This window comes from Pseudomonas sp. GD03944 (assembly GCF_029839275.1).
Lineage (GTDB): Bacteria > Pseudomonadota > Gammaproteobacteria > Pseudomonadales > Pseudomonadaceae > Aquipseudomonas.
The window spans coordinates 225,631-283,301 of the sequence record NZ_JAOCAH010000004.1; the positions used below are offsets into that span (position 1 = coordinate 225,631).

Consider the following 57,671-nt stretch of genomic DNA (forward strand, 5'->3'; position numbering starts at 1 on the left):
AGTGGGGCGTTCCCACCAGGCCTGCGACAAGGTGCAGGACCCGTACTCCCTGCGCTGTCAGCCCCAGGTGATGGGCGCCTGCCTGACCCAGTTGCGCCAGGCCGCCGAGGTGCTGGGGATCGAGGCCAATGCCGTTTCCGACAACCCGCTGGTGTTCGCCGAAGAAGGCGAGGTGATCTCCGGCGGCAACTTCCACGCCGAGCCGGTGGCCATGGCCGCCGACAACCTGGCCCTGGCGATTGCCGAGATCGGCGCGCTGAGCGAGCGGCGCATCTCGCTGATGATGGACAAGCACATGTCGCAGTTGCCGCCGTTCCTGGTGGCCAATGGCGGGGTCAACTCCGGCTTCATGATCGCCCAGGTCACGGCGGCGGCCCTGGCCAGCGAGAACAAGGCGTTGTCCCACCCGCACAGCGTCGACAGCCTGCCGACGTCGGCCAACCAGGAAGACCATGTGTCGATGGCCCCGGCCGCCGGCAAGCGCCTGTGGGAAATGGCCGCCAACACCCGCGGCGTGCTGGCCATCGAATGGCTGGGGGCCTGCCAGGGCCTGGATTTCCGCGAAGGTCTGAAGAGCTCGGCGCGCCTGGAGCAGGCCCGCCAGACCCTGCGTGAGCAGGTGCCGTACTACGTCGAGGACCGCTTCTTCGCCCCCGACATCGAGGCGGCCACGGCCCTGCTCGCCGAGCGTGTGCTGACCCCGCTGCTGCCGAGCGGGTTGCTACCGTCACTGCTGTAGGTGAGCGCCGGCCCGTGTTGGTAGGGTGGGCAACGCGAAGCTTGTCCACCGTGTGGTGTCTGGCAACGGTGGGCAGGTAAAGCGTTTGCCCACCCTACGCTGTAGGAGCCGCGCCCCGAGACGGGGCTTCTGCGAGGTCAGCCATGTGGCTGATGTATCATTCGCGCATCGGGTGAATCCCAAGGAGCCGCAGTGACCAGCACAACCCCGCGCTACAAGGCGATCGAGGCCTTTCTCCTCGAACGCATCCAGAGTGGCGCCTACCCGGTCAATCACCAGATACCGCCCGAGGAACAACTGGCCCGGGATTTCGGCGTCAGCCGCATGACCGCCAACAAGGCGATTCGCGACCTGGTGCAGCAGGGCTACCTGATGCGCCAGGCCGGGCTGGGCACTTTCGTCACCGACCGCAAGGCCGAGTCCTCGCTGCACGAAGTGCTGAACATCGCCAGCGAAGTGCGCGGCCGTGGCCATGAATACAGCAATGACGTGATCCGTTGCGAAGCCATCGAGGCCGACGACGAAGTGGCGCTGCGCCTGGGGGTGCGCCTGGGCACGGAGGTGTTCCACACGGTGCTGGTGCACCGAGAGAACGGTGTGCCGATCCAGTTGGAAGACCGCTTCGTCAACCCGCGCTGGGTTCCGGATTACCTGCAGACCGACTTCACCCGGCAGACGCCCAACGAAGTGCTGGTCGCCACGTGCCCGATCTCCGATGTCGAGCACGTGGTGGAAGCGATTCTGGTGGATCGGCAGACCGCCGACTGGCTGGACATCGACTGCACCGCGCCGTGCCTGAGCATGATCCGCCGCACCTGGTCCGACGAGCACCTGGTGAGCTACGCCCGCCTGACGCACCCCGGTACCCGCTACAAGCTGCGCTCCACCCTCAACCGGCGGCGCGGCTGACCCTCAGTTGGCAATCAGCTGATCGACCAGCGCCGGGTCGTCGATGAAACGGTTGCGGGTGCCCTGCAGGCTCTCGATCCGGTCATTGCGGGTCTTTTCCTCGGCATCCGGCGGGTCCATCTGGTGCCATTGCTTGTACATCTGCACCTGGCCCGGGATCGGCAGGTCGTATTCCACGTGCATGTAGAAGATCGCCCGGGCAACGTTGCCCTTGGCCTCGTCGCGGGACTCGACCAGCTGGAAGCTGGCTTTCATGTCGCAGCCGATGTCGTCGAATTTGCTCGGCACGCTGTCGTCCAGGTCGCCGAACTGGGCGTTGCGCCGCGCCAGTTCGACGCGGGTGAGGGCCGGGTAGTGGTTGTGCAGGTCGGCGGTGATCAGCGGGTAGCGCGGGTTCATGATGGTGCACTGGCGGTCGGTGATGCAACGCAGCGATTGCTTCAACTGCTTGCTGCTGTAGACCGGGCTGATGGTGAACAGGCCACCTTCGCCCTCGAAGGGTTTGCCGCAGTACAGCGAGGTACCGCCACCGGCGTAGAGCTGGCTCCAGAACAGCTGGGCGCTGGCCTTGGCGTCGGGGATCTGGTTCTGGCCGGCGGCCAGGCAGGAGAGGCTGAGACTGGTTGCCAGGCAACCGATGGCAAGTACGGTTGTGCGCATGCTGGGCCCCGTTGACCGTCGCTGGGCGAGGTCTGTTGTTTTTGTAGGACAACCGGAGTCTAGCAAGACGTGCGTCACAAAATAAAGCAGTGGCCCCACTGGCGCCTGGCCCCTGTCCTAGAGAGCTTCAAGGCCTGTTGAGCGGCTGCAGCCCGCGGCACATGTGGCGATGCGACATCAGCCGCTTCGCTGGAATCCCCACCCGGGGCGGGTTGTAAGCTTTGGCTTACAAAAGGTGTTGCCAATTGCCACTATTGCCCCATGGAACGTGGGCGTAATCTTCACGCCATGGACGTCGCGCAGGAAGCGCAAACAAACCACCAGGGATACGCTGGACAGCCACCAGGACGGTGTGCAGATCAAGGATGTCAGGACTCAGTCTGCAAAGACCCCGCTTAAAGCGGGGTTTTCTTTTTTCCGCTTCCCGAAATGCCCTTCCCTTCGTTTTTTCCCGGCTAATTGCCGAGCAACTGCAGCAGCGCGCTGGGTGAGAAACCGGTCCAGCGCTTGAACGACCGCCGGAAATTGGTGGTGTCGTGGAACTGCAGGTAGCTCGCCACTTCCTCGTTGCTGTAGCCCTTCACCTGGTACAGGTACAACGCCACGTGCTTGCGCGCCAGGTCCAGCTGCTCCTGGAAATGCGTGCCGTGTTTCTGCAGCTTGCGCTTGAGGGTGGCCGGGCTCATGTCGAAGGCCAGGGCCACGGCCTCCAGCTGCAACGGCTGGCGGATGTTCGACTGCAGGTGGTCGTACAGGTGGTCGAGCAGGCTGGCCTGCACCCCGAGTTCCCGCTGCTGCTCCTCGGCGTTCTGCTGCGCCACCCGGCTGACCGTGGCGGACGCCTGGGGCCACGGGCGATGCAGGTAGTCGCGGGCGATGCTCATCACATTCACCTGGCGTTCGAACTGCACGTGCTCCCCGAGGTTGAGCCAGTACTGTTCGATGTAGCGCGGCTTGGCGTGGATGAACTGGTAGTGCCAGGGCAGGCGCTCGCCGGACAGCCAGCGGCTGGCGGCACTGACCGCGGTCATGCTGGCTTCCACCAGGAAGCGTTGCTGCTCGCCGGCGCCGCAGGCGTCCAGCCAGTAGAGGTAGGCGTGCTGCTCGTCCACCAGCAGCCGCGGCGCCAGCAGCGGGCTGAGCACGGCACGCTGGCGCACCAGCAGGGTCAGCGCGTCGTACAGGCTGCCGGCGTGGCGCAGGGCATGGCTGGCGGCGTCGTAGTGGCCGGGCAGCAGGCGCTGGCCGAACAGGAAGCTGCTGTCGTCGGCCGCCAGCTCGCGCTGGCTGTTGTCGATCAGGCGGATGAACTGCTGGGCGCTGATGCGCAGCTGGCCGGCCAGGATGTCATCGTGGAACAGGCCGGTGCCGCGCAGCAGGCGATGGCTGTCGACCTCGCGGCTGAGGGCCAGGTCGATCAGCGTGGCGGGCTGGTAATGGGCCGCGATGAAGCGGGTGTCGCACTCGTACCAGGGCAGGTTCATGGCTGCACCTCAGGCCGCACGGGCAGGCTGCTTGGCCCGCGCCAGCGCCAGGTTGAGGCGCTGCAGCAAGCTTTCCGGGGTGTCCTGCACAGCCATGGCCACCGCCACGCTGGCGCTCAGGCGCAGGCGCTCGCCGTGCTGGCTGGTGCGGTAGGCGAGGTGCGCCACGGCGGCGCGCAGTTCCTCCGCGAGCAGGCGTGCCTGGCTTTCCCCGGTATGCGGCAGCAGGGCCACGAAGCGGTCGCCGGCCAGGCGGCAGAGCAGGTCCTGGCGGCGCAGGTTGAGCAGCAGCAACTGGGTAAGGATCTGCAGCACCCGGTCGCCCTCGGCGTGGCCGTACTGGCGGTTGATCGTGCTGAAGTCGTCCAGGTCGAGGATCACCAGCGACAGTGGCGTCTGCTCGCTGATCGACTCCTGCAGCGCCTGCTGCAACTGCAGGCGCAGGTAGTCGGCGGCACCCAGCGAGGTGATCTTGTCGAACAGGCGGTGCTCGCGGAACAGCCGCTCGCGCTTTTCCATCTGCTGGTTGATCGCCTGCTGCTCGCGGTGCCAGTGGTAGATGCCCAGGGTCATCAGGATGAAGCCCACCGGCATCGGTCCCGATTCCAGCCATTTGTCCCAATTCACGCTCTCCGGCAGACGCACGAACTCGTCCACCGAGTCCATGTACAGCGAGAAGAACAGGCAGGCCAGGCCGAAGAACAGCAGGGACGTGACCCGCCCGGCGGGCCGCACCTTGAGCAGCAGGCCGATCCAGATCAGCACCAGCACCGCCGAACCGCCTTCACCGACGATATCGGTCCAGTTCAGCTCGGCCCAGGTCTTCAGGTCGCCGGCGGCCAGGTGCAGGAGCAGGCCGAAGTTGGCCACCAGCAGCAGGCCGGCGATTTTCCAGATGTGCAGTCTCAGCTGTGCGGACATGGTGTGCAGGGCCCATTGGCAGTCATGGCGGCCAGCTCAGCAGATGGATGTGACGCTTTGTTTGCAGCCCGGGAGGTCGAATCAGCTCAGGCCAGTTGCGGACTTTTTTCGGCCGCCCGACACGGCGCCTGCCGCCCCGTTGGGCGCAGCCGGTGGGTGCGGGTCGGTGCTGTTCAGCGCGTGCGTGTGGCGCCGCCCGGCAGCAGGTCATTTTGGCTCAATCGGTGCCGTGCAGGCCGCCTGGCAGGGGCGTTTTGCGCGTGTGGCGGCGGTGCTGTCACAGAAGCGTCATCGGCCCTGCCTAGCGTGCCACCCCACATTACCGGCCAAGACGGTTGGCCGGACGACTCCTGGGGAGGGTAAGCGATGGCGGTGCGTAGACAGGTGATGGGGTATGCGGGGAGCCGGATCAGTCTGCTGGCGTTGGCGATTGCCACCAGCGGCGTGGCGCTGGGCAACGAGCCGGCGACCGAGCACGTCGAGGTGGTCGGCCAGGCCGTGAGCATCGACAAGGCGCTCAAGGAGCAACGCAGTTCGGACAACGTGGAAAGCGTGGTGCATGCCGACGGCATCGGCCAGCTGCCGGATGACAACGCCGCCGAGGCCCTGCAGCGGATTCCCGGCCTGTCGGTCGAGCGCGACCAGGGCGAGGGCCGTTTCGTCAGCGTGCGCGGCATCGCCCCGGACCTCAACAGCGTCACCATCAACGGCACCCTGGTGCCGTCGCCGGAAAGCGACCGCCGCGCCGTGGCCCTCGACGTACTGCCCTCCGAGCTGGTGCAGTCGCTGACCGTGGTCAAATCCCTGACCCCGGACATGGACGCCAACTCCCTGGGCGGCACCGTGGAGGTGGAAAGCCTCTCGGCCTTCGACCACGACGGCCTGTTCTACACCGGCAGCGTTGAAGGCAGCTACGACGACAACACCGACCAGAGCAGCCCCAAACTGTCCGGCGCGATCAGCAACCGCTTCAGCGTCGGCGACGGCGTGGACAACTTTGGCGTGGCCGCTGCCCTGAGCTGGCAGGAGCGCGACTTCGGCTCCGACAACGTCGAGACCGGCGGCGCCTGGGACTTCGACGACGCCGCCCGGCTGCGGGAAATGGAACTGCGCGACTACATGATCACCCGCGAGCGCAGCGGCTTCGGGCTGAACTTCGACTACAAGCCCGACGACTTCTCCAGCTACTACCTGCGTACCCTCTACAGCCGCTACAAGGACACCGAGACACGCAATGCCGCGGGCGTCGAATTCGCCGCGCCGCAGCAGGCCGGCGAGCTCGGCGACGCCGAGGGCTACCGCGAGCTGAAGAGCCGCGAAGAGCTGCAGGAAGTGCAGTCCTACGTGTTCGGTGGCGAGCGCATGATCGGCCTGTGGACCATCGGTGCCCAGGCCGGCTACAGCCGCTCCAGCGAAAAGAGCCCGGAAGGCATCGCCGGTGCGGTGTTCGAAGGCAACGACGACTTCACCAACGTCGGTTTCAGCGGCGGCAAGAAGCCGCGCCTGCAGGCCGACCCGGCGTTCTACGACCCGAGCAACTTCACCCTCGACAGCGTCGACCTGGAAAAGCAGAAGACCACCGACACCGAGAAGAACATCAAGCTCGACCTGGCCCGCGACTACGACCTGTCCGGCTACGCCGCCCAGGCCAAGTTCGGCGGCAAGCTCAGCCGCCGCGAGAAGGACAACGACCTGGAAGTCTGGACCTTCGAGGACCTCGACACCTTCGGCCTCTCCGACGACGACCGCAACCTGGGCAACTTCGTCAAGGGGCCGGTGGACTACAACCTCGGCCACTATGGTCCGGGCATCAGCGACAAGGCGATCAAGCGCCTGCTGAGCGGCCTCAACCGGGATGATTTCTACAACGAAGAAGAGTCGCGGGTGAACGACTTCGACATGAGCGAAGACATCAACGCCGCCTACTTCATGAACAGCATCGACATCGACGACTGGCGCTTCATCGCCGGCCTGCGCTACGAGGGCACCGAGTTCAAGGCCAAGGGCACCGGTATCCGCGACGGCGTGTACGAATCCACCGAGAGCGACAAGCGCTACGACCACTGGCTGCCGGGCCTGCATGCGCGCTACCAGCTCAACGACAGTACGCAGCTGCGCGCGGCCTGGACCAACACCGTGGTGCGTCCGACCTTCGGCCAGCTGGCGCCGGGCTTCGCCATCGACGGTGACGAAGCCAGCTTCGGCAACCCGGACCTCGACCCGCTGGAGTCGATGAATGTCGACCTCGGCATCGAGCACTACATGGGCCGTGCAGGCGTGGTGTCGGCCTTCCTGTTCTACAAGGACATCGACAGCTTCGTCTACAACACCGACCTGGCTGGTACCGGCGACTGGGTGGGCTTCAGTGAGGCGAACACCTACGCCAACGGCGACAGCGCCAAGCTGTACGGCCTGGAGCTGGCCTACTCGCAGAAGCTCGACTGGCTGCCGGCACCCTGGAACGGCCTGCTGGTGGGCGCCAACGCCACCTTCAGCCGCTCCGACGCGAGCATCACCGGCCAGGGCGTGAGCCGCGACATCGACCTGCCGAACCAGTCCGACACGGTCGGCAACCTGATGCTCGGCTGGGAAAACGAAAAACTCAGCCTGCGCATTTCCGCCAACTACAAGTCGGACTACCTGGCCGAAGTGGCCCCGGCCAACGACAAGGCCCACGACCTGTACGCCGACGACCAGCTGTTCGTCGACTTCAGCGCCGGCTACTTCCTCACCCCGGGCCTGCAGCTGACCTTCCAGGCGCAGAACCTGACGGACGAGTCCTACTACGTCTACACCGGGCGCCACGCCTACAACGCCCAGTACGAAGAGTACGGCCCGACCTACAAGCTCGGCCTGACCTTCACCCACTTCTGACCAGCGGCAACCGCCTGCCGTCGTGCGTGACGGCGGGCCGGCTCGAGGACTCATTCGATCATGTTGAAACATCACCACCTGCTGCTCGCCAGCCTCTTCGCCCTGGCGGCCTGCCAGAGCCAGGACAGCGGCGCGCGCCAGGGCGCACTGACCCCGGCGGCGGACACCCGCGCCACCCACCTGCAGGTCGAGGCCGCGCAATGGCTGGCCGGCGACAGCTTCCTGCCGGGCAGCGAGCGCCTGCTGAGCAGCGAGAAACAGGGGCTGTTCGTGCAGGACGGCAAGGGCGCCACCCGCGCTCACCTGGCCGGTACCTTCGGCAGCATCGATCACCGTGTCGGCGCCGGCGGCCTGCTGGTCGCCGCCCTGGACGTCGACCGCCAGCAAGCCATGGCGGTCAACTTGGCCAACGGTACCTGGAGCACCCCGCAGTACCTGCCGCAGCCGGCCTTCAAGATCGACGGCCTGTGCCTGTACCGCGATGCGGCGGACAACGCCTTCGTGTTCCTGGTGGGCGAGGAGGGCCTCGGCGAGCAGTGGCTGGTGGCGCACCGTGAAGTGCCCCTGGCCAAACCGCAGCGCGTGCGCAGCCTGAGCCTGCCGCCGGCCAGCGAGTACTGCCAGGTGGACGACGACGCCGAGCTGCTCTACGTCAACGAGGAAACCGTCGGCCTCTGGGCCTACGAGGCCCACGACGAAGCCGACCTGGTGCGTTACCCGGTGGGCCTGGTGAAACCCTTCGGCGACATCGACCAGGCCCTGGCCGGCGTGGCGCTGGTGCCCGGCGGCGTGCTGGCGCTGGACCCGGCCAGCGGCAACCTGCACCGCTACCGGCGCGACGGCCGCACCTGGCAGGCCGAACCGGTGCTGCACCTGGCCGGGCTGAACGAGCCGGAAGGCCTCAGCGTTCGTGCCAGTGCCGACGGTGTCGACTTGCTGCTGCGCGATGATGACGGCTTGCACCAGGGCGCGCTGAGCTGGCTGCCCAAGGCGCCGACTCCGAGCACGCCGCTGCCGATCCTGCCGGCGCTGGTGCAGACCGACGTGGTCCCCAGCCTGGGCGATGCCGCCGATGACCCGGCGATCTGGGTCAACCCACAAACACCCGAGGCGAGCCGCGTGCTGGCCACCGACAAGCAGGGCGGCCTGCTGGTCTACGACCTGGCCGGCAACGAGCTGCAGAGCCTGCCGGTGGGGCGCCTGAACAACGTCGACGTGCGCGCCGGTTTCGACCTGGCGGGGCAGCAGGTCGACCTGGCCGTGGCCAGCAACCGCGATCACAACAGCCTGCACCTGTTCGCCATCGAGCGGCAGAGCGGCGACGTGCGTGACATCGGCCAGGTGCCGACGCCGCTCAGCGAGATCTACGGCCTGTGCATGTTCAAGGACGCCGAGGGCGCGATCTACGCGATCCCCAACGACAAGGACGGCACCTTCCTGCAGTACCGCCTGAGTGCTGCCGACGGCCAGGTCAAAGGCCAGGTGGTGCGCCAGTTCAAGGTCGACAGCCAGCCGGAAGGCTGCGTGGCGGATGACGCCGGCGAGCGCCTGTTCGTGGGCGAGGAAGACGTCGCGGTGTGGGCCCTGGGCGCCCGGGCCGATGCGCCGGTGACCCTGGAAAAGGTGATCGGCGTGGGCGACACGGTGCACGACGACATTGAAGGCCTGGCCTTCTACCGCGGCGCCGCCGCCAACTACCTGGTGATCTCCAGCCAGGGTAACGACAGCTACGTGGTGCTCGATGGCCAGGCGCCCTACGCGGTGCGCGGCGCCTTCCGTATCGGCCTGAACGCCGAGCTGGGCATCGACGGTGCCTCGGAAACCGACGGCCTGGAAGTCACTTCGGCCAACCTGGGCGGCCCCTGGAACCAGGGAATGCTGGTGGTGCAGGACGGGCGCAAGCGCATGCCCGAGGACCGGCAGAACTACAAGTACCTGTCCTGGACGGCGATCAGCGCGGCCCTGGGGCTGGAATAGCCACGGTCATCAACCCGCAACACAAACGTAATCGAATAGCGCCAGGGACTTGGTCCTGGCGCGACAAGCAAGGAGTCGACGATGCACACCTCCCACGAACAGATGACGGTCTGGGGCCTGGTCAACGATGCCAGCCTGCTGGTTCAGGCCGTGATGCTGAGCCTGTTGCTGGCCTCCCTGCTCAGCTGGTACCTGATCATCCAGCGCGGCCTGATCCTGCGCCGCAGCGAGCGCCTGATGAAGGACTTCCTGCGTCGCTTTCGTAGCGGCGGCGACCTGGCGCAGCTGTACCGCGACGGTGCCGACGGGGTGGACCAGGACGCCGGCCTGCAGCACATCTTCCAGGCCGGCTACCACGAGTTCGCCCAGCTCAAGCGCGAGCCGGGCATTGCCGGCGAACAGGTGATCGAGGGTGTCGAGCGCACCCTGCTGGTGGCCATCAGCGAGCAGGAAGAACGCCTGGAAAAGGGCCTGCCGTTCCTCGCCACGGTCGGCTCGGTCAGCCCGTACATCGGCCTGTTCGGCACCGTGTGGGGGATCATGAACTCCTTCATCGGCCTGGCCCAGGTGCAGCAGGCCACGCTCTCCACCGTGGCCCCCGGCATCGCCGAGGCGCTGATCGCCACGGCCATCGGCCTGTTCGCGGCGATTCCCGCGGTGATCGCCTACAACCGCTTCAGTGCCCGGGTCGCGACCCTGTCGTCGCGCTACTACGGCTTCGGCAATGAACTGCAGGCCCGCCTGCACCGCAAGCTGCACGCAAGCAGCCCCGTCAGCGTGGCGGCCTGAGGAGATCGGTCATGCGCAAGCCGATGAGCAAGCACGGCCCCAAGGCCGAAATGAACGTCGTGCCCTACATCGACGTGATGCTGGTGCTGCTGGTGATCTTCATGGTCACCGCGCCCATGCTCACCCAGGGCGTGAAGATCGAATTGCCCAAGGTCGCCAGCGAAGCGCTGCCCACCGACACCCAGCAGCAGATCCTCACCCTCTCGGTGCAGGCTGACGGCCGCTATTACTGGAACCTGGGCAGCGAGCTGGACGCCGAGCGCCGCACCGACGAGCCGGTCGGCCTGGAGGCGATGACCGCGGAGGTCACGCGGATCATCGCCGAGCGCGGTGACACCCAGGTCTACATCCGGGCCGACCAGGCGGCGGACTACGCCACCGTGGTCGCCGGCATCGCCGCCCTGCAGCAGGGCGGGGTGAGCAACCTGGGCCTGATCACCGAGGCGCCGCAGTGAGTGCCGTGGTGATGGAGGAGCGCGCCGTGTTCGAGCTGCCCAGCCTGCCGCCCCTGTGTGGGCGCAACCTCCTGGCTGCCGGGATCGCCTTGGCGCTGCACGGCCTGGTGCTGGCGGTGCTGCTGGCCAACTGGGTGACGGACACCCCGTCGCCGCCGGCAGTCCGCACGATCAGCATGCAACTGATGACGATGCCGGCACCTGCACCGGTGATCGAACCGCCCGCACCGATCGAGCCACCCGCGCCGCCGGTGGTTGCGCCGGAGCCTGAACCCGTCGACCCGCGTATCGAACAACAGAAACTCGAACAGGCGGCCCTGGCGCGCAAGCGCGTGGAGGAACGCAAGGTCGAGCAGGAGCGCCAGCGCGTCGAGCAGCAGAAGCGCGAGCAGGACAGGCAGCGCGAGCAGGAGCGTCGTGAGCACGAACACCGCGAACACGAACGTCGTGAACACGAACGTCGTGAACACGAACGTCAACAGCAGGTGCAGCGCGACGAACAGCAACGCCAGCAGGCCGCTGCCCAGGCCGCCCGTGAAGCAGAAGCCGCTGCAGCGGCCAGCCGTCAGTACCTGCCGATCGCCAAGCAGGCGCCAGCCTACCCGCAGCGCGCGCTGGACAAGGGCATCGAAGGCACCTGCACCGTGAGCTACAGCGTCAACACCCAGGGCCGCGTGGAGAACCCCGAGGTGGTGGGCGACTGCCACCCGCTGTTCATCCGGCCGTCGCTGACCGCCGCCAAGTCCTTCCGCTACCAGCCTCGGGTGATCGATGGCCGCGCGGTCACGGTCCCCAACGTGAAAAACACCTTCACCTACCGCATCGAATAACCCGTTGTGCCTGGCCCTCCGGTGGCGCGCTTCGCGCTGCCGGACGGGTCGTGCCACCCTCTGCGAGAACACCCGATGAGTGCCGATTACCAGCAATTCCACGACCGCCTCGAAGCCCACGACGACATCGCCATCAACCCCAGCGGCAACACGCCCCTGGAGCAACTGCTCAACCCGTCGCGGCGCCACCTGATCAAGGGCGGGCTGAGCCTGGCGGCGCTGGGTTTTCTCAGCGGTGGGATCGCCGCCTGCCGCCCAGCCAGTGCCAGCCCGCTGCTGAATTTCACCGGGGTGCCGCCGCAGACCGATCCCGGCTTCGACCGCGTGCTGGTGGCCGACGGCTACAGCGCCACGCCGTTCTTCTCCTGGGGCGACCCGGTGGAGGCCGGCGCGCCGCAGTGGAACCCGGATGCCAGCGATGACTGGCAGGCCCAGCTCAAGCAGGCCGGCGACAACCATGACGGCATGGAATTCTTCGCCTTCGACGGCGAGACCGACCGGGGCCTGCTGGTGATGAACCACGAGTACGTCAACCCGCCGCTGCACCCGAGCAGCGTCATCGACCAGAGCAAGCCGCGGCCCCTGGCCGAGGTGCGCAAGGAACAGGCGGCCCACGGCGTGTCGGTGATCGAGGTACGCAAGGACGCCAGCGGCGCCTGGCAGCGGGTGATGGACTCGCCCTACAACCGGCGGATCAGCGCGCTGACGCCGATGCGCGTCGCCGGGCCTTTGGCCGGGCATGAAGCGATGAAGACCGTCGCCGATCCCGAGGGCCTGGAGGTGCTGGGCACGATCAACAACTGCTCCACCGGCATGACGCCTTGGGGCACCTTCCTCACCTGCGAGGAGAACTGGCACAACTACTTCATCAACCGCGACCTGGCCGACTACGACGGCCGCGTGGCGCACAAGCGCTACGGGCTGGCCACCCGCGGCACCAGCAAGAACTTCGCCTGGGAAACCGCCGACCCGCGCTTCGACGCCACGCCGGATGCCACCCAGGCCCATGGCGGCTACGTGAACGAGCCGAACCGCTTCGGCTGGGTGGTGGAAATCGACCCGTTCGATCCGCAGGCGCAGCCGATCAAGCGCACTGCTTTCGGCCGTTTCGGTCGCGAATGCGCGGCCCTCAGCCTGGCCGATGACGGGCGCATGGCCTTCTACTCCGGCGACGACGCCAAGGGCGAGTACATCTACAAGTTCGTGCCCGCCGGCCGTTTCGACGCGGCGAATCCGGCCGCCAACCGCGAACTGCTGGAAGAGGGCACCCTGTACGTGGCGCGCTTCGATGCCGACGGCTCCGGGCGCTGGCTGGCCCTGGTGCACGGGCAGCACGGCCTGACCGCCGAAAACGGTTTCGCCAGCCAGGCGTACATCCTGCTCAACGCCCGCGCTGCGGCGGACAAGGCCGGTGCCACGCCGATGGACCGCCCGGAGTGGGCGGCGGTGCATCCCACGACCCGCGAGGTCTACGTGACCCTGACCAACAACGACCAGCGCGGTGACAAGGTGCCCACCGACAAGGCCAACCCACGGCCACACAACCTGCACGGGCAGATCCTGCGTTTCAACGAGGAGGGCGGCGCGCCCACGGCCACGGCGTTCACCTGGGAGCTATTCCTGCTGGCCGGCGAGCCGAAGGGCGCGCGGGACGCCAGCGGCAAGCCGGTGCCGGCGAACCTGGTCGGCACGATCAACGGCGATGCGTTTTCCTCGCCGGATGGCCTGGGCTTCGACAAGAACGGGCGCCTGTGGATCCAGACCGACTACGAGGACAAGGAAGCGCCGATGCAGGCCATGGGCTGCAACCAGTTGCTGTGTGCCGACCCCAGCACCCGCGAGGTGCGGCGCTTTTTGGTCGGCCCGCGCGGCTGCGAAGTCACCGGCCTGGCCTGGAGCCCGGATGGCCGCACGATGTGGGTGAACATCCAGCACCCGACCCTGAGCTTCCCCGCCAGCGACGGCAAGAGCCGCCCGCGCTCGACCACCATGATGATCACCAAGAACGATGGCGGTGTGATCGGCAGTTGAGGGGGGCGAGGGACTGTAGGAGGGGCTTTAGCCGCGAGCTTCTGATCGGGGGTATCGCGGCTAAAGCCCCTCCACGATCGTGGAAGGCACTTCAGCGATGAAGAATGGCTGGCCGGCCTTGTGGGAGGGCTTCAGCCGCGACAGGTTTAGCCAGCCGCGCTGAGCCGGGTGTCCACATCCAACTGGCCGAACCAGTCCAGCACTTCGTCCCACAATGGCTGCGCTGCCGTGCGGAAGTAGCCCATGTGGCCGATCGGCCCCAGGCCTTCGGCGTGCTCGATGGTGCGTGCCTGATAGGGCGCCTCGCGGTAGGCAGCCATGAAGGCGTCGCGCGATGGCGGCGGCGCCCACAGGTCATCGATGGCGTTGGCGGCGATGATCGGCGTGCTCACCCGGGCGAAGCGCTCGGCCAGGCCCGGCATCTGCGGGTCGTCGAAGAAGTAGCGGGGAAAACGGCACCAGTGCTTCCAGTGGGTGTACACGCCCAGCGGCAGGTCTTCGCCCATGCCCAGCTTGCTCCAGGCCAGGTAGCCCTTGTAGCGCGTCATCAGTGGGCCGATCACCCGCCACATGGCCAGTACCCGGACCTGCTCCAGCTTGGGCATCCAGCCGTGCCAGCCGGCGCCGGTGCCGAAGGTGTAGAAGCCCTGCACCCGGTCATGGTTGGGCAGCAGGCCGAAGGCGTGGCCGCCGAACGAGTGGCCGACCATGAACAGCGGACGCCTGGGGTGCTGGTGCAGGTCCACCGCAGCAGCCAGATCATGGTGGGCCCAGTCCAGGTAGTTCATCTCGAAGCCGCGCAGGCTGGCCGGTTTCGACAGGCCGATGCCGCGGTAGTCGAGGGTCAGGGTGCTGAAGCCACGACGCGCCGCGTACTCGGCGAAGCGCCGGTAGAAGCCCTGGGGCACGCCGGTGGCGCCGGCGACGATCAGGTGCGCCTGGGGATCGGCGGCGTGGTAGAGGGTGGCCTGCAACGGATAACCATCGCGGGCGGTGAGCGTCAGGCGCTCGGCGTTCACCGGCTGGGTGTCATCGATCATGGACGTGCTCCTCCCGGTTCTTGCTGCCGGGTCAGGGTGAACAGGGCGTCGGCGGCCCGTTTCAGCGGCTCGTTGCTGCCGGCCACGCGGGCTTGCAACAGGCCGCCTTCGTACAGGGCAACGAACAGGGCGGCGAGGTTCTCGGCCGCCTCGCGGGCATGGCCGTGGCGATGCAGTTGTTCGGCCAGTGCGCGGCGCACCGTGGCGAAGCTGCGGTCCAGGGCCTGGCGGATCGCCACGTCGTCCGGGCCGCTTTCCAGAGCCACGGTGGCCAGCGGGCAACCCCGTTCGAAGCGGCTGTTTTCCAGTTGTTGCAGTGCACCGTTCAACCACTGCTGCAGGGCCAGCAGCGGGTCGTCGTGGCGGCTGAACAGGTGGGCGAACATGCCGTCGATGCGCTCGCTGATGCGGTCGATGGCCGCGACCGCCAGCTCGGTCTTGCCGTCAGGAAAATGGTGATAGAGGCTGCCTTTCGGCGCCCCGGCAGTGCTCAGCAGTTCGCTCAGGCCGACACCGTGCAGGCCCTTGCGCTGGAGCGCATCGGCCATGGCGTCGATCAGTCGATCGCGGGTAGAGGTCGTGTTCATGGAGACTATATAGACCGGTCGGTCTAGGGCTGGCAAGCGAATTGTCTGGCCATTCACCGGGGCGATGGCGGCTCATGAATCAGAACGGGGGAGAGGCGAAGTACCCGGCTGGCCCGGCGCAGGGCACCGAACCAGCGGGGCGAGAGGGATCAGGCGTGGCGCTCGACCCAGCCGGCGTAGGCGGCGATGAATTTCTGCAGGAAGGGCTTGATGCTGTCGCTCAGGTTGCCGTTCTCGTCGAAGAAGCTGCCGGCGCCGCCTAGGTAGGCTTCCGGCTGCTGCAGCATGGCGACGTCGAGGAACACCATGGTCTGGCGCAGGTGATGGTTGGCACCGAAGCCGCCGACCGCGCCGGGCGAGGCGCTGATCACCGCACCGGGTTTGCCGCTGAACGCGCTCTGGCCGTAAGGGCGGGACCCCACGTCGATGGCGTTCTTCATCGGTGCCGCGATCGAGCGGTTGTATTCCGGGGTAAGGAACAGCAGCGCGTCGGCCGCCTTCACTTTGCTGCGGAAGGCGGTGTAGGCGGCCGGAGCCGGCTCGACGTCGATGTCTTCGTTGTACAGCGGCAGGTCGCCGATCTCGACGATCTCCAGCTTCAGCGACGGCGGCGCGAGGTCGGCCAGGGCCAGGGCCAGTTTGCGGTTGATCGAGGCCTTGCGCAGGCTGCCGACCAGGACGGCGACGTTGTAAACCTTGCTCATGAAGACTCCTTGCGGGGACGGAAGAAAGGATGAGGGTCTGACTATAGACGGGCGCCCGGTAGGTTGTCGTACAAGATGCGCCTCTATTTGTTCGCACAGGCGACGCAGGCCGTCGACCCGAATCGGGGCAGGCACAGCGTAGGGTGGAAATCGCTTTTTATTTCCACCACCCGGCGGCCAACGCGGTGCCTGATGGTGGATCGATGAAGCGTGATCCACCCTACGGCCGGCGGTGGTTTTGGGCACATGCAGGGTGGAAATCGATCTTCATTTCCACCACCTAGCGGTCAGCGCGGTGCCTGATGGCGGATCGGTGAAGCGTGATCCACCCTACGGTCGGCGGTGGTTTTGGGCATCTGTAGGGTGGAAATCGCTCTTCATTTCCACCACCCGGCGGCCAATCGCGGTGCCTGATGGGTGATCCACCCTACGGGTTGCCGTTCCCCGTCACGGCGATTACCCGGCGCAGGGTCACCGGGATCGATTTGGCCGCCGGCACCTTGGCTTTTTCCTCGTGGTGCCAGAGTGGCACCAGGGCATTGCACTCGGGGTAGTAGCCGGCGCAGCAGCCTTCGGGGATGTCGTACGGCGTCACGCGCAGCGGCCCCACCGAGCGGTGGATGCCGTCGTCCACGGCGGTGCTCACCTGCACCTGGTCGCCTTCATCCAGGGACAGCCGCGCCATGTCGTTGCGGTGCAGGAGGATCACCGAGCGGGTGCCGTAGATGCCGCGGAAACGGTCGTTGTCGCCGTACACCGTGGTGTTGAACTGGTCGTTGCTGCGGATCGTCATCAGGTTCAGCACTTCGCGGCGCTCCGGGCTTTGCTCGACGTCGTCGTTCACCGCCAGGGTGCCGGGCACGATGAACTGGGCCTTGCCGCTGGGTGTCTCCCATTGGCGCTGGCTGGCGCCGAGCGGTTTGTGAAAACCGCCGGGTTCGAGCATGCGCACGTTGAAGTCATGGAAGATGTCCGGGTAGGTGGTGGCGATGGCGTCGCGAATCAGGCCGTAGTCGGCGACCCAGGCGTCCCAGTCGATACGCGGGTTGGCGGGCAGCAGGGCTTTGGCCAGGGCGGCGATGATCGCCGGTTCCGAGCGCAGCAGCTCGCCGGCGGGCTTGGCCACCCCGCGCCAGGCGCGGATGCAGGCGGTGCTGTCCTCGGTGGTGTGCTGCTGCTCGCCGCTGGCCTGGGTGTCGATCTCCGTGCGGCCCAGGCAGGGCAGGATGTAGGCCTTCTGGCCATGCACCAGGGTGCTGCGGTTGAGCTTGGTGACGATCTGCACGGTCAATCGCAGCTTGCTCCAGGCCGGCTCCAACTGGCCGGTGTCCGGCGCGGCGCGGACGAAGTTGCCGCCGAGCGAGACGAACGCCTTGATGCGCCCGGCGATGATGCCTTCGCAGGCGTCCACCGTACTGACACCATCCTTGGGCGGCACCTCGAAACCGAACTGCTCACGCAGTGTGTCCACCGGCACCATCTCGACCTTCTCGGTGATGCCCACGGTGCGCTGGCCCTGCACGTTGGAGTGGCCGCGCACCGGGCAGATACCGGCGCCTTCCTTGCCGATGTTGCCGCGCGCCAGCAGCAGGTTGACCAGCATCTGCACGTTGAGCACGCCGTGACGGTGCTGGGTCAGGCCCATGCCGTAGATGGCGATCACCCGCTCGCGGCTGGCATATACCGTGGCCGCCGCCTCCATGGCGCCGCGGGTCAGGCCGCTGCGGCGCTCCAGGGTTTCCCAGGCGTAGCCGCGGATTTCCTGTTCGAAGGCGTCGAAGCCCTGGGTGTGCTGGGCGATGAACGCGGAGTCCAGCACCCGCGCGGTGCCTGCCTCAATCGCGGCATCGTCCAGGGCCAGCAACGCCTTGCAGATACCGGCGATGGCCGCCACGTCGCCGCCGATGGCGACCTGGTGGTAATGGGTGCTGATGACGATGGAGCTGCCGGTGAGCATCTGCGTGGGCGACTGCGGGTCGGTGAAGCGTTCCAGGCCCCGCTCGCGCAACGGGTTGAAGGTCAGGATCGGCGCGCCGCGTTCGCGTGCAGCCTCCAGCTCGTGCAGCAGGCGCGGGCTGTTGCTGCTGGTGTTGTGGCCGAAGATCATCAGGCCGTCGGCGTGGGCGAAGTCGTTGAGGGTCACGGTGCCGACCGGCACGCCAATGCTTTCTGGCAGCGCCACCGAGGTGCTTTCGTGGCACATGTTGGAGCTGTCCGGCAGGTTGTTGGTGCCGTACATCCGGGCCAGCAGTTGCCACAGGTAAGAGGCCTCCAGCGAGGCTCGCCCGGAGGCATAGAACACGGCTTCGTCGGGGTGCTCCAGGGCCTTGAGCTCGGCGGCGATCTCGGCGATGGCCTCTTCCCAGGTGACCGGCAGGTAGCGGTCGCTGTCCGCGTCCCAGCGTAACGGGTGGGTCAACCGGCCCTGTTGTTCCAGGTCGTAATCGCTCCAGTTGCGCAACTCGCTCAAGCGGTGCCGGGCGAAGAACTCCGGCGTGCAGCGCAGGCTGGTGGTTTCCCAGGCGGTGGCCTTGGCGCCGTTCTCGCAGAAGGCCAGGGGCTTGGAGGGGTGCGGTTTGGCCCAGGCGCAACTGACGCAGGCAAAACCCTCGATGGGCCTGTTCTGCTTGAGCAGGGCGTGGGCGCCGACAAAGGGCGTGCGCTCGCGCAGCAGGATGTTGCCCACCGAATAGGCCGAACCCCAGCCTCCCGAGGCGCCGCGATACGGCTTGAATTTCTGCGTCATGGTCCGTCTCCCTGGCTCGTCTTGCTATTACGACGGAGGGGGGCGGACATGGTTCAGGTCAATTGCCCGACGTGGCAGGAGATGCCCCGGCTGTGCGCGCCGGGGCGGTGCACGGGGTGGGTCAGCCGCGAAGCAGCAGGCCGGCGACCAGTGCGCAGGCGATTACCGCGAGCAGCAACAGCCCGCGGCGCATGGCAGGACCGGTTGCCGTTGCAGGGGCGGCGTGCGGTTGGCTGGTCGGCTCAGTCGAGGCGGTGGGGGACAAGGCCGGCACAGGCTCGGGCATCGCCGGCGTCTGAGGTTCGAGGCGCGCCGCAGGTGCTTCGGGTTGCGGGCTGTCGACAGCGGGCTGCTCGCTGATGACATCACGATCGAAATGGCTCTCCAGCACCTGCGGGCGCTGCTCGCCGTCGAGGGCCATGACGTCCAGTCGCACGCAGACGTTCAGGCTGACCATCAGGGCATGGCTCATGTCCGTCGTACCGGCGAGGGCGTCCTGCCAGGCCGTCCTGGCAGCCTCGTCGGCCAGTGCGTCCCAAAGCTGCTCGGCGGCTTTTAGGTCCTGGTTTTCCGGTACCAGCACACTCAGGGCGCCTGCGATGCGGATGCCGCGTACCGGCTGGCCGAGGGCGGGCAGGTAGGTTTCCGGATTCAACAGAAACTCCGAGGTGCTGGTCACTTCGGCGCCGACCACCAGGCGCAGATGCGTCCATTCGTCCTGGCGGGCGGCCAGGTCGGGCTCGCCCGCGTCCAGGGCGCGCTGGCGCAGGCTCAGCAGCATCAGCGACAGCATGTCGTAGGCGAGCGGGTAGGCGGGTTGGTCGTCGGCCAATGGCTGCTCGCCCAGCACCAGTTCGCAGCGTTCGACGGGAATGCCTGCCAGTTCATTGAGCGCCTGCTGGGCCCTGAACGCTTCCAGCTTGCTGGGGTACACCAGGTGCTGGACATCGCGAAAAGGGGGTTGCAGATCGATCTTCAGGCTGGGCAGCAGGGCGCTGATGACCTGCATCGGCCTATCCAGCCCGGCGTTTTTCAGGTCTTCGTGCGACCGCGCCATGGCATTCGACGGTTGCAGGCGTTCATGGAGCTGCTCGACCCCGACCTGCCCCGGCTCGTTGGCGGCCAGCAACAGGTTGCCGATCGCCACGCCTGGCACCACCACGTTCTCGGTCAGGGTATCGTCGGGCTGCTCATCGCCCACCGTCATGCTGCCGCCGGAGGTGATCTGCACGTGGGCCTTGAGCCCGTACAGCAGTGACTCGACATCCGCCGCGCTCCTGACCCGCTCGGGATTCTGGTCGGCCAGCGCCTGGCGCACCAGGAATCCGGCGAAGCTCAAAAGCGCCTCGTGGGTTTCGGCCTGGCCGTCGATCTCCAGGGTCAGGTCGCTCCAGGCGCCAAAGGGCAGGTTCTCGACAGGGTGCGAGCAGAAAACGAGCGGCGGGGTTTGAGTGAATGCACTCATCGTCAACGGTCCTTGTTCATGGGATGAACGACGCACCATGCCCGCCGCCCGGGTTCCGAGCAACGTTTTTTCCGTGGAACGTGACGGGGCTCCGTTACCGGGCCCCGTAGTGCCCTTTACTCTGCGCCGGTCGACATTCGGGCGTGCGCGCCGCTGTGTGCCTGAAGCTGGAAATGGCGCTTCTTGCCCAAGCTGACCCGGGCGCCCAGGTGCTCGGCCTGCAGCGGCAGATCGGCGTCGCTCAGCGTCTCGCCGTTCAGGCGCAGGCCGCCGCCTTCGACCAGACGCCGCACAGCACCGCGTGACGGTTGCAGGCCTGCCTCCAGCAGCACCGTCATCAGGCTCAGGCCGTGGCCCAGGCGCTCGGGGTCGATCTCCAGCGCCGGCAGCTCGGCGTCATCGCCCTTGCCCGCGAACAGCTCGGCGGCGGCGCGGGCTGCTGCCTGTGCCGCGTCTTCGCCATGGGCCAGGGCGGTGGCCGCGTTGGCCAGCACGATTTTCGCCTGGTTCAACGCCGCGCCTTGCAGGGCGGCGAGCCTCGCCACCTCGTCCAGCGGCAGTTCGCTGAACAGCGCCAGGAAGCGGCCGACATCGGCGTCGTCGCAGTTGCGCCAGAACTGCCAGAAGTCGTAGGGCGAGAGCTTGTCACCGTTGAGCCACACCGCGCCCTGGGCCGACTTGCCCATCTTGCGCCCGTCGCGCGTGGTCAGCAGCGGCATGGTCAGGCCGAACAGCGGCTTGCCGCCCTGGCGCCGGCTCAGTTCCACGCCGTTGATGATGTTGGCCCACTGGTCGGCCCCACCCAGCTGCAGGGTGCAGTTATGGCGGCGCGCCAGTTCGGTGAAATCGTGGGCCTGCAGCAGGGTGTAGCCGAACTCCTGGAAGCTCAGCGAATGCTCGCGGTCCAGGCGGTTGCGCACGGCGTCGAAGGTCAGCAGGCGGTTGATGGAAAAGTGCCGGCCGACCTCGTTGAGAAACTGCAGGTAGCCGACGCCGTCCAGCCAGTCGGCGTTGTCCACCACCAGGCCGTCGCTCGGGCCGTCGCCCATGTGGATGTAGCGGGCGAAGCAGCCGGTGATGCCGGCGATGTTGTGTTGGATCTGCGCCTCGGTGAGCACGGGGCGGCTGCTGTCGCGGAAGCTGGGGTCACCGATGCGCGTGGTGGCCCCGCCAATCAGCAGGATCGGCTTGTGCCCGGCGCGCTGCAGGTGGCGCATCAGCATCAGCGCCTGCAGGTGGCCAACGTGCAGGCTGTCGGCGGTGGCATCGAAGCCGAGGTAAAAGGTAATGGGGCCCTGGCTCAGCGTCTGGCGCAGGCCATCGAGGTCGGTGCACTGGTGCACGAAGCCACGGGCATCGAGCTGGTCGAGCAGATCGGGGGATGTAGCGGGCATAACGGTCTCCTGTAAGGGCAAATAGCCTGAGGAGACCGGGAGTTTGGGAGGTGTGACCGAGCCGCCTCAGGCGGATCGGACATGCAACAACGCATCTACCGCCTGGTGAAAGGGGGCAGGCGGTAATAGAACGCGGCGATGGGGGTGATATGACGTTGCATGGCGCAGCACTCTACTGGCTGTTGCCGGCAAGTCAACACGCCGGCCGACTGGCGGATCATGCTTTTCGCGAATGGCGTGCGCGTCAGGCTTCTGAGATAGTTGCCAGGCTAAGCGTCACCCGCGAAGCACCTGCTACCTGTCCAAAAGACAAACGTGGCAGTCACGACACCTTGTGTCCCCCCGCGTGCCTACCCGGCACCCCCAGGCGAATCATCCGCTCGCCGCTGGATCTGCCGCCCCGGCCTCTGCCGGTTTCGTGCGTGCACAACAATTAGAACGACCACGATCCAATAAAGGACGCCCCATGAAACTCAACCGATTCTTCACCGCCCTGGCGGTCACTGCCGCGTTCGGCGCCAGTTTCGCGGCGCAGGCACGCGAATATTCCGTTTCCACCGTGTTGTCGGATGCCTTCCCTTGGGGGCAGGCTGCGCAGAAGTGGGCCGATCTGGTCAACGAACGCTCCGAAGGGCGCATCACCCTGCGGGTCTACCCCAATGCGCAACTGGTGGCGGGCGATCAGACCAAGGAGTTTTCCGCCATGCGCTCCGGCCTGATCGACATGGCCGTCGGCTCGACCATCAACTGGTCGCCGCAGGTGCCGGAACTGAACCTGTTTTCCATGCCGTTCCTGATGCGCGATAACGCTGACCTGGACGCCATCACGCAGGGGGAGGCGGGCAAGCTGGCCTTCGCCGCCATCGAACAGCGTGGAATCATGCCGCTGGCCTGGGGCGAGAACGGATTTCGCGAGCTGTCCAACTCGGCCAAACCGGTGCGCACGCCCGCCGACCTGAAGGGGTTGAAGATCCGCGTGGTCGGCTCGCCGCTGTTCCAGGACACCTTCAATGCGCTGGGGGCCAACCCCACGCAAATGAGCTGGGCCGACGCCAAGCCAGCGCTGACCACTGGCGCGGTGGATGGCCAGGAGAACCCGATCTCGGTATTCGACGTGGCGCGGGTCGATCAGGTGGGGCAGAAATACCTGACGCTGTGGCACTACATGGCCGACCCGTTGATCTTCGCGGTCAACCAGCGCGTCTGGAAGACCTTGCCGGAGGCTGACCGCGAACTGCTCGAACAGGCGGCCATCGACGCCGGGAAATGGGAAATCGAACTGTCCCGCGGTCAGCAGGCACAGCGTCTGGCGGACATCCGCAGCCGTGGTGTCGAGGTCGTCGAGTTGAGCGACGCCGAGCGTCAGGCGTTCGTCGACGCGACCCAGAGCGTGCATGAAAAGTGGGCTTCCAAGGTCGGTGACGAACTGCTCGATGCTGCCCGCAACACCATCGCCAAACCCTGACCCGCCGCCCGGGAGCCCGTGCGGCTCCCGCCGGTTTCGAGGAAGCCATGAACAAACAAACGGACGCGCCCATCGAGCGCGTACTGGCCACCCTGGCCCTGGTGATCATCAGCCTGATCAGCCTGGCCAACGTCGTGGTGCGTTATTTCACCGATGCGTCATTCGCCTTCACCGAAGAAATCTCGGTATTTCTGCTGGTCGTGCTGACCTTTGGCGGTGCCTCCGTGGCGCTGCGGCGCAACCGGCATATTCGCATCGGGTTTCTCGAGCGCCTGTTCCCGTCCCTGCGCACCCCGCTGATCATTCTGCAGTGGCTGGCCGGCGTGCTGGTGCTCGGGCTGATCCTCTGGTTCGGGGGGCAATTCGCCTGGGAGGAGTACCAGTGGCAATCGGAGTCGCCGGGCCTGGGGCTGCCGAACTGGTGGTATGTGGTCTGGTTGCCGCTGCTCAGCGTGTTGATGCTCGTGCGCCTGAGCCAGATGACCCTGGACCGGCTGCGTGGGGAGGCCGGCGATGAGTCCTGATGTCTGGTTGATCGTCAGCTTCCTGGCGCTCCTGCTGCTCGGCGTTCCGGTGGCCTTTGCCCTTGGTTTGTCCGGTGCCATCGGCATTCTCGTCGGCCTGTCTCCCGATATGCTCGCCACGCTGGGTACCAACACCTACAACGGCGTGGCCAAGTACCCGCTGATTGCCATTCCGCTGTTCATCCTCACCGGGCTGGTGTTCGAAAAGGCCGGCGTGGCCCTGCGCCTGGTGCGTTTCGCCCAGGCGCTGATCGGCCCGCGCCATGGTGGCCTGGCGATGGTCGCGGTGCTGGTCTGCCTGATCATGGGCGGCATGAGCGGCTCCGGTCCTGCCGATGCGGCCGCGGTCGCCATGGTGATGCTGCCGAGCATGACCAAGGCCGGCTACCCCAAGCCGTTTTCCGCCACGCTGATCGCCGCGTCGGCCTCCACGGCCATCCTGATTCCACCCTCGATCGCCCTCATTCTGTACTCCATCGTGGTACCGGGGGTCGATCTGCGGGCGCTATTCGCTGCCGGGTTGTTCCCCGGCATCCTGGCGGGCGCCGTGCTGTTGCTGCCGGTCTGGCTGCTGTCGCGTCGCTATGGCTGGGAGTCGCCAGAGGGAGCCGAACGCCCGCCGTTGTGGCCCAGCTTCAAGCAGGCGCTGCCGGCACTGTTCGCTCCGGTGCTGATTCTCGGCGGCTTGCGCAGCGGGCTGTTCACGCCCACCGAGGCCGCGGTGGCAGGGGTGGCTTATGGCGTGGCGGTGGGGCTGTTCCTGACCCGTGAGCTGGACTGGCGCAGCCTGTGGAAACTGTGTGGCGAGGCGGCGATCATTTCCGGTGTGGTGATGCTGATCATCGCGCTGGCCGGTATCTTCGCCTGGGCCGGCACCCTGCTCGGCACGTTCCGGCACATGGCCGAATGGTTGATCTCGCTGTCGGACAACGGCTGGGTACTGCTGGGCCTGGTGATGGTCGCGGTTCTGCTGGCCGGCATGCTGCTGGATGCCATTTCCATCTACCTGATCCTGATGCCGATCCTGATCCCGGTGATGCAGCACTTTGGCTGGAACCCCGTGTGGTTCGGCATTCTCCTGGCGATGAACATTGCCATCGGCCAGTTCACGCCGCCGGTGGCGATCAACCTGATGGTCACCACCGAAGTCGCGAAGATTCGCCTGGAGCAGACCATCGGCTGGGCCTTTTTGTTCGTCGTGGTCATGGGGGCAGCGCTGGTGCTGGTCGCTGTCTTTCCGGAGATCGCCCTGTGGTTGCCACGTAAACTGGGTTACAGCGTAGAGTGATGTCCCGGGCGCCGTGAACCTCGGCGCCCGGTTCCGGAACCATCGGGCCATGGTCAGGTCGATTATCAGGAGCCGCCCGCAAGGGCCACTGACAAGGAGTTGATTCCATGGACCTGATCCGCATTCTGATCGCCATCCTCTTGCCGCCGCTGGGCGTCTTCCTGCAAGTCGGTTTCGGGGGCGCCTTCTGGCTGAACATTCTGTTGACCCTGCTGGGCTACATCCCGGGGATCGTCCATGCGGTGTACATCATCGCCAAGCGCTGAGCGGGATTCAGCGCAACAGAAAGCCGCGTCATTGCGCGGCTTTTTTGTGGGTGGCTATCGCGGTTCTACCACTCGTAGCCCACACCGAGCGACAGGCCGATGTTGCCTTGTGCGTTGCCGGAACCCGAGGCTCTGTAGGTCCAGGTGCCGTCTTCCGAGCGGCCGGAGAGGCCGATGGCCAGGGCCGATTGCCCTTGGTACACCGAGGTGCCCATCGCCAGCATCGAACGGCCTGGCGACGACGCGGTCGGCAACGCGGCCATGGCCATTGCCGACGCGATACCGGAGTAGGTGTCCTGGCGAAGTTGCCCGATCTGGCGGTCGGTGTAGGCGTTGGCGTCCTGCAATACGCGTCCTGCCGACTGTTGGGATATCTGGCGTGCCTGGTTCAGGTTGACCGCGTCCGTGCCCTGGGTTGCCTCTGCCACGTTGGTGACCTGGCGCTCGGCACCCGCGCTGCCCACCGAGACGGTGTTGGGGCGGCTGGCTTCAGACCCGGCACCAAGGGCGACGCTGTTGTCCGCCGACGCCTTGGCGTTGCCGCCGATGGCGACGCTGCCGGCGCCCTGAGCCGCCGAACCGGCACCGGATGCCACGGCGTTCGTGCCGGTGGCGACGGCATTGGCGCCCGCCGCGACGGCTTGGCTGCCCGGGGCCACGGTAGGCAGGTCGCTGCCATCACCCTTGGTGTCGGTGGCGATGCCCGCGGTGCGTTTGCCCACCTCGTCGACCCGCTGCGCCACGGTATTGAGCTGCGCGCCAGTCACGGCTTCGGTGCTGGTTTCGTTGACCGCGCCGTCTTTCAAACCGGCCAGGGTGCGGGGGCCGCTGGTGCCGTTCAGGTCAACCCGCGTGCCGTCCTTGTCCTTCGCCAGCGTGATGTCGCGGGTGGTCGGGTCCTGGCGAACCAGGCCCAGCTCACCGGCGTCCAGCTGATCGCGCATGGTGCCGACATCCGCTGCCACGGTGTTCACGTTGTTGCTGACGGCGGCGATGTTGTCGTCCAGTTGCTCGATAGCGCTGCCGACGTTACCAACGGGGGCGGCGCCGGGTGTGGCCCGGCCATCGGGGCCGACGGTGTGGAGCGTATAGGCCGGCCCGGTCACCGTGCCATCGTCATTGACGGTGGCGCCACCGCCCAGGCTGTCGGCAAGGGCCTGCTTGGCTGCTTTCTCGGCTTCGGCGATACGCGCGGCAACCGTTTCGCCAGCGGCAATCCCGGCCAGTTGACGGGTGTGTGTGTCGCTGGCGTCCTTGGCCTGGTCAGCGGTGCTGGCCACCTGGTCCAGCTGGCCTTTGTTGACCGCATCGGTTGCTGCCTCACCGGCCGCCAGGTTGACGATGCGGTTGTTCGGTTGCTCGCCGTGGCTGGCACTGAAACCGCCGGCGGACTCATCCCACAGCAAGCTGTCGTCGCGCAGCCCCTGAACGGCCTGCCCGACTTGCTGCAGCGCCACGCCCTGGCTCTGGACGGTGTCGTTGACCCTGCCCACGTTGGCGTCCAGCGCGGACAGTGCATCGCCCACGTTGTCGAGCGGCTGCTGGGAGGGCTGCGTACTGCCGTCCTCGGCAATATGGCTGATGGCATAGGCTAGCGCAGAGGGCTGGCCGGTTTCGTCCACCGTGGAGCCTCCACCCAATGCGTGCGCGATGAAATCGCCCATGGATTGGCTTGCGTCCGTGACCGCCTGCCTGATACGACCGACGACGGTTTCTTCCGGAGCCAACCCATTGAGCTGGCGCGCTGCGATATCCGAGGCAGCCTTGGCGCTATCGGCCGTGCCTTGCGCGGCATCGGCAGCATTCTGGGCGGTACTGGCGGCAGTGATGGCGTTGTTGGCGGTGCCTTGAGCTGCCTCAGCGGCACCGTGAGCGGTGTTGGCAGCGGTCAGTGCAGTGTCGGCGGTGTTCTGTGCTGTGTCTGCCGTACCTTGGGCGGCGTTGGCAGCTGCCAGCGCAGTGTTCGCGGTGCCCTGCGCAGCATCGGCTGCATCCTGAGCCGTGCTGGCTGCAATAACGGCGCTGTTGGCAGTTCCTTGAGCGGCGTCAGCGGTGCCCTGGGCAGTGTTGGCAGCGGTCAGTGCAGCGTTGGCGGTGCCTTGCGCGGCATCGGCTGCGTCCTGAGCGTTGCCGGCCGTAGTGACGGCGTTGTCGGCAGTGCCTTGTGCCGCGTCAGCGGCACCCTGGGCAGTGTTGGCAGCGGCCAGTGCGGTATTGGCGGTGCCTTGCGCGGCGACCGCTGCGCTTTGCGCCGCATCAGCGACTTCGCCGACAGCTTCGAGCTGGCTCACGTTGACAGCGTCGGTGTCGCTGACACCTGCCGCCACATTGGCGATCTTGCTGGTGGTCTGGTCGCCATGGCTGGCGTCGAATGCACCGAGTGCTTCGTTCCACAGAAGGCTGTCGTCAGCCAGGCCATCGACGCGGCTGTTGACCGTGCCGATGCTGTCGCCCAGGGCGGAGATTGCAGCACCCGCGTTGTTATGGGTGGTTGGGGCTGCAACGGTGCCATCGGCGTTGATTGCCGCGACCTCGTAGGCCGGAGCGCCGAGCGTGCCGTCGTCTGCCGCCGTTGCGCCGCCGCCCAAGGCCGCGGCGATGGATTCGCCGACGGCCTTGATGCGGTCGATGACGGTTTCTTCAGGACCGATGCCAGCCAGTTGGCTACTGGCGGAACCGGCCGCCGCCTTGGCTTCGTCGGCCGCCCGTTGAGCAGTACCGGCGGCGGTCAACGCGTTGTTGGCGGTGCCCTGGGCAGCCTCTGCTGCACCCTGGGCGGCGTTGGCAGCGCTCAATGCAGTGTTGGCAGTGCCTTGTGCAGCATCAGCAGCACCTTGAGCCGCGTTGGCCGCCGTCAATGCATTACTGGCCGTGCCCTGCGCCGCGTCTGCCGCGCGCTGCGCGGTGCCGGCGGCAGTCAGCGCACTGTCTGCGGTACCTTGCGCCGCATCAGCAGCATTCTGGGCGTTACCAGCAGCTGCGACGGCTGTGTTGGCAGTGCTCTGAGCAGCGTCGGCGGCATCCTGAGCCGAGTTGGCTGCAGTCAGTGCAGTCGTGGCGGTGCCTTGTGCCGCTTCTGCGGCGGTTTGAGCTGTAGTGGCAGCGCTCTGCGCCGCATCAGCGACTTCGCTGACGGCGTCGAGCTGGCTCACGTTGACGGCGTCGGTGTCGCTGACACCTGCCGCCACATTGGCGATCTTGCTGGTGCTCTGGTCGCCATGGCTGGCGTCGAATGCACCGAGTGCTTCGTTCCACAGAAGGCTGTCGTCAGCCAGGCCATCGACGCGGCTGTTGACCGTGCCGATGCTGTCGCCCAGGGCGGAGATTGCAGCACCCGCGTTGTTATGGGTGGTTGGGGCTGCAACGGTGCCATCGGCGTTGATTGCCGCGACCTCGTAGGCCGGAGCGCCGAGCGTGCCGTCGTCTGCCGCCGTTGCGCCGCCGCCCAAGGCCGCGGCGATGGATTCGCCGACGGCCTTGATGCGGTCGATGACGGTTTCTTCAGGACCGATGCCAGCGAGCTGGCTACTGGCGGAACCGGCCGCCGCCTTGGCTTCGTCGGCCGCCCGTTGAGCAGTACCGGCGGCGGTCAACGCGCTGTTGGCGGTGCCCTGGGCAGCATCAGCACTGGCTTTGGCTGCGTCAGCAGCGGCCTTGGCATTTGCAAGTTCCGCCGCGTTCTGCGCGATGTCACCGGCATTCTTCGCGATGTCCTGGGTGTTCTGCGTGACGCGCCCATCCACACTGGCCAGCTGATCGTTGGTGGCTTTGAGTTGCGCCCCGGTCACGGCTTCCGTGCTGTCGGCCGTCAGTGCGGCGTCCTTGAGGCCGGCCACGGTGCGCACACCGTCTGTGCCCGTCATATCGACCCTGGCGCCGTCTGTGTCCTTGGCCACCGTGATGGCCCTGGTATCGGCGTTCTGCTGCACCAGGCCGATTTCGCCTTTTTCGAGCTGGCTCTCCAGTGTCGCCAATGCGGTTGCGTTGGTTTGCACGCCATCAGCGTTTCTGGCCACATCGTCCGCTAGGCCAATGACGGCACCGGCCAGGCTACCCAGCGCCTGGTCCTGCTTGACGAGCTCAGCATCGAGTGCCTTGATGCCGCCGAGCAAGTTCTCAGCGTATTCTGTGCCCTGTCCCGGGCTGTTGAGTTCCAGCACCGGCATCGCCAGCTTGCCGTCCTCGGTCACCCCCACCCCCATGGCTTGAGCGATGTTGGCCACATCGGCACCGCCAGCGGGACGTGCAATCAGCTCGTCGATCTGCGCCTGCTGAGCGGCATCCCGGGCCTCCAGCGCGCCGGCCTGCCGGGAGACCTTACCGATTTCGCTGTAAGCGGCGAACAGCTGCGAGCCGTTGACGGCGTCGGTGCTGCCAGCGCTGATCCGCCCGGCTGCGACGTTGATTATCTGGCGTTGCTCTGCCTCCGAGCCGACAGAGACGACGTGTTGCGGATTACCCCCGGCGAAGTTGTAGAGTTGCCCAGCGAGGGTCACCTGGCCGTAAGGCACCGCGGCTGCCACATCCGGATCGTTACCCGTCACAGAGTTGGAGCCAAGCGCGACGCTGTGGGCATGCTGGCTGACGGCGCCTTGCCCGATCGCCACGCCGAAGTTGGCTGAGGTTGTGCTCCCAAAGCCGATCGCGATACCTGAGTCGCCAGCGCTTCCTACTTCATCCCGTCCACCAGCAGTGCTATTTGAATTACCGACAGTGGCATTCCGGCCGATCGCGATGGAGTGGCGCCCATAGGCCTGAGAGTTGCGACCGCCTGCGAACGCTGCAGCCCCGCCAGAGGTTGCAAAGGCACCGACAGATGTCGCGCGCTCACCTGCGGCACTGGCGTTTGCCCCTAGAGCCGTGCCGCGTTCTCCTGCGGCACTGGTGTTTGTCCCTAGAGCCGTGCCGCGGTCTCCTGCGGCCGCGGCCGACATGCCAATGGCCACGCCGACTTGGGGAGCGCTGGCCGAAAACCCAACAGCGACGCCGGTATTGGTCGCACTTGCACTCTCACCAATGGCAACGGCCGCGCGGGAATTGCCGGATGGCGTTGAGGCGTTACGGCCGATAGCAATCCCAGCCTCGGTTCCGGCAGAGGCCCCGATACCAATCGCCATGGCATCGAACGTATTCGTATTTACCGTAGTGGTTGCGTCGCCGATACGGATGTTATTGCGCCTGCGCCCATCATTGTCTGTCGAACGGTCGCCAAGGCCGAGAAAGCCGCTGTTTACATTCAGTTCGCCGCCGAGACTCAGTGAGAGCGAGCCGGAGGTGGGCTGCAATTGATATCCTCCGGTGCCATAGAAGAGCACACGGTTGGTCTGCGTCCTCGCGTTGCTTGGATCGCAGTTTGAGACGTCCCGCCGCAATATTCTGCTGGGGGTAGCGGCCGTTTCTCCACTGGTATCGTTGAGGAGGATTCGATCAGCCCGAACGTGGGTGCAACTGCTGGCGACGGACGAGCCGTTGATGAAAATGCCCTGATCCGAAGCCGCAACGGGCGTGACGGCGACGAGGCCCGCTGCGGCCGCGACGCCCAGTAGGCCGAGGCCGCGCGGGGACTTCATTCCCAGCACCCGGTAGGATGCACGCAGCGCCGCCATGAGCCTGCGCCGAACGGACCAATACTGTGCGCCCGCGCCCAGCCAGTGGGCGGCGAACATCTGCGAACCGTTGGCGGCGTTGGCGCGGGGGGCTTTTACGGAGCCCGGTGCAGCGGTGATGACCAGCAACTGCCGACTGCAGGCGGAGTCGCGCTCGGCCGCGTTGTCGTTGAATGCCAGGTTCACGCTCAACGACCGCTGTGCCATCTGCAGTTCACCGCCTGCGTCCCTGTGCGGAACGAGGCTCGGGTCTTCATGGCCACGGTAAAGCGAGTCAATGAACACGCGGATCGGATTGATTGGCGCGGATTTGATAGAGGCGCTCCGCATGGCGGCGCGTAATGTCGTATTCACAGTTAACTCACCCCGTAACACATGTTTATTCGAACCATTAATAAATGAGTTTTTATTAACGACTTGAGTTGGCCGATTACGGCCGAGCGTTGCGCGCACATACTTGGTAAGGCGTCGGCTACTTGATGAGCCACATGCAGGCGTTATGTACTGGCGCGGTTTGATGGTTGCGATAGGCAGCGTCGCAAACGTTACGGGGCGGCATTCTGGGAGGTGGAGCCATCTGGAAAAATAAGACTGCTCCTAAAAACGCGGGGGGCGGTGCGCTGATTAGTGGGTAATCAATGCGTTGCCATTTTTTTTGTTTTTGCTTTTTTAGTCCCATTCTTATTTTTCTAAAAGCGGGTAGTGATTAGTTTTGTCGCAACAAAACTCATCGAGCACCAACGTGATGGCAACAAAGGGCATTGAGACCCCAAAACTAACCGCGCTACGCGTCCTGATTCTGGCCAGCGATGGTGGTTACGCTCACTGCATGGCGGTCAGCCTCGAGCGCCTCGGTGTGGCTGACGTGGAGCATGTCGAGACACTGACAGCCGCCACCTCGGTACTGCGCAGGCGAGCGGTCGATATCATCATCGCGGAAATCCACGCCGACAGAGCAGACGGCCTGATGGTGCCGTGCATGGTGAGCGAACTGGACCGGGCGGGGCGACTTCACCGTATACCCCATGTCATCTGGACAGCCGACCAGAACACGGGTGATGTATTCGGTACAACGGCGGCGACGGCGGGTCTCGACCAAGGCTGGCAGGACACCTTGAACGGTGTATCCAGGGTAGCGCTGCTCTCCCATGCACGACTCGCCCGCACCTCGGGCATCCAGGTCGAGATCGCGCCTGACAGCAGCACCGAGGGCCTGATCGCGACGATCGAGCGCCTGGCGGATGTCACGCCCCAACCTCCCCATGTGGTCTGTGCCAACAGCGCCGAGCCACCCGACGAGGAAGAAGTGGTGAGCGCCCTGGCATCGGGTGCAGGGCTGCGAGTCGTCTACCAGCCCCAGTATCACCTGCAGACCCAACGGGTCGTGGGCGCAGAGGCGCTCGTTCGCTGGCAGCACCCGCGCTATGGCGACGTATCGCCGTCGGTGCTGATTCCGCTCGTCAACCAGCTGGGCCTGGATCTGCTGCTCTTCAGCTTCATTGAAAAGAGCGTGATCGAAACCCTGGTGTCCCTGGACAAGGCCGGCATCGATATCCCCGTTGCCGTCAATGCATCCGCCAAAACCCTCTGTGCCCCGGGCCTGGCCACGCGACTGGCGACCAAGATGCACAAGGCCGGCCTGCCGACGAAGCGCTTGAAGATCGAGCTGACCGAAGATGTGGCGACCGACAATGAACTGGCCTTGTCCGCCTCGATAACCGCGCTGCGTGCGAAGGGTTTTCAGGTGTCGCTGGATGACTTCGGGGCGGGCGCTGCGACCCTGGCGCTGCTTTCCCAGATGCCATTCGATGAAATGAAGATCGATGGGGCGCTCGTGCGCGCCGTGGGGCAAACCGCAACTTCGCGTGAAGTCATTTCCGGTGTGGTTGCCCTGGCCAAGCTATTCAATTTGACCCTGGTGACCGAGGGTATCGAGGATGAGTCCACCATCGCCCTTTTGAATCAGCTGGGGTGCGAAGTAGGGCAGGGATATGCACTTGCACACCCACTGGAACTGGGTGACTTCATGCAACTTGTAGGTACACGAACGGTAACGCCGCTATTCAGAAAAAGTTAGTGGATAACTGTTCACTCAATTTTGCGCCAGGGATGGCGCATTTTTTTTGCATTTTTTAATGCCTCTAGGAGTTGTCTGATTTCAAGTTGTTCTTAGGACTCCTACGATAACGCGGTCTGTGATGGAGTTCTCAGTATTGCTGGGGATTATCAGGATGACTGCGGGTTATTCGCAGCTAGGGGTTGTCGGCCAGATGAACGGACTCGTTATCGGCCCCGTTGTTCGAATGGCGAAGTCTTCATCCGGTGAAACGATCCTGCATGGCTGATGGCCAGGCGTTGGATCCATTATTGTCAAGCCTGGCTCTATGGCGGGATCGGTGAAGATAGTCTTCAATCACCACCAGCAGCCTGGTCTCACTGAGTGTCTTGGCTTATGAAACGCTTACGTATTGCTTTGCTCGATGACCATGCCGTTGTTCGCCATGGACTGGTCAGCCACCTTGCTGCGGAGTCTGGCATCGAAGTCGTCGGTGCGTACGAAAGCAGCCGCGACCTGATGCGTGGCATGGTCACTGCGCCGGCCGATATCCTGCTGCTGGATTTTGCCCTGGGGCGTGATGAGCTCGATGGCGTTTCGCTGATCCGCGCGTTGCGCGTGAAGTTTCCCGATTGCCGCATCCTCGTGTTGTCCACCCACCATGAATCGGCCACGGTCTCGTTGGCATTGCGTGTCGGTGCCCGCGGGTTCGTCGGTAAGGGGGAGGACATGGGCGACCTGGTCAAGGCCATCCGCACCGTGGCCTCAGGCGCCATCTATCTGAGCGCGGACATGTCCTACCAGGTCGCGGACGCGACTCGACCTGGCGGCGCGGAGGAGGAAGAGGTCGGCGAGAGTGCGTTGCAGCGTGCCGCGCTGTCAGCCAGGGAGCAGGAGGTGATTCGCTGCTACCTGGCCGGGATGACCGTCACCGAGATCGCGGAAAAATTCAAACGCAGTATCAAGACCATCAGCGCGCAGAAGGCGTCGGCATTTCGCAAGCTCGGCGTCACGTCGAACAACGGCCTGTTCAAGATCATGAATACCCTGGAGTAGTCATCGCCATGCGGGGTTTCACTCATGCGTGTTGGGCTTTTGTATTGCTCTTGCTCGGTGCCGGGGTGAGCGCCCAGCCGCCGGATGAATTCGTTCTCACTGATGAAGAACGTGCCTGGATTACCGAGCACCCCGTGGTTCGCGTCGGCGTCATGGCGGACGTCTCACCGATTGAGTACATGCAAGACGGAACGCTCAAGGGATTGTCCAGCGAGTACCTCGACAACCTCGCTCGCAAGACCGGCCTGACCTTCACCTATGTACCCGCCACGCCCATTGATGAGCGCATCGACCTGCTGCTGAACAAGCAAATCGATATGATTTCCGCGGTTCGGCTGAACAGCCCGGTGGGCGAGGACCCACGGCTGATCCATACCTCTTCCTACCTCAATACCACGGCCGTGGTGGTCACGCGCATGCAGCACCCACCCATTATGGAGGGCCAGCAGCTCAACGGCCTGACGGTGACGGTGCCCTATCCCGATCGCTACAGGGAGGTCATGGCGAGGAAAGCGCCGGGTGCCAAGTTGATCGTAGGCAGTTCCGCCATGGGAATGCTGCAGCAAGTGGACAGCGGGGAGGTGGATGCCGCGATTGCGACGGAAGCGTATCTACTGCCGTTTCTCTATCGGGAGTTTCAAGGGCGACTGCAAATTTCCGGGGTGTTGGCGGATGTGGCCTCCCTGGTGGGTATGAGCACCCGTCGTGATGATGTGATATTGCACGGGATCATCCAGAAGGCGTTTTCATCGCTTTCGGCCGAGGAAACCCGCCTGATTCATGCCAGCTGGCTGCAGCAACATGTGGGGCAGGCGTTCTCTATCTCCGACCTTGTTGCACGCTACCCGCATGAAGTCGTATTGATCACGCTCGTGGTGCTGCTGTTGATGGCGCTGGTGTACCTCACGCACCGCATGCGTCGGCGCGCGGAACGCAACGAACAGGAAAAGACCATGTTCCTGGCCGTCATGAGCCACGAGATCCGCTCCCCCATGAATGCCGTACTCGCTGCTGTCGAGCTGCTGCGAAATACCCCGCTGGACAAGCAGCAACAGCACTTCGCGGACCTCGCCAACAACGGCGCCAACTCGTTGCTGACGCTGCTGAACGACGTGCTGGATATCTCCAAACTCGATGCCGGCCAGGTGAAACTGGAGTTCGAACCGGTCAACGTTGCCGCCCTGGTGCGAAATGTCGTGGACCTGCAATGCCTGCGGGCTCGGGAAAAACATATTTCCCTGACGGTAGATGGCCAGGCGGACCTGCCGCTGCTCATGCTCGATGAGGCGCGCCTGGGGCAGGTGCTGCACAACCTGATTTCCAATGCCATCAAGTTCACCGAGGTCGGCGGGGTAGAAGTCAGCTTCTCCGTGACCAACGGGCACTCGGTCAAACACAAGCACCTGCATATCGCCGTGACCGACACCGGCATTGGCATCACCGAAGAGGCCCAGGCGCGGCTCTTCCAGCCCTATGTGCAGGCTGCCCGCATGTACAAGCGATCCGGGGGAACAGGGCTCGGCCTGGCCATTTGCCGGGATTTGCTCAAGCTGATGCAGGGCACGATTTCGCTCAGCAGCGAACCCGGAAAAGGCACCCGCGTGGCGCTGTCGCTGCTGGCCGAAGTGGCACCGGCGACGGCTGCCCCGGCTGAAATGCCGGCTGTTTCGGGGGCCACGCACAGTGGTCAGGTCAATAACCTGCGCATTCTGGTGGTGGAAGACACCCCGGCCAACCAGGCCGTTCTGCAGGCCCAGATCGAAGGCTTCGGCTGCACGCCAGTCATCGCCCGGGATGGGGCGCAGGCCATCGCCTGCTTCGAGCAGGGCGTCTATGACTTGGTGTTGATGGATTGCGACCTGCCTGACCAGGACGGCTATTCCCTGACCACGCTGTTCCGCATCATGGAGCAGGACTCGGAGCAGACCCGCTGCCCGATCATCGCCATCTCGGCCTCGACCGATAACAAGCACATTACCCGCTGCTTCGACTCCGGTATGGACGGCATCCTCGGCAAGCCGATCAGCCTCGGCAAACTCCAGGATGCGATCGAGCTCTGGTGCGGTGTCACCCTGACACTGCTGCCCATGCCGTTCGCAAGCCAGGGGCCCCTGGGCAATGCCCAGATCCACGACGCCCTGGAGCAGGACCTGCACGCGCTGCTCGAGGCCATGGTGCTGCGCAATGCCGACGCCGCCCGCCATGCCGTGCACCGCCTGCATGGCGCCGCCCTCAGCATCGAATGGCCCGAGATCGCAGGGCCTGCCAACACCATCGAAGACCTGCTGCGTGCCGACACCCCGCTGGATGCGGCGGCTTACACCCCAGCCCTCGAAGTGCTGGTCAGCCACTTCCGCACCACGTCCTTCCCCAGCCCCCTTTCCGTACGTCCGAGTGCTCACGAACTCAGCTGATGTGTGCCTATCGGCACCCGATGGGCACGGTTCTGAAAGAACGTCCTCCCGACGATGATACCGGTTGGGTATAAGGCAATGCCCGCAACGGCGGAAATCAGGTCGAACCATTGCCATGGCCATGAAGTCACAGCCTGTAAGCCCACCGACTGTGGAGACACCGCCATGAGTTACAACTGGGACCTGATCGAACGCCTGTTGCATGAGGCGCAGAACTCCGCCGGCAAACCCTTCGCGCCGCGCCGCTATGCCGAGGAACTGGCCGATGAACTGGGCCAGGCAGGCGAACATATCGATAACCTCGACCACTTCCGGGCCGAAGCCACGCGCTATGAATCAGTGCTGCTGGAAAACGGCTTCATCGAGCCCCGCCACGAAAGCGAAGGCGGTAACGGCGAGAACTTCGTGCTCACACCACGCGGCGCACAGCTGATGGCCATGCTCGACAGCGCCATCCCAGGCGGCGAACACCCGCGCGAAGTCCTCGACGAGGCGGGCGAAGCGGCCCTGACAGCGGAAGTGTTCGATGAAGTCGCGCCGAAGGGCAACCTCACCGAGGCTAACTGACGACCTGCTTCAATCCTGTCGAATCAGGTCTTCCAGCGCTGTATCGAGCGCCGCATGCCGAAAGACGTAACCGTGCTGGAGCAGCTTATCGGGCACGACGCGTTGACCGCTCAGCAGGACTTCGTCAGCCATTTCCCCGACCAGTAAGCGCACTGCAGGGGCGGGGACTCGCACCCTGAACCGTGCCCTGGGGATGTACCGCTTCAGGACCGTCACGAATGCGGCGTGGGTCACGGGTTCAGGGGCCGTTAGGTTGATTGCTCCGCTGATGACAGGCGAAGCGATCAGCAGCGCGCAGATATCCAGCACGTCATGCAAATGAATCCAAGGCATCCATTGGCAGCCGTTGCCGAGTTCCGCAGCAACGCCCATATCGAAGGAGCGACGCAGCTCTTTCAGGGGGCCGCCATCACGCCCCAGGACGATGCCGATACGCAGCAGGCAGACCCGCACGCCCAAGGCCTCCATGCGCATCGCCCGTTGTTCCCATTGAGCGCACAGCTCATGGGAGAAGCTGGCCCTGCCGGGGCTGCTCTCGTTCAACTCCTCGTCGTGCCAATGGCCATAAAACCCCACCGCCGATCCGCTGAGCAGTACTTCGGGCTTGCTGTTCAACCGCTGGACCAGTTGCAGCAGCGCGTCCGTCATATCCAACCGGCTTTGCACAAAGCGCTGTTTGCGCCAGGCAGTCCAACGCGCGGCAGCCAGTGGCTCGCCCGCCAGGTTGATAATGGCATCGATGCGCCCCTCATCGCCGATCTGTTGCAGGTCGGTCAGGCAGATCACACGGGTGCGAATACCACTCAGATTCCCGATGTTGCGCGTGAGCAGCAGAACATCGTGGCCCTGCTGGCTCAACGCATTAGCCAGCGGCGTGCCGATGAAGCCGCTGCCGCCTGTAATCAGGATGCGTAAGCGGCGATCAGCCAGTGAGCGGAGCTGAACGACCGGTTCTTTTGGGCGAGAATTGGGCCTGAGCAAGAGCAAGGGAATCGCGATCGACAGCGCCGCTGCGCTGTTCAGGTAGGCGTGCATCGTCAGGCCGAAGTAGAGCGAAATGCTGCTGTCCAGCACGCACCAGACGAGCAGGGCAACGAACAGTGCCGGCTTGATGACGGCGTGCCCGTGCCGGTAGTACAGGTTGATCAGTACGCAGAGCAGCACGCCCCAACTGGCAACCGTAGGGCCGAACAGACCGACCATGGTGCGCAGCAGACTGTCGTACCCAGCGGGCGGTAGATCTGCGCTACCCGTGCTGGCATAGAGCTGCCGGAAGTAATCGTCGGTGATCGAAAAATGCGCCGCAAAGGCCAGCACCACGCCCAAAACGATGTGGCCGATCCCTACAGCCAATAACCAGCGGTAAAGCCAACGATTCATCCCTGCTTCCCCATCGACCAAGTTCTGTTCGCGATCATAGGGGCGGCACCTGGCAAAGGCTCGCGAATTCTGTCGCAACCCGGCCTACCAACCGAACCTGCCTACCAGCGGTGGACAAGCTTCGCGTTGTCCACCCTACAACCGCCTGCCACCGCGTCCTACAACTGCTTGCCACCCCGTAGGGTGGAAAACCGCGAAGCGTTTTCCACCGTGCTTACTGACTGCTAGCGCTGTACCGGTAGAGTGGGGCGCAACGTTTTGCGAGCACGCGAAATACGCCGTACCTGCCAAACGTCAGCAGAAACAGCCTCAGCCGAGGGATGGAGGCTTACTGCCGCAACCGAGTGATAGTCGGCTTACTCACTGCGCAGGAAGTGCACGCTGAACAGCGCTGCCGGGTCGCGCCACATCGAGACCGGGGCGAAGCCGCAGTCGGCGGCCAGTTTGAGAAAGCGGCTGGGTGTGTATTTGTAGGAGTTTTCCGTGTGCAGGGTTTCGCCGGCAGCGAAGTCGAACACCCGGTCTTCGATACGAACCTGTTGCGCCTTTGGGCTGATCAGGTGCATCTCGATGCGCGATTCGGCCTCGTTGTAGAAGGCCCGGTGCTGAAAGCGGCTGGGGTCGATGTCGCTGTCCAGTTCGCGGCGGATGCGCTCCAGCAGGTTGAGGTTGAACAGGGCGGTAACGCCGGCCTCGTCATTGTAGGCGCGCTCGAGCACCTCGCGGTTCTTCACCAGGTCGACGCCAATCAGCAGGCCGCTGCCGGTCGGCAGGGCTTGGTGCAGGTTGTGTAGAAAGGCGCGGGCCTGCTGAGGGTCGAAGTTGCCGATGCTGGAGCCGGGAAAGAACGCCAACGGGCGCTCCCCCAGTGCCTCGGCGGGCAGTTTCATCGGCTGGCTGAAGTCGGCGCACAGGGCGTGGACGTCCAGCCAGCGGTAGTCGGCGGCCAGGCGGCGGGTGCTGGCGTGCAGAAATTCTCGGGAAATATCGATACCCAGGTAGCGCGTCGGGCGCAGGGCCTCGAGCAGCAGGCGGACCTTGCGGCTGGCGCCGCTGCCCAGTTCAACCAGGCTGGCGTTGCGCCCGGCCAGCGCGGCGATGTCGCTCGCGGCGAGGCGCAGGATCGTCTCTTCGGTACGGGTCGGGTAGTACTCGGGTTGCCGGCAGATCAGTTCGAACAGCTGCGAGCCCGCGTGATCGTAGAAGAACTTTGGCGACAGGGCCTTGGGGGTGGCGGCGAAGCCGGCCAGGACCTCTTCACGCAGCGCGGCCTGTTCGGGGTCCAGGGGTTGTTCGTGAACGCGAATTGCCAGTGCCATGCTCAGAGCTCCTTGGCCAGGCGCAGGCCGGAGAACTGCCAGCGCATGGTGGGGTAGAAGAAGTTGCGGTAGGTGGGGCGTATGTGGTCTTCGGGGGTGGCGCAGCTGCCGCCGCGCAGCACCATCTGGCCGGACATGAACTTGCCGTTGTACTCGCCAAGGCTGCCGGCAAGCGGCTGAAAGCGGGGGTAGGGGCGGAAGGCGCTGGCGGTCCATTCCCAGACGTCGCCGTAGAGCTGCTGCAGGTCACCGGCGTTGGCGGCCACCGGCTGCAGGTGGTCGCTTTCGACGAAGTTGCCCCGCAGTGGCAGGCCCTGGGCCGCGATTTCCCATTCTTCTTCCCGTGGCAGCCGTGCTTGTGCCCAGGAGGCGAAGGCGTCGGCCTCGAAGTAACTCAGGTGGCAGACCGGCGCCTCCAGGTCCAGCTCGTGCGGACCTGCCAGCGTCAGCTCGAGCCAGTCGTCGCCGTCGCGCTCCCAGTACAGGGGCGATTGCCAGTTGGCGCGGCGGATGTGGTCCCAGCCGTCGGCCAGCCACAAGGCGCTGTTGCGGTAGCCGCCGTCGCGCATGAAATCGAGGTATTCGCCGTTGGTCACGGGGCGGCTGGCCAGTTGAAACGCGTCGACGAATACGCGGTGTTGCGGTCGCTCACAGTCGAACGCAAACCCCTCGCCGGAATGGCCGATGTGGCGCATGCCGGCAGGAAAGGTGTGCCAGCGCATGGCGGCGGCTTGCGTGCCGCCCGGCTTCAGGTCGGGTCGGTAGGCCGGGCGCAGCGGGTTCTGCGCAAGGATGTGCTTGATGTCCATGAGCAACAGCTCCTGGTGCTGCTGCTCGTGCTCCAGGCCCAACTCGACACGCTGCAGCACCTCGTTGGCGATGTTGCTATCCAGGTGGGTCAGCAGTTGCTCCATGGCCAGGTCGACGTAGCTGCGGTAGGCGTACACCTCGCTCACGGTCGGGCGCGACAGCAAGCCCCGGCGCGATCGCTCGAAGGGCGTGCCGTGGGTCTGGTAGTAGGAGTTGAACAGGTGGTCGTAGCGGGCATCCAGCGGCCGGTAGCCGCGCAGGAAAGGCGTCAGGATGAACGCCTCGAAGAACCAGGTCACGTGCGCCAGGTGCCACTTGGGCGGGCTGACGTCAGGCATGCTCTGGATCACGTAGTCCTCGCGTTCCAGCGGCTCGCACAGGCGTTCGGTGGCGTGGCGTACCCGGTGATAACGCTGGCGGAGGTGGTCGAGTTTTGCGAGAGACGTGTCGTTTCTGGAGGCCCGGTTCGGCATGTCGCGCATTCTCTGCTGATGCCGCACGGGAAGGTGCGGCAAGTCATTAAACCGACCGGGCGAAAACGGAAAAGGTTCAGGGAATTTGCGACCCACGCTCAGGGACGTCTTGAGAGCATGCGTTCAGGCTGATAGCGGCTGTTTCAGGCGACAGCATCGGCTGCGCAGCCTTTCGGCAGGCATGAAAAAGCCGCGCACTGCGCGGCTTCGATGGTGGGCCCACACGGACTCGAACCGTGGACCAAAGGATTATGAGTCCTCTGCTCTAACCAACAGCTATAGAACATCTTGGAGACAGATTTATTTTCGAGCGAGGGACTCACGGTGTCGCGTAGCCGTGGAGGCGTGACGGTGAGCCGAATACCCTATCGAGTCAGTCTTTCCTCTGGTATTTCGTTGAAGGGGCAAGCCCCGCGTCAGGGCCGCTTTACCTCTTTGCCAGCAATTCAGAGCGGCCGATCACTTCGCGGCTGCGTTCGGGTTTGCGCGGCCCAGAGAAGCCAGCCTGTTCGATAGCGCTATCGAGGCCGAGAAAGTGTGGGGCGGCCTTGGGGCTGCGCAGTGTCTCCATTCCCTGGTTCCAGGCATGCACCATGTGTTTGGCCACGTCGCGCCAGGCCGGTTCGTTTTTCGAGGCTTCGATGATCTCGCTGCCGACCTCCACGGCGGACTCGCATAGTTGCGTGACCATCTCGGCGTACCGGCGCGGTGGTATGCCCAATACGGCCTTGTAAAAGGTTTCCAGCGAGCGGCCAGGTGTCCAGGTCTGCCTGCCGCCGATGGACAGGCCGGGCGGGCTGTCGGCGAAACGCGGATAGGCCTGGGTGGTCACCAGGTCGTAGACCGGAGTAAAACTGACGTCCGCTCGGGAGGTGTAATACAGCGCGATGTTTTTCGAATGGCAATCGGCATTGCGTAGCACGTAGTTGGCCAGCAGGTGCCAACCCAGGTGTTCACGCTGTGCCTGAAGGCGTTCAGCGCTTATGTAGGCGCGGGTTGCGTTCCAGACGCGCTCGGTGGTGGGTGCGTATTTTTCGTGGGGAGGCAAGCCCAGCAGGCCGCAGGCATCTTCCACGCCGTGGCGAGGCAGGCCGTGCTCGTCAACGTCGAAGCGATCGACCACCAGGACCCTTCCATCCTCGGACATGCGGCAAGTGGCTACCGGTACGACATTCAACCGTGCCAGCACGCGCATGCTGTAGAACTCGTTGAAGCCTAGAAAGGGCGTGCTGTCATCGGAACCCTTGATGATGTGAAAGCCTGTGCGCAGGGTCGGTTTGCCGAGGGGTTCCCGGTTTGGCGCGGCATCGCTGGCAATGAATTTCGGCACGACACCCGAGATGGCCACCTGCGCGTATTGCCGCACCAGTTTGGCGAAGTGTTCGCTGGTGTTTTCCGCCTTGAGCAGGCGACTGATCTCCAGTGGTTCCATCTTGATACCGGGCCGAACGCCTTCTGGCGTGACCAAGACTCTGCCGATGCCAGCGCCCCCCACCAGAGCCAGCAGTGAGAGGTCTGTGCCATCGAGCAAAGGGCCGAACGCTTCGCGAATAACGCCGAGCAGGTAGCCTTCGGGAAGGTTCTGCCGGAAAAACGGGAATAGATCGCGTGGCCAGCGCCAAGGCTCTTCCCGAACGGGCATTGCCAGGCTGACGAAATCTTCCCGAACCGTTTCTGGCAGGTATTTCAGGACGTACTCGTCACGCTCCCGGTAGAGCTTGGCTACTCGCTTTGCGCCAACGTGCACGTCGAGAATCATGTTGGGCCTCTCCCGGAGCGTTGTTCTTCGAGGATGTCCTCTACCGTGCGCTCATGGCCTGCCTTTACCAGTTTCAGGTCATACCCGGCCGCCTCCAGAAGGCGAACCAGCACCGAGACGCTCATATCGCCTTTGGCCAACGTTTCCATGCGCGCCACGGTGGTGCGTGATACACCGGCACGGTTGGCCAGTGTTTCCTGGCTCAGCCTGGCGTCACGGCGCGCCTGCTTCAGCATTTCGGAAACATCGTACAGAGAGGTCATTTGTAGCTCTCGGGCATCAAATTAGCGGTTATGGTTGAAAATGTAGCCTCAGGGCTACATTTTCACAAGCGCAGTTGAACTGTAGCTTTCGAGCTACAAAAAAGACGATGGCTGTGCTTTGTGTAGCCCTTGGGCCACATTTTAGGCCGCTTTGGCGGAGGCGAATGGTGCGTTGCCAATGGCGAATATGCTTTCCTCGGCAATGACGAAAGAGCGGAAGTCATTCGGTCGGCCGTGTTCTAGTCGGTTACTTCGAGCTGATAGGTAATCTCTGCATACTGCCCCACGCACTGCGTGCCGAAGGTGCTGGCGTAAAACAGCACCTTGTAGATTCCTGCCTGCTCGGGCACTCCACGAATAAAGCCATGCTTTTCGCGCTCGGTGTGAATGATGCTCAGCCCCTCAGGGAGAGGTCTTTCAGGATCATCGAGAATCCGCCCCACCGGGGTGCTTGCATTGATCACATCGATCCGCACGTCATACGCCGAACCTATTTTCGCTGCGGGCAGCTCCTTCGGCATGAATTCAGGCTCGGGTCGCATTGCGCAACCCACCAGCACATTACCCAGCATTGCTGTCTCGCAACTGGTCAGCAATAAGGTCAAGCCGATGATTGGGAGCGTTCGGAGGTTCATTTACCTTTGTCCTTGGTAGGGTTTGTCTAGGGTATACGGCTGAAGACCTTGCCACCGAAAACATCGCTGAGCAGTTCTCGCACAGTAAAACCGCCTGTCACCTGGTGCCCGACGTTTCCCCAGGAAAACAAGCGCGATTCGGTGATCTGATCATTGGTGGGAGTTGTTACTGTGATAACCCCGCTACTGGCTTTGGGCAGGTCTTCCCAGACTATCCAATGGTTTTTACCCGCCCCTATGCCGCCTTCCACCATCGACGCGCTAACAAGGGATACCACATGGTGTTGTGGGCCCAGGTAAGTGAGCAGTTCCAAGAATCGCGACAGACTTGTACTGCTGAACTGAATATCGCTGAAAATCTCGCTAGCACCCGCACGCGCGAACCAAGATTCGATAGTCCACGGAGGCGTGATGCCGGGGACTCTATCGTCAGGTGAGTCGTACTCCATCAGGTTGTTTTCGCTGTCGCGCAGGCTGGCCAGAGATATCCAGTCGATGGCTAATACCCGGTCTCCTTCTCTGCGATAGCTCAAGTTCTTGGGGTTTCGGCAGCCATAGCTTGGCTTGATGTGCAGCGAGCCAATGGTGGTTTTCCCTGTTTCCCAGAGCTGAGTTATTGCTTGGGCGTAGAGGTCGGGTCTGTCCATTAGCAGTGCATAGAAGAATGCCGCAGGCCCGCAAAGGCTGGTATCCGACTGGTGCGGATAGGTGGGAACGAACATCGAACTTGGCATGTTCTGCCCGTGGGCTCTTGCCACTCGGACTCTCAGCTGCTCGATGATCTTGCTCTTATCGAATGGGTCGCTTGCTGTCCCCATTGGATGTTCGGGGTCGTTGAAAACACGATCATTGATGGTTGAGCATTCGAAGTCGTCTAGGATCTTTTCGGCCACGACAACGCGATCAATCGCCGGCGCAGATGGGGCCGCAGGCGCGGCTGGTTGTGCGGTTTGCGCCGCGAAGGCCGTAGCTGGTGGTTGCCTGTCTGGCGTCGTAACAAAGGCGGCTGTAGCTGCGGCTGCTGCCAGCGTTAGTGAGGTCGGTGCGGTGAAAGGTGCGGCTATTGGGGAATCCCCAATTATCACGCTGCCTGACCCGCCGACAATTACGCTGCCATGACCACCTGTGCTGCCAAGTGTCGCGGCCGGCAGGCCGTTGATCAGTACTGTGCTTGCTACAGCCCCGACTATTGGGCTGCCGCAGGCTGACGTATCACTCATTCGTGCAGCCGGCAGGTTATCGAAGAAGACGTTTGGAGAGCCTGTAGCTATGGGGTTTGTGCCATGCCCAGGCACTGGGCAAGAGGTGGGGTCAGTTTGGCGAGCCGCCGGTTTTCCGCTCATGGTGAAACTTCCTTGTTTGTGTTTGGCAAGATTCTACCTGTGACGCTGCGCTTTAAGCTGGGCCTTTATCCACCGGGATGTTGTCGAGCTCAAGTGCGGGCTGCTCATCGGCAGGTAGTAGACGAAGCCAGCCTAAAACCTGTGACTGTTCGATATACCAGTTGCCGTCGCGTTGGCTTAACGGCAGGTCTTCTCTGGAGCTGCCAAAAGGTCCGGGGTTTTGTTGGGCAATTTGCAGGGTGCCGTTGCCAACGCTGGCGATAATCGCGACGTGGCCGTAGCGGTTGAACAGCGTGGGTGCGAAGACCAGTAAGTCGTCAGCTTGCGGTTGCTCGACGCTGCCGTTACGAAACTGCAGCATTGCGCGTTTGGCATTCAAACTGCCGTTTTCGAGACGCGGGTCGAAGAAGTCTTTGGCGTGCCCGTAAGTGTCGGGCATGCGGTGGCCATGGCGCTCGAAGTAATAGCGTTTGACGAACTCCACGCACTGATAGCGCAGGCCGAGGTTGTATCCGTCCTGGCTCAGGTTTCGGCCCTGCACCGTGTTGACTCCGCCGTTGTAATAGATGGCTACGCCATTTAGCTCATCAAGTTGATCGCCTAAGGCATGCTGGGTGTTTGGGTTTATGCGGGTGACTGCGGCGTAAGCTGCAAAGGCGCATAGCGGCAGTAGTACGCAAACAATCAATAGGGCAAGTAGGCGTTTGTTCATGGTGAGGTCTGTCCCTGTAAGTGAAGCTCCTGGTGCGCGCTGCTGGCTCGCTCAACGGTAGCGTTGCAATAGCACCCAAAAAAGACGCACGTTTTGGCGCACGAACGCGCGCTGCCTTTCTGGCACGCGTCATGTTCTGGGTCCATAGGACGGATCTGCTTTTGGCAGCGCATGAAAAAGCCGCGCACTGCGCGGCTTCGAAGATGGTGGGCCCACACGGACTCGAACCGTGGACCAAAGGATTATGAGTCCTCTGCTCTAACCAACTGAGCTATAGGCCCTCAGAGGCCGGCGGATTATACCGGCGCCTTCTCGGCAGCGCCAACTGAATGGCGCGGGCCCAGGAAGTTGTGGGCGAAGGCGTCTGCGGGGAGCGGGCGGCTGACGACGAAGCCCTGGATCTGCTCGCAGCCTTCGGCCGCCAGGAACAGTTCCTGGGCTTTGGTCTCCACCCCTTCGGCGATCACGGTGAGTTGCATGCTGCGTCCGAGGGCGATGATGGCGCGGGCGATGGCGACGTCGTTCGCATCATCCGGCAGGCCGCGGACGAAGGACTGGTCGATCTTGAGGATGTCCAGCGGCAGGCGTTTCAGGTAGCTCAGGGACGAGTAGCCGGTGCCGAAGTCATCGATGGCCAACTGCACGCCCAAGGCCTTGAGCTGATGAAGAATGGCCAAGGCTTCTTCGGCCTGGTTCATGATGAAGCTCTCGGTGATTTCCAGTTGCAGCAGGCTGGGGGCGAGTGCGTGGTTGTCGAGCAGGCGTGCGATGGCGTTGACCAGGGCCGGCTGACGCAGCTGCACGCCGGCCAGGTTGACTGACAGCGGGCCAAACGGGGCGTGGGCGGCTTGCCAGTCGCTCATCTGCTGGCAGGCCTGGCGCAGTACCCAGTCGCCGAGGGGAATTATCAGTCCGGTTTCTTCCGCCAGGGGTATGAAGCGATCCGGGGGAATCTCGCCAAACAGCGGGTGGTGCCAGCGAATCAGGGCCTCGGCACCAACCAGGCGCTGGTTGGCCAGGCAGAGTTTCGGCTGGTAGTAGAGCTGCAGCTCATTGCGTTCCAGGGCACGTCGCAGTTCCTGTTCCAGGGCCATGCGCTCGGTGGCCTGGAAGGTCAGGTCGCGGGTATAGACCTCGACGCGGTTGCGGCCTTTGGCCTTGGAGCGGTACATGGCGGCGTCGGCGTTTTTCACCAGGGTGGCGACATCCATGCCGTGCTCGGGGTAGAGGCTGATGCCGATGCTGGCGCTGATGAAGAACTCATGCTCGTCGATCTGGAACGGTGGGGCGAAGCAGGCCAGGAGTTTGTTGGCGACCAGCTCGGCATCGACGGTTTCGTGCAGTCCGGGCAGCAGGATGATGAATTCGTCACCGCCGAGGCGGGCGATGGTGTCGATGTCGCGGAGCTGCTCGCGCAAGCGCTGGGCGATGCGCTTGAGCAACTGGTCGCCGACCGGGTGGCCCAGGCTGTCGTTGATGTGCTTGAAACGGTCCAGGTCGAGAAACAGCACGGCGCCCTGGCGTGCATCGGTCTGGGCGTCATCCAGCGCCGTACGCAGGCGGCTTTCGAACAGCAGGCGGTTGGGCAGGCCGGTCAGCGGGTCATGATGGGCCTGGTGGTCCAGCCGCGCCTGGGCATGTTTGAGTGAGCTGATGTCGGCGAAAACTCCGACGAAGTGGGTGATCTCATCTGCCTTGTTGCGCACCGCGTTGATGGTCAGCCATTCCGGGTAGAGTTCGCCATTCTTGCGGCGGTTCCAGATTTCCCCTTGCCAGTGGCCCTCGGCCCCCAGTTGGTGCCACAGGGCACTGTAGAACGCGCTGTCATGCTGCCCCGAAGACAGCAGGCGCGGGGTTTGCCCGAGCGCTTCGGCTTCGCTGTAGCCGGTGATGGTGCTGAAGGCCCGGTTCACGGCGGTGATGCGTTGCTGGGTGTCGGTGATCAGCACACCTTCGGCGGTGCTTTCGAAGACGGTGGCGGCCTGTTGCAGCTTCTCCTGCATCACCTGGCGTTCGGTGATATCGCGGGCGATGGTCAGCAGGCAGGCTTCGTCGCCGATCGGGATCGGTTGTGCGGAAAGTTCGCACAGGCGCGACTGGCCGCTGCGGGTCCTGATCTGCACGCTGAGGTCGCGCACGCTGCCGTCCTGGCGGATGCATTCCAGCATGCGCTGGCGGTCTTGCGGATCGGCCCATATGCCGAGGTCCAGGGTCGAGCGCGCGGCCACGTCGTCATTGCTGTAGCCGGTGATGCGGTTGAAGCCTTCGTTGGCTTCGATCAGCAGGCCGTCGCTGATGCGGGTGATCAGCAGGCCATCGGGCGAAGCATGGAACGCCTTGGCGAACTTCTCTTCTGAAACCTGCAGTTGCTGCTGGGTGGCCTTGAGCTGGCTGATGTCACGCACGATCACCACCAGTACCGGGGTTTCGTCGAGCTGGAAGGCCTGGGCGGAAATCAGGCCGGTGAACAGCTCGCCATTCTGCCGCCGGAAGGGCAGCTCGAGGTTTCGCAGCTTTTCGCTTTGCAGGCGGGCCAGCAGGGTCGGACCGATGCCCGGGATGCCCCAGATGTTCAGTTCGGTGGCGGTCCGGCCGATGGCCTCGGCGACGGGAATTCCGGTGTGCTGTTCGAACGCCTGGTTGGCCTCGAGCAGGCGCCCGTCGGTGCTGCGGGCGATGACCAGGATGTCCGGGCACTGCTGGAAGATGGAGGCGAACTTCTGCTCGGAAAAGCGCAGGGCCTGTTCGGTCTGCTTGGCTTCGCTGATGTCGACCATCAGGCCGCGCATGGTCAGCCCGTCGCCGGCATGGCTGAGGGTGACGATGTCGCGAATCCACAGGATGCGGCCGTCGGCGGTGTACATGCGGTAATCGAGACTATGGTCGCGGCCCGCGTTGCTTTCACGCTGGCAGAACGCGAGGGCCTGCTGCACATCGTCCGGGTGAACCTTGCTCAGCCAGAACCCGGGGGTTTTCCACTCGTCCAGGGGGTAGCCCAGCAATTTTTCCGCGTGTCGGGAGACATAGGTGAAGGTGTAGTCGTCCCGCTTGGCTTCCCAGGTAATGGCCGAGAGGTTTTCCACCAGGCTGCGGTAGTGCTGCTCGCTGGTGCGAAGCTCCTCTTCCAGGGCGCTGCGCCTGGCCATCTCGGCGCTCAGGCGACGGTTGATACGAATCACCGCGAACAGGATGGCGCCCAGGGCGAGGAGGGCGGGCAGGCCGTACAGCAGGAGTTCACGCCAGATGCTGCGGCGGTCGCTGATCTCGCCAATCCAGCGTGCCTGCAGGGCGGCGATTTCCGCACCGCTCATGCTCGCGAAGACTTTATCGAGAATGCCCACCAGGATCGCCTGGTCGCGGGGAGCGGCCATTGCCAGCTGATAGCGGTACGGGGTTTCGCCGCTGATGGTAAGCCCCTCGAGTTTGAGCTGGCGCAGGCTCCAGACGCTCGAGGCGAGGTCACCGACCAGGGCGTCGGCCTGCTGGGTCGCCAGGGCCTGCAACGCCGCGCTTACCGTGGGCAGTGGGAGCAGGTTCAAATCGGGGTGCTGGCTGCGCAGCAGTTCGTGAGGGGCATAGTCCTCGACCACGGCAACCTTGAGCCCGTAGAGGTCATTCATGCTGCGCGGGTGTGGGCCGGCGCTGCGCGCCAGAATGATGATGGGAAAGTCCAGGTAGGGACGGGTGAACGCCAGATAGGCCTGGCGCTCGGGGGTGGCCATGATGCCGGGAAGCAGGTCGATCTGGCCGGCCTTGGCGTGCTCGAGCACTTCACTCCAGCTGCTGGGTTCGACAGGTCGGATGCGAATGCCCAGTTGCCGCTCGATCACGCTGATGTAGTCGGCGGAGAGCCCCTGGTAGAGGCCCTGGGCATTGCGGAACTCGAAAGGCGGCCATGAGGCGTCGACGCCCAGGCGCAGGACAGGGTGCTCGGCGAGCCAGGCGTGTTCTTCTTCGCTGAGTGTCAGGGCGACCGCAGGGCTGGTGCAGGCGACCAGGCACAGCAGGAGAATGGCCGGCAGTCTCGGCATGGCGGCCTCGTCACGGACGGTGGTCATTCGAGTGTAGCCGGACGGGGCGCAAGCGGAGCGGAAAGCAAAACCCCCGGTTTTGGCCGGGGGTTCTGGGTGTTACTCGTCGAGGAAGGAGCGCAGGTGCTCGCTTCGCGTCGGGTGGCGCAGCTTGCGCAGCGCCTTGGCTTCGATCTGACGAATCCGCTCGCGGGTGACATCGAACTGCTTGCCGACTTCCTCGAGGGTATGGTCGGTGTTCATGTCGATGCCGAAGCGCATGCGCAGGACCTTGGCTTCACGGGCAGTGAGGCCGGCCAGGACTTCGCGGGTCGCTTCCTTGAGGCTTTCGACCGTGGCCACGTCGATCGGGGACTGCATGGTGCTGTCCTCGATGAAGTCGCCCAGGTGCGAATCTTCGTCGTCGCCGATCGGGGTTTCCATGGAGATCGGTTCTTTGGCGATCTTCAATACCTTGCGGATCTTGTCCTCGGGCATTTCCATGCGCTCGCCCAGCTCTTCCGGAGTGGGCTCGCGACCCATTTCCTGCAGCATCTGACGGGAGATGCGGTTGAGCTTGTTGATCGTCTCGATCATGTGCACCGGAATACGGATGGTGCGTGCCTGGTCGGCAATGGAACGAGTGATCGCCTGGCGAATCCACCAGGTGGCGTAGGTCGAGAACTTGTAGCCGCGACGGTATTCGAACTTGTCCACCGCCTTCATCAGGCCGATGTTGCCTTCCTGGATCAGGTCGAGGAACTGCAGGCCGCGGTTGGTGTACTTCTTGGCGATCGAGATCACCAGACGCAGGTTCGCTTCAACCATCTCTTTCTTCGCGCGGCGGGCCTTGGCCTCGCCGATCGACATGCGACGGTTGATGTCCTTGATTTCGGCCAGGGTCAGGTCGCATTCAGCCTGCAGGGCAGAGAGCTTCTGCTGGCAGCGCTGGATGTCACCTTGCAGGTTGCCGATGGCTTCTGCGTACTTGGCTTTGCCCTTGGCCAGTTGCTCGGCCCAGGTTTCGTCGATTTCATTGCCGGGGAACAGGCGCAGGAAGTCGGCGCGCGGCATGCGGGCATCACGCACGCACAGCTGCATGATGGCGCGTTCCTGGGCACGCAGGCGGTCCAGGGCGTCACGGACGCGGGCCACCAGCGCATCGTACTGCTTGGGCACCAGCTTGATCGGCATGAACAGATCGGCCAGTTCCTGCAGCTCGGCGGTGGCTTGCTTGCTGCCACGACCGTGCTTCTTCAGGGCTTTCTTGGCCTTTTCCATCTGCTCGGAGACGGCGGTGAAGCGACGCAGGGCTTCCTCGGGATCCGGGCCGCCATCGCCTTCTTCTTCCTCGTCGCTGCTGTCTTCGTCTTCGTCTTCGTCGTCGCTGTCATCGGCAGCGGCGCCTTCCTTGACCGGGACCGGGGCGGCCGCTTCGGCCGGCACGCTGCCGTCGTCCGGGTCGATGTAGCCGCTCAGGACTTCGACCAGGCGGCCACCTTCGGTGGTGACGCGGTTGTACTCGGCGAGGATGCTGTCGACGGTGCCAGGGAAGTGGGCAACGGCGCCCATGACTTCACGGATGCCTTCCTCGATGCGCTTGGCGATTTCGATCTCGCCTTCGCGGGTCAGCAGTTCCACGGTACCCATTTCACGCATGTACATGCGCACCGGGTCGGTGGTACGGCCGATATCGGTCTCAACGGCCGCGAGCGCGGCAGCGGCTTCTTCAGCGGCTGCTTCGTCGGTGTCGGCTTCGGCCAACAACAGGGCGTCCGCATCCGGAGCACTCTCGAATACGTTGATCCCCATGTCGTTGATCATGCGGATGATGTCTTCCACCTGTTCCGGATCGGAAATATCCTCCGGCAGGTGGTCATTGACCTCCGCGTAAGTCAGGTAACCCTGCTCACGACCACGGCTGATCAATTCTTTCAAACGAGATTGCTGTTGCGCTTTTCCGGACATAACACCCTATCCACTGAAGGTCTTGGCGGGCTAAAAACAAGCCGAGGATTATACCTTAGTTTGGCGATCAGGCGCCAGTTGGGGTCTTGCTGCTCGGGGAAGGGGGGAGGCTGTAGTGCTCTCGGAGCAAGGCCTTTTCCTCGGGAGTAAGCTCGCTGGGGCTTTTCTGCATGATGCTGCGTAGAGCCTTTTCGCGCCGCCTGTGCGATTGGCTGTGTGCAAGTGTAGTTATGGTGTCGAAAAACTGCTGTTCAAGGTTGTCATGGCTGATCAGCCATTCTTTTTCGGCCAGTGCGCGCAGCAGGCGGCCCTGTTCGGTGCCGTGCCAACGGGCGATCAGTTGCAACGAGCGCAACTTGGGGTTTTTCTGCAGGGCGCCGAGCAGTGCAACCAGCAGCTGGGCGTAGGTGTCGTCCTCGGCGGCGAAATGGCTCACCTCTTCGACATGCTGGGCCAGCTCCGGGTGGTGCAGCAGCGTGCGCAGTGCGCTCAGGTGCGGCGATTCGACGCTGACGGCAACCCGCGGCGCGCGCGGCCGGTCGCCATCGCGCCCCTGTTTGTTCCATTTGCCGTCTTTCTTCCAGTTCCCCTTGCCTTTGCCCTGGCCTTTGTTGCTGCGCTCGAAGCCCACATCGGCGTGCGGCTGTTCGTAGTGCTCGTAGCTGGGCGCGCTGTCGTAATAGGCGCTGTCGGGAATGTCCGGGTAATCCGGGTAGTCGCCTGCCGGCGCAGGCGGGGGCGCGCTGTTCGGCTGGCTGGCGCTGCGCGGCGGTGCCATCTGGGTCAGGGCTTCGCCGCTGAGGCCGGTGATCTCGGTCAGGCGCTGGCGCATGAGGGCGCGCAGGTTGTTGCCCGGGATTTTGTCGATCAGCGGGGCGGCCAGGGTCACCAGGTGGGCCTTGCCTTCCAGTGAGCGGGGATCGGCTTCCTCGCTGAGTTGCTGGAAGAAGTAGTCGGCCAGCGGCTGGGCGTGTTGGGTGATGCGGGCGCGGAAGGCGTCGGTGCCTTCGCTGCGCACCAGGGTGTCCGGGTCTTCGCCGTCGGGCAGGAACAGAAAGCGGGCGCGGCGGCCGTCCTGCAGGCTGGGCAGGGTCGATTCCAGGGCGCGCCAGGCGGCATTGCGCCCGGCAGCGTCGCCGTCGAAGCAGAACAGCACGCTGGGCACGATACGGAACAGGCGCTTGAGGTGTTCTTCGCTGGTGGCGGTGCCCAGGGTCGCCACGGCATTGCGCAGGCCGAGCTGGGCCAGGGCGATGACGTCCATGTAGCCCTCGACGACCATGATTTCGTCGAGATCGCGGTTGTTCTTGCGCGCTTCGTAGAGGCCGTAGAGTTCCTGGCCCTTGTGGAAGACCGGGGTTTCCGGGGAGTTCAGGTACTTCGGTTTGTCATCGCCCAGTACGCGGCCGCCGAAGGCGATGATCCGCCCGCGGCTGTCGCGGATCGGGAACATCACCCGGTCACGGAAGCGGTCGTAGCGCTTGCCGCTGTCGGCGTTCTCTACCAACAGGCCGGCGTCGATCATCGCCTTCTGCTGCAGGCTGTCGCTGGCCAGGTGCTTGAGCAGGTTGTCCCAGCCGGGTGGCGCGAAGCCGAGGCCGAAGTCGCGGGCGATTTCCCCGGACAGGCCGCGGCCTTTCAGGTAGTCCACGGCGGCCCGGCGCTGCGGATGGGTCTTCAGGGCCTGGCGATAGAACTCGGCGGCAGCATCCAGCAGGGCGTAGAGCGGGGAGTCTGTCGGCTGCCTGGGTTTGTTGCTGCGCCCGCCGCCTTCCTCGCGGGGCACGTCCATGCCGGCGCGTTTGGCCAGGTCCTCGACCGCCTGGGGGAAATCCAGTTGGTCGTGGTCCATGACGAACCCCAGGGCGTTGCCGCCGGCGCCGCAACCAAAGCAGTAGTAGAACTGCTTGTCCGGGCTGACGCTGAACGAGGGGGTCTTTTCCTTATGGAAAGGGCAGCAGGCGGTGTAGTTCTTGCCGGCTTTTTTCAGCTGTATGCGCGAGCTGACCACATCGACGATGTCGGTGCGGTTGAGCAAGTCATCGATGAAGGATTGCGGAATCAGGCCGGCCATAGGCGCTCAGAATACTGCGGTGCGTGGTGGCTGGACAGGGTGCGCTGAAACAAAAAAACTCCGGACATTCACCTGGCGGCGAAGCGGAGTATTTGACGCTATGCCCGGCTTGAGCCGGGCACGGCATACTGCGAAGCGGTCGTGCGTGACGCGGTCAGTACGTATTAGTACAGACGAACGCTGCGGCGCTGTTCGCGCTGAACTTTCTTGGCGTGACGCTTAACAGCGGCAGCTGCTTTGCGCTTACGCTCGGCAGTCGGCTTTTCGTAGAATTCGCGGCTGCGAACTTCAGCCAGAACACCGGCTTTTTCACAGGAGCGCTTGAAACGACGCAGAGCTACGTCGAAGGGTTCGTTCTCTTTAACTTTGACGGCTGGCATCCAGGGCGTACCTTCTTTATTACCGGGGGTAACGTACTCCTGGCAAATGGCACTGGAGGACGTAGGTTTTTAAGGGTTGCGGATGTTACCGCCTCATCGCCCGGAATGCAAAGCCTCTGATCGAAAAGCGCTGGCCGGGGGCAGGCGGGCCCCATTATTATGCGCGCCTTCTTGATCATGCGCCCTCAAACAAGGCATTTCCCGATGTTGGTACTGGGTTTGGAAACCTCCTGCGACGAGACCGGCGTCGCGCTCTACGACAGCGAGCGCGGCCTGCTGGCCGACGCCCTGTTCAGCCAGATCGACCTGCACCGCATCTATGGCGGCGTGGTGCCGGAGCTGGCCTCGCGCGACCACGTCAAACGCATGCTGCCGTTGATCCGCCAGGTGCTGACCGAGGCCGACTGTGTGCCCAGCGACATCGATGCCATCGCCTACACCGCAGGGCCCGGCCTGGTCGGTGCGCTGCTGGTTGGTGCATCCTGCGCCCAGGCCCTGGCGTTTGCCTGGGATATTCCCGCGCTGGGTGTCCACCATATGGAAGGCCACCTGCTGGCACCGATGCTCGAAGAGCAGCCGCCGCAGTTTCCGTTCGTCGCCTTGCTGGTTTCCGGGGGGCATACCCAGCTGGTTCGTGTCGACGGCATTGGCCAGTACCAGTTGCTCGGCGAGTCGCTGGACGACGCCGCCGGCGAGGCCTTCGACAAGACGGCCAAGCTGATGGGGCTGCCGTACCCGGGCGGTCCGGAAATCGCCCGTCTGGCCGAGCAGGGCACGCCGGGGCGTTTTACCTTTCCACGTCCGATGACCGATCGCCCTGGACTGGATTTCAGCTTCAGCGGCCTGAAGACCTTCACCCTCAATACCTGGCAGCAATGCCGCGATGCCGGTGACGACGGTGAGCAGACCCGTTGTGACGTGGCCCTGGCCTTCCAGCAGGCTGTGGTCGAGACCCTGACCATCAAGTGCCGCCGTGCGCTCAAGCAGACCGGCCTGAACAACCTGGTGATTGCCGGCGGCGTCAGCGCCAACAAGGCGCTGCGCCAGTCCTTGGAAAGCATGCTGGGGCAGATGAACGGTCAGGTGTTCTACGCGCGTCCGGCGTTCTGCACCGACAACGGTGCGATGATTGCCTATGCCGGGTGCCAGCGTCTCAAGGCCGGGCAGCAGGAAGGCCTGAGCATCGCCGTGCAGGCCCGTTGGCCCATGGAGCAGTTGCCTGCGATCTGAGGGGCAGCGCATGAGCGCCGCTCAGGTTCAGCGTTTAGAAATGCCGCTCACGGCCGGCGAAAAGATCGCGTAGATTGCCCCGGTGCCGCCATACGATGAGTCCGGTCAGCACACTCATCGGTAGCAGGGCGCCTGGTTCTTGCCAGGCCAGCAGCGGCAGGGTGAGCGGGGTGGCGATCAGCGAGGCGAGGGAGCTGGTACGGGTCAGCACGAACGTCAGGACCCAGGCGCAGACCGCGAGCAGGGCGGCGGGTGGATAAAGCCCGAGCAGCATGCCGGCGGCGGTGGCGACGCCTTTGCCGCCATGAAAGCGGAAATACAGGGGATACAGATGGCCGACCACCGCTGCCAGGCCGATCCAGGCTTGTTGTTGCACGGTGAAGCCAAGCAGGTAGGCTGCCAGGACAGGCAACAGGCCTTTGCACAGATCGCCGATCAGCGTGAGAATCGCCAGGCGTTTGCCGGCGACGCGCAGCATGTTGGTGGCGCCGGGGTTGCCTGAGCCGCTGGCGCGTGGGTCCGGTCCGCCGGCCAGACGGCTGAGCAGAATGGCGAAGGACAACGAGCCGAGCAGGTAGGCGAGGATCGCCAGCAGCCAAAACATGGTATCCATTCCGGGGCGGAGGTCGCTCCGATTCTAACTAGGTGCGGCGCGGTTGTCGTGCCACGGAGAGCGTGCTTGGACACAGTCTTTATCGAGGGCCTGGAAGTCGATACGGTGATCGGCGCCTACGACTGGGAGCGCACCATTCGCCAGTGCCTGCGCCTGGACCTGTCGCTGGGCTGGGACAATCGCCCTGCCGCGGCGGGCGACGACCTGAGCAAGGCGCTCGACTACGCCTCGGTTTCCGCGCGCATCCAGGCGTTCGCCGGCGAGGCGCAGTTCATCCTCGTGGAAACCTTCGCCGAGCGCCTGGCCGAGGTGCTGATGAGCGAATTCCAGATTCCCTGGGTGCGTATCCGGCTGACCAAGCCCGGTGCCGTGCCCGCGGCCCTTGGCGGTGTCGGTGTGGAGATCGAGCGCGGATGTCGCTGACTCCTGTCTACCTCGGGCTCGGCAGCAATATCGAGCGCGAAACCCATCTGCAGGCCGGCCTGGAAGCACTGGCGACGATTCTGCGTGACATGCGCTGCTCGCCGGTGTTCGAAAGCCAGCCGGTCGGCATCAAGAGTGGCCCGTTCTTCAATCTGGTGGTGGCCGGCATGACCGACATGCCGCTGCGCGAGCTGGATCGCCGGTTGAAGTTCATCGAGGCGGACAACGGCCGCTATGCCCCGGACCGCAAGGGCCTGCCGCTGGACATCGATGTGCTGCTGTTCGGTGAGCAGGTCGGCAACTTCGATGGCCTGATCCTGCCCCGAGCGGAAATCCTCAAGAACGCCTTCGTGCTCTGGCCGCTGTCGCTGCTGGCGCCCGAGCGCGTGCATCCTGAAGCCGGCAAGCCCTTCGCCACGCTGTGGGCCGAGGCGCAGATCGCCCAGCAATTGCAACCTGTTGCCTTCCAGTGGCGCGGTGCCGAGCTGACGCCAGCCGAGTTGCTCGGCCCGGCAGCGTCGCCCCGTTAACCCTCAGCCTGCTTCCTGGTCGGCCTTGTAGCGTTTGAGCGCTGCCAGACGTTCGCGGTCGAGGGCTTTGCCCAGCTCCTGCCCCTGGAATCCCTGTTCCAGCAGTGGCTTGACCGCCACCGCGCGAACGGCGGCCATGGCGCCCCGCAGGTACGCGGCCTGCGGATAATCACTTTGCTCCAGGCCTTCCCGGCCGCGGGCGTCCATTTCGCACACGGCGATGAACTCCTCGAAGCGCTGGGGGCGACGGAACACGTCGAAGCGCTGCAGCAGTTCCAGCAGCGTATTGGGCCTCAGTTCCAGGGCGCGGTGACCGTGGGTGTGATACTCGCCCGCAAGCAGCGCCAGCTCCTGGCAATCCCGGGGTGCCTTGCAGCGTTCGTTGACCGCCTGGATGAGCGCCAGTCCACGGGTTTCATGGGCGATATGCCGCGGCCACTCTTCAGGGGGTGTCAGGCCCTTTCCCACATCGTGCAGCAGGCAGGCCCAGCGTACGCTCAGCGGTTGCTGGTGGTCCGCGCACTGCTGCAGCACGCCGAGGGTGTGCACGCCGGTGTCGATCTCGGGGTGGTGGTGCTCGGGCTGCGGGACGCCGAACAGGGCATCGACCTCCGGCAGGATGACTGCCAGCGCCCCGCAGTCGCGCAGCACCTGGATGAACACATCCGGGCGGGGCTCCATGAGCGCACGGGATATTTCCTTCCAGCAACGTTCTGCGGTCAAGGCGCTCAGCTCGCCACTGGCGCTGAGCTGGCGCATCAGGTCCAGCGTCTCGTCGGCGACGGTAAAGCCGAGCGGTGCGTAGCGCGCGGCGAAGCGGGCCACGCGCAGCACGCGCAGCGGGTCTTCGGCAAAGGCCGGGGACACGTGGCGGAGCAGGCGGTTTTCCAGGTCCTGGCGGC

42 protein-coding genes, 1 tRNA gene and 1 pseudogene (2 of these 44 only partly in view) are annotated in these 57,671 nt (G+C 64.5%); 19 read left to right on the forward strand and 25 right to left on the reverse strand.

Going from position 1 to position 57,671, the window contains the following annotated elements:
• Together hutH and hutC are read left to right on the forward strand one after the other, a co-directional pair.
• On the forward strand, positions 1-739 hold the end of the coding sequence (gene hutH, locus N5C28_RS09255) for a histidine ammonia-lyase (protein ID WP_279821790.1). Its footprint begins 797 nt before the window's first position; the window shows 739 of its 1,536 coding nt (coding positions 798-1,536); its start codon lies beyond the left edge, outside the window; it ends in the stop codon at positions 737-739.
• 192 nt (positions 740-931) lie between these two features.
• The gene (hutC, locus tag N5C28_RS09260; RefSeq protein ID WP_279821791.1) at positions 932-1,648 is read left to right on the forward strand and encodes a histidine utilization repressor; all 717 of its coding nucleotides are present in this window, start codon (positions 932-934) and stop codon (positions 1,646-1,648) included.
• Positions 1,649-1,651: 3 nt separating this feature from the next.
• Here the strand turns inward: hutC and N5C28_RS09265 are convergent, their stop codons facing one another.
• From N5C28_RS09265 to N5C28_RS09275, 3 genes are all read right to left on the reverse strand, one after another.
• A complete protein-coding gene (locus N5C28_RS09265) occupies positions 1,652-2,308 on the reverse strand; it encodes an endonuclease (RefSeq protein ID WP_279821792.1) in 657 nt (218 codons plus the stop codon).
• Between the two features lie 455 nt (positions 2,309-2,763).
• Positions 2,764-3,792, reverse strand: a complete 1,029-nt coding sequence (locus N5C28_RS09270; protein WP_279821793.1) for an AraC family transcriptional regulator — start codon at positions 3,790-3,792, stop codon at positions 2,764-2,766.
• 9 nt (positions 3,793-3,801) lie between these two features.
• Positions 3,802-4,713, reverse strand: a complete 912-nt coding sequence (locus N5C28_RS09275) for a GGDEF domain-containing protein (protein ID WP_279821794.1) — start codon at positions 4,711-4,713, stop codon at positions 3,802-3,804.
• Between the two features lie 366 nt (positions 4,714-5,079).
• Between N5C28_RS09275 and N5C28_RS09280 the strand changes: the two genes are divergently transcribed.
• From N5C28_RS09280 to N5C28_RS09305, 6 genes are all read left to right on the forward strand, one after another.
• Positions 5,080-7,587, forward strand: a complete 2,508-nt coding sequence (locus tag N5C28_RS09280) for a TonB-dependent receptor (protein ID WP_279821795.1) — start codon at positions 5,080-5,082, stop codon at positions 7,585-7,587.
• Positions 7,588-7,647: 60 nt separating this feature from the next.
• Positions 7,648-9,564, forward strand: a complete 1,917-nt coding sequence (locus N5C28_RS09285) for a phytase (protein ID WP_279821796.1) — start codon at positions 7,648-7,650, stop codon at positions 9,562-9,564.
• Between the two features lie 81 nt (positions 9,565-9,645).
• Complete coding sequence (gene tolQ, locus N5C28_RS09290) at positions 9,646-10,353, forward strand: protein TolQ (RefSeq protein ID WP_279821797.1); 708 nt, start codon at positions 9,646-9,648, stop codon at positions 10,351-10,353.
• A gap of 11 nt (positions 10,354-10,364) precedes the next feature.
• Entirely contained in the window at positions 10,365-10,808 is a 444-nt protein-coding gene (gene tolR / locus N5C28_RS09295) for a protein TolR (protein ID WP_279821798.1), read from the forward strand.
• A complete protein-coding gene (locus N5C28_RS09300) occupies positions 10,805-11,638 on the forward strand; it encodes an energy transducer TonB (RefSeq protein WP_279821799.1) in 834 nt (277 codons plus the stop codon). Before tolR ends, N5C28_RS09300 begins: the two co-directional genes overlap by 4 nt.
• Positions 11,639-11,713: 75 nt before the next feature.
• Positions 11,714-13,669, forward strand: a complete 1,956-nt coding sequence (locus N5C28_RS09305; protein WP_279821800.1) for a PhoX family phosphatase — start codon at positions 11,714-11,716, stop codon at positions 13,667-13,669.
• Between the two features lie 146 nt (positions 13,670-13,815).
• Here the strand turns inward: N5C28_RS09305 and N5C28_RS09310 are convergent, their stop codons facing one another.
• The 6 genes from N5C28_RS09310 to tyrS form a co-directional block, all read right to left on the reverse strand.
• A complete protein-coding gene (locus N5C28_RS09310; RefSeq protein WP_279821801.1) occupies positions 13,816-14,709 on the reverse strand; it encodes an alpha/beta fold hydrolase in 894 nt (297 codons plus the stop codon).
• Positions 14,706-15,296 carry a TetR/AcrR family transcriptional regulator gene (locus N5C28_RS09315; RefSeq protein ID WP_279821803.1) on the reverse strand — a complete coding sequence of 197 codons (591 nt, stop codon included), beginning with the start codon at positions 15,294-15,296 and terminating at the stop codon, positions 14,706-14,708. Before N5C28_RS09315 ends, N5C28_RS09310 begins: the two co-directional genes overlap by 4 nt.
• A gap of 149 nt (positions 15,297-15,445) precedes the next feature.
• On the reverse strand, positions 15,446-16,000 hold the full coding sequence (locus tag N5C28_RS09320; protein ID WP_279821805.1) for an NAD(P)H-dependent oxidoreductase: 555 nt from the start codon (positions 15,998-16,000) through the stop codon (positions 15,446-15,448).
• 427 nt (positions 16,001-16,427) lie between these two features.
• Entirely contained in the window at positions 16,428-18,746 is a 2,319-nt protein-coding gene (locus tag N5C28_RS09325) for an FdhF/YdeP family oxidoreductase (protein ID WP_279821807.1), read from the reverse strand.
• 121 nt (positions 18,747-18,867) lie between these two features.
• Positions 18,868-20,211 (reverse strand): hypothetical protein, encoded by a 1,344-nt coding sequence (locus N5C28_RS09330; RefSeq protein WP_279821808.1) that lies wholly within the window; start codon positions 20,209-20,211, stop codon positions 18,868-18,870.
• Positions 20,212-20,327: 116 nt separating this feature from the next.
• Positions 20,328-21,605, reverse strand: coding sequence for a tyrosine--tRNA ligase (gene tyrS, locus N5C28_RS09335; RefSeq protein WP_279821809.1), 1,278 nt, complete (start codon positions 21,603-21,605; stop codon positions 20,328-20,330).
• A gap of 466 nt (positions 21,606-22,071) precedes the next feature.
• Here tyrS and N5C28_RS09340 point away from each other — a divergent pair, with 466 nt between their 5' ends.
• From N5C28_RS09340 to N5C28_RS09355, 4 genes are all read left to right on the forward strand, one after another.
• A complete protein-coding gene (locus tag N5C28_RS09340; protein WP_279821810.1) occupies positions 22,072-23,070 on the forward strand; it encodes a DctP family TRAP transporter solute-binding subunit in 999 nt (332 codons plus the stop codon).
• Positions 23,071-23,117: 47 nt separating this feature from the next.
• Complete coding sequence (locus tag N5C28_RS09345; RefSeq protein ID WP_279821812.1) at positions 23,118-23,594, forward strand: TRAP transporter small permease; 477 nt, start codon at positions 23,118-23,120, stop codon at positions 23,592-23,594.
• Positions 23,584-24,882, forward strand: a complete 1,299-nt coding sequence (locus N5C28_RS09350) for a TRAP transporter large permease (RefSeq protein ID WP_279821813.1) — start codon at positions 23,584-23,586, stop codon at positions 24,880-24,882. The genes N5C28_RS09345 and N5C28_RS09350 overlap by 11 nt, the downstream gene beginning before the upstream one ends.
• A 107-nt stretch (positions 24,883-24,989) precedes the next feature.
• Positions 24,990-25,148 (forward strand): YqaE/Pmp3 family membrane protein, encoded by a 159-nt coding sequence (locus tag N5C28_RS09355; RefSeq protein WP_003084988.1) that lies wholly within the window; start codon positions 24,990-24,992, stop codon positions 25,146-25,148.
• A 65-nt stretch (positions 25,149-25,213) separates the two neighbouring features.
• On the opposite strand, the gene N5C28_RS09360 is transcribed toward N5C28_RS09355, so the two are convergent.
• Complete coding sequence (locus tag N5C28_RS09360; RefSeq protein WP_279821815.1) at positions 25,214-31,108, reverse strand: YadA-like family protein; 5,895 nt, start codon at positions 31,106-31,108, stop codon at positions 25,214-25,216.
• 391 nt (positions 31,109-31,499) lie between these two features.
• Between N5C28_RS09360 and N5C28_RS09365 the strand changes: the two genes are divergently transcribed.
• The 4 genes from N5C28_RS09365 to N5C28_RS09380 all read left to right on the forward strand — a co-directional run bounded on the left by N5C28_RS09365 (position 31,500) and on the right by N5C28_RS09380 (position 36,847).
• A complete protein-coding gene (locus tag N5C28_RS09365; RefSeq protein WP_279821896.1) occupies positions 31,500-32,831 on the forward strand; it encodes an EAL domain-containing protein in 1,332 nt (443 codons plus the stop codon).
• Positions 32,832-33,206: 375 nt separating this feature from the next.
• On the forward strand, positions 33,207-33,866 hold the full coding sequence (locus tag N5C28_RS09370; protein WP_279821817.1) for a response regulator transcription factor: 660 nt from the start codon (positions 33,207-33,209) through the stop codon (positions 33,864-33,866).
• A 65-nt stretch (positions 33,867-33,931) separates the two neighbouring features.
• On the forward strand, positions 33,932-36,280 hold the full coding sequence (locus tag N5C28_RS09375; protein WP_279821818.1) for an ATP-binding protein: 2,349 nt from the start codon (positions 33,932-33,934) through the stop codon (positions 36,278-36,280).
• A gap of 165 nt (positions 36,281-36,445) precedes the next feature.
• Positions 36,446-36,847, forward strand: coding sequence for a transcriptional regulator (locus N5C28_RS09380; protein ID WP_279821819.1), 402 nt, complete (start codon positions 36,446-36,448; stop codon positions 36,845-36,847).
• A gap of 9 nt (positions 36,848-36,856) precedes the next feature.
• Here the strand turns inward: N5C28_RS09380 and N5C28_RS09385 are convergent, their stop codons facing one another.
• From N5C28_RS09385 to rpsU, 13 genes and pseudogenes are all read right to left on the reverse strand, one after another.
• Positions 36,857-38,227: a TIGR01777 family oxidoreductase gene (locus N5C28_RS09385; protein WP_279821821.1), complete on the reverse strand. Its 1,371-nt coding sequence runs from the start codon at positions 38,225-38,227 to the stop codon at positions 36,857-36,859.
• Positions 38,228-38,583: 356 nt separating this feature from the next.
• A complete protein-coding gene (gene egtD / locus N5C28_RS09390) occupies positions 38,584-39,546 on the reverse strand; it encodes an L-histidine N(alpha)-methyltransferase (RefSeq protein WP_279821822.1) in 963 nt (320 codons plus the stop codon).
• Between the two features lie 2 nt (positions 39,547-39,548).
• On the reverse strand, positions 39,549-40,829 hold the full coding sequence (egtB, locus tag N5C28_RS09395) for an ergothioneine biosynthesis protein EgtB (RefSeq protein ID WP_279821897.1): 1,281 nt from the start codon (positions 40,827-40,829) through the stop codon (positions 39,549-39,551).
• A 427-nt stretch (positions 40,830-41,256) separates the two neighbouring features.
• Positions 41,257-42,588, reverse strand: a complete 1,332-nt coding sequence (locus tag N5C28_RS09400) for a type II toxin-antitoxin system HipA family toxin (protein ID WP_279821823.1) — start codon at positions 42,586-42,588, stop codon at positions 41,257-41,259.
• Complete coding sequence (locus N5C28_RS09405) at positions 42,585-42,851, reverse strand: helix-turn-helix transcriptional regulator (RefSeq protein ID WP_279821825.1); 267 nt, start codon at positions 42,849-42,851, stop codon at positions 42,585-42,587. The genes N5C28_RS09400 and N5C28_RS09405 overlap by 4 nt, the downstream gene beginning before the upstream one ends.
• Positions 42,852-43,090: 239 nt before the next feature.
• Positions 43,091-43,486 (reverse strand): hypothetical protein, encoded by a 396-nt coding sequence (locus N5C28_RS09410; RefSeq protein ID WP_279821826.1) that lies wholly within the window; start codon positions 43,484-43,486, stop codon positions 43,091-43,093.
• A 1,046-nt stretch (positions 43,487-44,532) separates the two neighbouring features.
• Positions 44,533-44,829: pseudogene (locus N5C28_RS09415) on the reverse strand (PAAR domain-containing protein); the annotation flags it as partial.
• A gap of 52 nt (positions 44,830-44,881) precedes the next feature.
• Positions 44,882-45,541 carry a CHAP domain-containing protein gene (locus N5C28_RS09420; protein ID WP_279821827.1) on the reverse strand — a complete coding sequence of 220 codons (660 nt, stop codon included), beginning with the start codon at positions 45,539-45,541 and terminating at the stop codon, positions 44,882-44,884.
• Between the two features lie 204 nt (positions 45,542-45,745).
• Positions 45,746-45,822, reverse strand: a tRNA-Ile gene (locus tag N5C28_RS09425).
• 15 nt (positions 45,823-45,837) lie between these two features.
• Complete coding sequence (locus N5C28_RS09430) at positions 45,838-49,572, reverse strand: EAL domain-containing protein (RefSeq protein ID WP_279821898.1); 3,735 nt, start codon at positions 49,570-49,572, stop codon at positions 45,838-45,840.
• 99 nt (positions 49,573-49,671) lie between these two features.
• Complete coding sequence (gene rpoD / locus N5C28_RS09435; RefSeq protein ID WP_279821828.1) at positions 49,672-51,519, reverse strand: RNA polymerase sigma factor RpoD; 1,848 nt, start codon at positions 51,517-51,519, stop codon at positions 49,672-49,674.
• Between the two features lie 67 nt (positions 51,520-51,586).
• A complete protein-coding gene (gene dnaG, locus N5C28_RS09440) occupies positions 51,587-53,593 on the reverse strand; it encodes a DNA primase (protein WP_279821829.1) in 2,007 nt (668 codons plus the stop codon).
• 164 nt (positions 53,594-53,757) lie between these two features.
• Positions 53,758-53,973, reverse strand: a complete 216-nt coding sequence (gene rpsU / locus N5C28_RS09445; RefSeq protein WP_003290642.1) for a 30S ribosomal protein S21 — start codon at positions 53,971-53,973, stop codon at positions 53,758-53,760.
• Between the two features lie 204 nt (positions 53,974-54,177).
• On the opposite strand from rpsU, the gene tsaD reads away from it, so the two are divergent.
• Complete coding sequence (gene tsaD, locus N5C28_RS09450) at positions 54,178-55,203, forward strand: tRNA (adenosine(37)-N6)-threonylcarbamoyltransferase complex transferase subunit TsaD (RefSeq protein ID WP_279821830.1); 1,026 nt, start codon at positions 54,178-54,180, stop codon at positions 55,201-55,203.
• Positions 55,204-55,237: 34 nt separating this feature from the next.
• Here tsaD and plsY read toward each other — a convergent pair whose 3' ends face one another.
• Positions 55,238-55,807 carry a glycerol-3-phosphate 1-O-acyltransferase PlsY gene (plsY, locus tag N5C28_RS09455; protein ID WP_279821831.1) on the reverse strand — a complete coding sequence of 190 codons (570 nt, stop codon included), beginning with the start codon at positions 55,805-55,807 and terminating at the stop codon, positions 55,238-55,240.
• 75 nt (positions 55,808-55,882) lie between these two features.
• Here plsY and folB point away from each other — a divergent pair, with 75 nt between their 5' ends.
• Positions 55,883-56,239, forward strand: coding sequence for a dihydroneopterin aldolase (gene folB / locus N5C28_RS09460; protein WP_279821832.1), 357 nt, complete (start codon positions 55,883-55,885; stop codon positions 56,237-56,239).
• Positions 56,230-56,769, forward strand: a complete 540-nt coding sequence (folK, locus tag N5C28_RS09465; RefSeq protein ID WP_279821833.1) for a 2-amino-4-hydroxy-6-hydroxymethyldihydropteridine diphosphokinase — start codon at positions 56,230-56,232, stop codon at positions 56,767-56,769. The genes folB and folK overlap by 10 nt, the downstream gene beginning before the upstream one ends.
• Before the next feature lie 3 nt (positions 56,770-56,772).
• Here folK and N5C28_RS09470 read toward each other — a convergent pair whose 3' ends face one another.
• On the reverse strand, positions 56,773-57,671 hold the 3' portion of the coding sequence (locus N5C28_RS09470; protein ID WP_279821834.1) for a multifunctional CCA addition/repair protein. Its footprint extends 334 nt past the window's final position; 899 of the gene's 1,233 nt are visible here — the last part of the coding sequence; its start codon lies off the right edge, out of view; its stop codon occupies positions 56,773-56,775.

Coding starts and splice junctions, on each gene's coding strand:
- N5C28_RS09265 (WP_279821792.1), bottom strand. CDS start 2,308: ATGCGCACAACCGTACTTGCCATCGGTTGCCTGGCAACCAGTCTCAGC.
- N5C28_RS09270 (WP_279821793.1), bottom strand. CDS start 3,792: ATGAACCTGCCCTGGTACGAGTGCGACACCCGCTTCATCGCGGCCCAT.
- N5C28_RS09275 (WP_279821794.1), bottom strand. CDS start 4,713: ATGTCCGCACAGCTGAGACTGCACATCTGGAAAATCGCCGGCCTGCTG.
- N5C28_RS09280 (WP_279821795.1), top strand. CDS start 5,080: ATGGCGGTGCGTAGACAGGTGATGGGGTATGCGGGGAGCCGGATCAGT.
- N5C28_RS09285 (WP_279821796.1), top strand. CDS start 7,648: ATGTTGAAACATCACCACCTGCTGCTCGCCAGCCTCTTCGCCCTGGCG.
- tolQ (WP_279821797.1), top strand. CDS start 9,646: ATGCACACCTCCCACGAACAGATGACGGTCTGGGGCCTGGTCAACGAT.
- tolR (WP_279821798.1), top strand. CDS start 10,365: ATGCGCAAGCCGATGAGCAAGCACGGCCCCAAGGCCGAAATGAACGTC.
- N5C28_RS09305 (WP_279821800.1), top strand. CDS start 11,714: ATGAGTGCCGATTACCAGCAATTCCACGACCGCCTCGAAGCCCACGAC.
- N5C28_RS09310 (WP_279821801.1), bottom strand. CDS start 14,709: ATGATCGATGACACCCAGCCGGTGAACGCCGAGCGCCTGACGCTCACC.
- N5C28_RS09315 (WP_279821803.1), bottom strand. CDS start 15,296: ATGAACACGACCTCTACCCGCGATCGACTGATCGACGCCATGGCCGAT.
- N5C28_RS09320 (WP_279821805.1), bottom strand. CDS start 16,000: ATGAGCAAGGTTTACAACGTCGCCGTCCTGGTCGGCAGCCTGCGCAAG.
- N5C28_RS09325 (WP_279821807.1), bottom strand. CDS start 18,746: ATGACGCAGAAATTCAAGCCGTATCGCGGCGCCTCGGGAGGCTGGGGT.
- N5C28_RS09330 (WP_279821808.1), bottom strand. CDS start 20,211: ATGAGTGCATTCACTCAAACCCCGCCGCTCGTTTTCTGCTCGCACCCT.
- tyrS (WP_279821809.1), bottom strand. CDS start 21,605: ATGCCCGCTACATCCCCCGATCTGCTCGACCAGCTCGATGCCCGTGGC.
- N5C28_RS09340 (WP_279821810.1), top strand. CDS start 22,072: ATGAAACTCAACCGATTCTTCACCGCCCTGGCGGTCACTGCCGCGTTC.
- N5C28_RS09345 (WP_279821812.1), top strand. CDS start 23,118: ATGAACAAACAAACGGACGCGCCCATCGAGCGCGTACTGGCCACCCTG.
- N5C28_RS09350 (WP_279821813.1), top strand. CDS start 23,584: ATGAGTCCTGATGTCTGGTTGATCGTCAGCTTCCTGGCGCTCCTGCTG.
- N5C28_RS09355 (WP_003084988.1), top strand. CDS start 24,990: ATGGACCTGATCCGCATTCTGATCGCCATCCTCTTGCCGCCGCTGGGC.
- N5C28_RS09365 (WP_279821896.1), top strand. CDS start 31,500: ATGGCAACAAAGGGCATTGAGACCCCAAAACTAACCGCGCTACGCGTC.
- N5C28_RS09370 (WP_279821817.1), top strand. CDS start 33,207: ATGAAACGCTTACGTATTGCTTTGCTCGATGACCATGCCGTTGTTCGC.
- N5C28_RS09380 (WP_279821819.1), top strand. CDS start 36,446: ATGAGTTACAACTGGGACCTGATCGAACGCCTGTTGCATGAGGCGCAG.
- N5C28_RS09385 (WP_279821821.1), bottom strand. CDS start 38,227: ATGAATCGTTGGCTTTACCGCTGGTTATTGGCTGTAGGGATCGGCCAC.
- egtD (WP_279821822.1), bottom strand. CDS start 39,546: ATGGCACTGGCAATTCGCGTTCACGAACAACCCCTGGACCCCGAACAG.
- egtB (WP_279821897.1), bottom strand. CDS start 40,829: ATGCCGAACCGGGCCTCCAGAAACGACACGTCTCTCGCAAAACTCGAC.
- N5C28_RS09400 (WP_279821823.1), bottom strand. CDS start 42,588: ATGATTCTCGACGTGCACGTTGGCGCAAAGCGAGTAGCCAAGCTCTAC.
- N5C28_RS09405 (WP_279821825.1), bottom strand. CDS start 42,851: ATGACCTCTCTGTACGATGTTTCCGAAATGCTGAAGCAGGCGCGCCGT.
- N5C28_RS09410 (WP_279821826.1), bottom strand. CDS start 43,486: ATGAACCTCCGAACGCTCCCAATCATCGGCTTGACCTTATTGCTGACC.
- N5C28_RS09420 (WP_279821827.1), bottom strand. CDS start 45,541: ATGAACAAACGCCTACTTGCCCTATTGATTGTTTGCGTACTACTGCCG.
- N5C28_RS09430 (WP_279821898.1), bottom strand. CDS start 49,572: ATGCCGAGACTGCCGGCCATTCTCCTGCTGTGCCTGGTCGCCTGCACC.
- rpoD (WP_279821828.1), bottom strand. CDS start 51,519: ATGTCCGGAAAAGCGCAACAGCAATCTCGTTTGAAAGAATTGATCAGC.
- dnaG (WP_279821829.1), bottom strand. CDS start 53,593: ATGGCCGGCCTGATTCCGCAATCCTTCATCGATGACTTGCTCAACCGC.
- rpsU (WP_003290642.1), bottom strand. CDS start 53,973: ATGCCAGCCGTCAAAGTTAAAGAGAACGAACCCTTCGACGTAGCTCTG.
- tsaD (WP_279821830.1), top strand. CDS start 54,178: ATGTTGGTACTGGGTTTGGAAACCTCCTGCGACGAGACCGGCGTCGCG.
- plsY (WP_279821831.1), bottom strand. CDS start 55,807: ATGTTTTGGCTGCTGGCGATCCTCGCCTACCTGCTCGGCTCGTTGTCC.
- folK (WP_279821833.1), top strand. CDS start 56,230: ATGTCGCTGACTCCTGTCTACCTCGGGCTCGGCAGCAATATCGAGCGC.